General features: G+C 52.6%; 55 protein-coding genes, 1 other RNA gene and 2 pseudogenes (2 of these 58 cut by a window edge). 43 read left to right on the top strand and 15 right to left on the bottom strand.

Annotated features, from left to right (window positions below):
• Nucleotides 1-2,217: pseudogene (locus HV352_RS23645) on the top strand (autotransporter outer membrane beta-barrel domain-containing protein); its annotated part reaches 1,022 nt to the left of the window's first position; the annotation flags it as partial.
• Between the two features lie 116 nt (nt 2,218-2,333).
• Nucleotides 2,334-3,767: an EAL domain-containing protein gene (locus tag HV352_RS05500; protein ID WP_080762981.1), complete on the top strand. Its 1,434-nt coding sequence runs from the start codon at nt 2,334-2,336 to the stop codon at nt 3,765-3,767.
• A gap of 58 nt (nt 3,768-3,825) precedes the next feature.
• Here the strand turns inward: HV352_RS05500 and HV352_RS05505 are convergent, their stop codons facing one another.
• A complete protein-coding gene (locus HV352_RS05505; protein WP_016157245.1) occupies nt 3,826-4,182 on the bottom strand; it encodes a hypothetical protein in 357 nt (118 codons plus the stop codon).
• A 563-nt stretch (nt 4,183-4,745) separates the two neighbouring features.
• Here HV352_RS05505 and HV352_RS05510 point away from each other — a divergent pair.
• Complete coding sequence (locus HV352_RS05510; RefSeq protein ID WP_181635261.1) at nt 4,746-5,810, top strand: hypothetical protein; 1,065 nt, start codon at nt 4,746-4,748, stop codon at nt 5,808-5,810.
• Between the two features lie 397 nt (nt 5,811-6,207).
• Here the strand turns inward: HV352_RS05510 and HV352_RS05515 are convergent, their stop codons facing one another.
• From HV352_RS05515 to HV352_RS05530, 4 genes are all read right to left on the bottom strand, one after another.
• Complete coding sequence (locus HV352_RS05515; RefSeq protein WP_181635262.1) at nt 6,208-6,396, bottom strand: hypothetical protein; 189 nt, start codon at nt 6,394-6,396, stop codon at nt 6,208-6,210.
• Nucleotides 6,397-6,746: 350 nt separating this feature from the next.
• Nucleotides 6,747-7,967: a hypothetical protein gene (locus HV352_RS05520; protein ID WP_181635263.1), complete on the bottom strand. Its 1,221-nt coding sequence runs from the start codon at nt 7,965-7,967 to the stop codon at nt 6,747-6,749.
• 10 nt (nt 7,968-7,977) lie between these two features.
• Complete coding sequence (locus HV352_RS05525; RefSeq protein WP_181635264.1) at nt 7,978-8,997, bottom strand: site-specific integrase; 1,020 nt, start codon at nt 8,995-8,997, stop codon at nt 7,978-7,980.
• 2 nt (nt 8,998-8,999) lie between these two features.
• The gene (locus HV352_RS05530) at nt 9,000-9,632 is read right to left on the bottom strand and encodes a phage repressor protein CI (protein WP_181635265.1); all 633 of its coding nucleotides are present in this window, start codon (nt 9,630-9,632) and stop codon (nt 9,000-9,002) included.
• Nucleotides 9,633-9,753: 121 nt separating this feature from the next.
• On the opposite strand from HV352_RS05530, the gene HV352_RS05535 reads away from it, so the two are divergent.
• From HV352_RS05535 to HV352_RS05590, 12 genes are all read left to right on the top strand, one after another.
• The gene (locus HV352_RS05535) at nt 9,754-9,996 is read left to right on the top strand and encodes a Rha family transcriptional regulator (protein WP_000102106.1); all 243 of its coding nucleotides are present in this window, start codon (nt 9,754-9,756) and stop codon (nt 9,994-9,996) included.
• Nucleotides 9,997-10,028: 32 nt separating this feature from the next.
• Nucleotides 10,029-10,538 carry a phage regulatory CII family protein gene (locus HV352_RS05540; RefSeq protein ID WP_181635266.1) on the top strand — a complete coding sequence of 170 codons (510 nt, stop codon included), beginning with the start codon at nt 10,029-10,031 and terminating at the stop codon, nt 10,536-10,538.
• A 7-nt stretch (nt 10,539-10,545) separates the two neighbouring features.
• Nucleotides 10,546-10,746, top strand: coding sequence for a phage filamentation protein Fil family protein (locus tag HV352_RS05545; protein WP_181635267.1), 201 nt, complete (start codon nt 10,546-10,548; stop codon nt 10,744-10,746).
• Nucleotides 10,710-11,051 carry a DUF5347 family protein gene (locus tag HV352_RS05550; protein ID WP_181635268.1) on the top strand — a complete coding sequence of 114 codons (342 nt, stop codon included), beginning with the start codon at nt 10,710-10,712 and terminating at the stop codon, nt 11,049-11,051. Before HV352_RS05545 ends, HV352_RS05550 begins: the two co-directional genes overlap by 37 nt.
• Nucleotides 11,052-11,118: 67 nt before the next feature.
• On the top strand, nt 11,119-11,352 hold the full coding sequence (locus HV352_RS05555; RefSeq protein WP_001244238.1) for a DUF2732 family protein: 234 nt from the start codon (nt 11,119-11,121) through the stop codon (nt 11,350-11,352).
• Entirely contained in the window at nt 11,352-11,579 is a 228-nt protein-coding gene (locus tag HV352_RS05560; protein ID WP_181635269.1) for a TraR/DksA family transcriptional regulator, read from the top strand. Before HV352_RS05555 ends, HV352_RS05560 begins: the two co-directional genes overlap by 1 nt.
• Complete coding sequence (locus HV352_RS05565) at nt 11,576-12,433, top strand: DNA adenine methylase (RefSeq protein WP_181635270.1); 858 nt, start codon at nt 11,576-11,578, stop codon at nt 12,431-12,433. The genes HV352_RS05560 and HV352_RS05565 overlap by 4 nt, the downstream gene beginning before the upstream one ends.
• Nucleotides 12,424-14,832, top strand: a complete 2,409-nt coding sequence (locus HV352_RS05570) for a replication endonuclease (protein ID WP_181635271.1) — start codon at nt 12,424-12,426, stop codon at nt 14,830-14,832. Before HV352_RS05565 ends, HV352_RS05570 begins: the two co-directional genes overlap by 10 nt.
• Nucleotides 14,833-14,993: 161 nt before the next feature.
• Nucleotides 14,994-15,182 carry a hypothetical protein gene (locus HV352_RS05575; RefSeq protein ID WP_181635272.1) on the top strand — a complete coding sequence of 63 codons (189 nt, stop codon included), beginning with the start codon at nt 14,994-14,996 and terminating at the stop codon, nt 15,180-15,182.
• Nucleotides 15,183-15,397: 215 nt separating this feature from the next.
• Complete coding sequence (locus HV352_RS05580; protein WP_181635273.1) at nt 15,398-16,156, top strand: DUF4145 domain-containing protein; 759 nt, start codon at nt 15,398-15,400, stop codon at nt 16,154-16,156.
• A 286-nt stretch (nt 16,157-16,442) separates the two neighbouring features.
• Nucleotides 16,443-17,417 carry a hypothetical protein gene (locus tag HV352_RS05585; RefSeq protein ID WP_181635274.1) on the top strand — a complete coding sequence of 325 codons (975 nt, stop codon included), beginning with the start codon at nt 16,443-16,445 and terminating at the stop codon, nt 17,415-17,417.
• Nucleotides 17,417-17,755, top strand: a complete 339-nt coding sequence (locus HV352_RS05590; RefSeq protein WP_181635275.1) for an STAS-like domain-containing protein — start codon at nt 17,417-17,419, stop codon at nt 17,753-17,755. Before HV352_RS05585 ends, HV352_RS05590 begins: the two co-directional genes overlap by 1 nt.
• A 47-nt stretch (nt 17,756-17,802) precedes the next feature.
• On the opposite strand, the gene HV352_RS05595 is transcribed toward HV352_RS05590, so the two are convergent.
• Together HV352_RS05595 and HV352_RS05600 are read right to left on the bottom strand one after the other, a co-directional pair.
• Nucleotides 17,803-18,846 (bottom strand): phage portal protein, encoded by a 1,044-nt coding sequence (locus HV352_RS05595; RefSeq protein ID WP_181635276.1) that lies wholly within the window; start codon nt 18,844-18,846, stop codon nt 17,803-17,805.
• Nucleotides 18,846-20,612 carry a terminase ATPase subunit family protein gene (locus tag HV352_RS05600; RefSeq protein ID WP_181635277.1) on the bottom strand — a complete coding sequence of 589 codons (1,767 nt, stop codon included), beginning with the start codon at nt 20,610-20,612 and terminating at the stop codon, nt 18,846-18,848. The genes HV352_RS05595 and HV352_RS05600 overlap by 1 nt, the downstream gene beginning before the upstream one ends.
• A 142-nt stretch (nt 20,613-20,754) precedes the next feature.
• On the opposite strand from HV352_RS05600, the gene HV352_RS05605 reads away from it, so the two are divergent.
• From HV352_RS05605 to HV352_RS05685, 18 genes and pseudogenes are all read left to right on the top strand, one after another.
• Complete coding sequence (locus tag HV352_RS05605) at nt 20,755-21,588, top strand: GPO family capsid scaffolding protein (RefSeq protein WP_019077489.1); 834 nt, start codon at nt 20,755-20,757, stop codon at nt 21,586-21,588.
• Nucleotides 21,589-21,604: 16 nt separating this feature from the next.
• Entirely contained in the window at nt 21,605-22,672 is a 1,068-nt protein-coding gene (locus HV352_RS05610; RefSeq protein WP_000730754.1) for a phage major capsid protein, P2 family, read from the top strand.
• 3 nt (nt 22,673-22,675) lie between these two features.
• Nucleotides 22,676-23,326, top strand: coding sequence for a terminase endonuclease subunit (locus HV352_RS05615; RefSeq protein WP_019077488.1), 651 nt, complete (start codon nt 22,676-22,678; stop codon nt 23,324-23,326).
• A 93-nt stretch (nt 23,327-23,419) separates the two neighbouring features.
• Entirely contained in the window at nt 23,420-23,884 is a 465-nt protein-coding gene (locus HV352_RS05620) for a head completion/stabilization protein (RefSeq protein ID WP_019077487.1), read from the top strand.
• Nucleotides 23,884-24,087 (top strand): tail protein X, encoded by a 204-nt coding sequence (locus tag HV352_RS05625; protein WP_000868184.1) that lies wholly within the window; start codon nt 23,884-23,886, stop codon nt 24,085-24,087. The genes HV352_RS05620 and HV352_RS05625 overlap by 1 nt, the downstream gene beginning before the upstream one ends.
• A gap of 3 nt (nt 24,088-24,090) precedes the next feature.
• Nucleotides 24,091-24,306 (top strand): HP1 family phage holin, encoded by a 216-nt coding sequence (locus HV352_RS05630; RefSeq protein WP_000171565.1) that lies wholly within the window; start codon nt 24,091-24,093, stop codon nt 24,304-24,306.
• The gene (locus HV352_RS05635) at nt 24,287-24,796 is read left to right on the top strand and encodes a lysozyme (protein WP_019077486.1); all 510 of its coding nucleotides are present in this window, start codon (nt 24,287-24,289) and stop codon (nt 24,794-24,796) included. The genes HV352_RS05630 and HV352_RS05635 overlap by 20 nt, the downstream gene beginning before the upstream one ends.
• A gap of 4 nt (nt 24,797-24,800) precedes the next feature.
• Nucleotides 24,801-25,178, top strand: a complete 378-nt coding sequence (locus HV352_RS05640) for a DNZ54_00345 family protein (RefSeq protein ID WP_126287303.1) — start codon at nt 24,801-24,803, stop codon at nt 25,176-25,178.
• Nucleotides 25,175-25,603, top strand: a complete 429-nt coding sequence (gene lysB / locus HV352_RS23650; protein ID WP_029139631.1) for an Rz-like lysis system protein LysB — start codon at nt 25,175-25,177, stop codon at nt 25,601-25,603. Before HV352_RS05640 ends, lysB begins: the two co-directional genes overlap by 4 nt.
• Entirely contained in the window at nt 25,491-25,736 is a 246-nt protein-coding gene (gene lysC, locus HV352_RS23575; RefSeq protein ID WP_072600794.1) for an Rz1-like lysis system protein LysC, read from the top strand. Before lysB ends, lysC begins: the two co-directional genes overlap by 113 nt.
• Nucleotides 25,699-26,130, top strand: coding sequence for a phage tail protein (locus tag HV352_RS05650; protein WP_001528539.1), 432 nt, complete (start codon nt 25,699-25,701; stop codon nt 26,128-26,130). The genes lysC and HV352_RS05650 overlap by 38 nt, the downstream gene beginning before the upstream one ends.
• Complete coding sequence (locus tag HV352_RS05655) at nt 26,123-26,569, top strand: phage virion morphogenesis protein (RefSeq protein ID WP_019077482.1); 447 nt, start codon at nt 26,123-26,125, stop codon at nt 26,567-26,569. Before HV352_RS05650 ends, HV352_RS05655 begins: the two co-directional genes overlap by 8 nt.
• Nucleotides 26,570-26,637: 68 nt before the next feature.
• Entirely contained in the window at nt 26,638-27,216 is a 579-nt protein-coding gene (locus tag HV352_RS05660) for a phage baseplate assembly protein V (RefSeq protein ID WP_019077481.1), read from the top strand.
• Nucleotides 27,213-27,572 carry a GPW/gp25 family protein gene (locus HV352_RS05665; RefSeq protein WP_016150803.1) on the top strand — a complete coding sequence of 120 codons (360 nt, stop codon included), beginning with the start codon at nt 27,213-27,215 and terminating at the stop codon, nt 27,570-27,572. Before HV352_RS05660 ends, HV352_RS05665 begins: the two co-directional genes overlap by 4 nt.
• A complete protein-coding gene (locus HV352_RS05670) occupies nt 27,559-28,467 on the top strand; it encodes a baseplate assembly protein (RefSeq protein ID WP_180836910.1) in 909 nt (302 codons plus the stop codon). The genes HV352_RS05665 and HV352_RS05670 overlap by 14 nt, the downstream gene beginning before the upstream one ends.
• Nucleotides 28,460-29,065: a phage tail protein I gene (locus HV352_RS05675; protein WP_019077479.1), complete on the top strand. Its 606-nt coding sequence runs from the start codon at nt 28,460-28,462 to the stop codon at nt 29,063-29,065. Before HV352_RS05670 ends, HV352_RS05675 begins: the two co-directional genes overlap by 8 nt.
• Nucleotides 29,062-29,592, top strand: a pseudogene (locus HV352_RS05680) (phage tail protein); the annotation flags it as partial. The gene HV352_RS05675 and the pseudogene HV352_RS05680, both read left to right, overlap by 4 nt.
• Before the next feature lie 429 nt (nt 29,593-30,021).
• Nucleotides 30,022-30,417, top strand: coding sequence for a tail assembly chaperone (locus HV352_RS05685; RefSeq protein WP_019077477.1), 396 nt, complete (start codon nt 30,022-30,024; stop codon nt 30,415-30,417).
• A gap of 65 nt (nt 30,418-30,482) precedes the next feature.
• Here the strand turns inward: HV352_RS05685 and HV352_RS05690 are convergent, their stop codons facing one another.
• Complete coding sequence (locus HV352_RS05690) at nt 30,483-31,502, bottom strand: acyltransferase family protein (protein WP_019077476.1); 1,020 nt, start codon at nt 31,500-31,502, stop codon at nt 30,483-30,485.
• Nucleotides 31,503-31,808: 306 nt separating this feature from the next.
• On the opposite strand from HV352_RS05690, the gene HV352_RS05695 reads away from it, so the two are divergent.
• The 8 genes from HV352_RS05695 to HV352_RS05730 all read left to right on the top strand — a co-directional run bounded on the left by HV352_RS05695 (nt 31,809) and on the right by HV352_RS05730 (nt 38,921).
• Entirely contained in the window at nt 31,809-32,981 is a 1,173-nt protein-coding gene (locus HV352_RS05695; protein ID WP_019077475.1) for a phage tail sheath protein, read from the top strand.
• A 9-nt stretch (nt 32,982-32,990) separates the two neighbouring features.
• A complete protein-coding gene (locus HV352_RS05700) occupies nt 32,991-33,506 on the top strand; it encodes a phage major tail tube protein (RefSeq protein WP_016150797.1) in 516 nt (171 codons plus the stop codon).
• Between the two features lie 54 nt (nt 33,507-33,560).
• Nucleotides 33,561-33,863 carry a phage tail assembly protein gene (locus HV352_RS05705; protein ID WP_019077474.1) on the top strand — a complete coding sequence of 101 codons (303 nt, stop codon included), beginning with the start codon at nt 33,561-33,563 and terminating at the stop codon, nt 33,861-33,863.
• A 14-nt stretch (nt 33,864-33,877) separates the two neighbouring features.
• Nucleotides 33,878-33,997, top strand: coding sequence for a GpE family phage tail protein (locus HV352_RS05710; RefSeq protein WP_001397628.1), 120 nt, complete (start codon nt 33,878-33,880; stop codon nt 33,995-33,997).
• Nucleotides 33,990-37,055 carry a phage tail tape measure protein gene (locus HV352_RS05715; protein ID WP_019077473.1) on the top strand — a complete coding sequence of 1,022 codons (3,066 nt, stop codon included), beginning with the start codon at nt 33,990-33,992 and terminating at the stop codon, nt 37,053-37,055. Before HV352_RS05710 ends, HV352_RS05715 begins: the two co-directional genes overlap by 8 nt.
• A complete protein-coding gene (locus HV352_RS05720; RefSeq protein ID WP_019077472.1) occupies nt 37,052-37,537 on the top strand; it encodes a phage tail protein in 486 nt (161 codons plus the stop codon). Before HV352_RS05715 ends, HV352_RS05720 begins: the two co-directional genes overlap by 4 nt.
• Nucleotides 37,534-38,634, top strand: a complete 1,101-nt coding sequence (locus tag HV352_RS05725) for a phage late control D family protein (protein WP_181635278.1) — start codon at nt 37,534-37,536, stop codon at nt 38,632-38,634. The genes HV352_RS05720 and HV352_RS05725 overlap by 4 nt, the downstream gene beginning before the upstream one ends.
• A 68-nt stretch (nt 38,635-38,702) precedes the next feature.
• Nucleotides 38,703-38,921: an ogr/Delta-like zinc finger family protein gene (locus HV352_RS05730; protein WP_000980498.1), complete on the top strand. Its 219-nt coding sequence runs from the start codon at nt 38,703-38,705 to the stop codon at nt 38,919-38,921.
• 117 nt (nt 38,922-39,038) lie between these two features.
• Here the strand turns inward: HV352_RS05730 and ssrA are convergent.
• The 6 genes from ssrA to smpB all read right to left on the bottom strand — a co-directional run bounded on the left by ssrA (nt 39,039) and on the right by smpB (nt 56,654).
• Nucleotides 39,039-39,402: a transfer-messenger RNA gene (gene ssrA / locus HV352_RS05735) on the bottom strand.
• Nucleotides 39,403-39,473: 71 nt separating this feature from the next.
• Nucleotides 39,474-40,637 carry an HlyD family efflux transporter periplasmic adaptor subunit gene (locus HV352_RS05740; RefSeq protein ID WP_085951071.1) on the bottom strand — a complete coding sequence of 388 codons (1,164 nt, stop codon included), beginning with the start codon at nt 40,635-40,637 and terminating at the stop codon, nt 39,474-39,476.
• Between the two features lie 7 nt (nt 40,638-40,644).
• Nucleotides 40,645-42,831 (bottom strand): type I secretion system permease/ATPase, encoded by a 2,187-nt coding sequence (locus HV352_RS05745; protein WP_181635279.1) that lies wholly within the window; start codon nt 42,829-42,831, stop codon nt 40,645-40,647.
• Nucleotides 42,828-44,237 (bottom strand): TolC family outer membrane protein, encoded by a 1,410-nt coding sequence (locus HV352_RS05750; protein ID WP_181635280.1) that lies wholly within the window; start codon nt 44,235-44,237, stop codon nt 42,828-42,830. The genes HV352_RS05745 and HV352_RS05750 overlap by 4 nt, the downstream gene beginning before the upstream one ends.
• A 100-nt stretch (nt 44,238-44,337) precedes the next feature.
• Complete coding sequence (locus tag HV352_RS05755; RefSeq protein ID WP_181635281.1) at nt 44,338-55,590, bottom strand: BapA/Bap/LapF family large adhesin; 11,253 nt, start codon at nt 55,588-55,590, stop codon at nt 44,338-44,340.
• A gap of 581 nt (nt 55,591-56,171) precedes the next feature.
• On the bottom strand, nt 56,172-56,654 hold the full coding sequence (gene smpB, locus HV352_RS05760) for an SsrA-binding protein SmpB (RefSeq protein WP_003031211.1): 483 nt from the start codon (nt 56,652-56,654) through the stop codon (nt 56,172-56,174).
• Nucleotides 56,655-56,808: 154 nt separating this feature from the next.
• Here smpB and ratA point away from each other — a divergent pair, with 154 nt between their 5' ends.
• Both ratA and HV352_RS05770 read left to right on the top strand, forming a co-directional pair.
• Entirely contained in the window at nt 56,809-57,252 is a 444-nt protein-coding gene (gene ratA, locus HV352_RS05765) for a type II toxin-antitoxin system toxin RatA (RefSeq protein ID WP_003031213.1), read from the top strand.
• Complete coding sequence (locus HV352_RS05770) at nt 57,236-57,532, top strand: RnfH family protein (protein WP_003839823.1); 297 nt, start codon at nt 57,236-57,238, stop codon at nt 57,530-57,532. The genes ratA and HV352_RS05770 overlap by 17 nt, the downstream gene beginning before the upstream one ends.
• 50 nt (nt 57,533-57,582) lie before the next feature.
• Here the strand turns inward: HV352_RS05770 and bamE are convergent, their stop codons facing one another.
• Nucleotides 57,583-57,671: the 3' end of an outer membrane protein assembly factor BamE gene (bamE, locus tag HV352_RS05775; RefSeq protein ID WP_003826401.1), read on the bottom strand. The gene runs 256 nt beyond the window's last position; the window shows 89 of its 345 coding nt (coding positions 257-345); its start codon lies beyond the right edge, outside the window; it ends in the stop codon at nt 57,583-57,585.

Here is a 57,671-nt window from a genome sequence, read left to right on the forward strand (position 1 = left end):
GACCGGTGAACTACGTCTGGCCGCCGATACCGGTTTTGACATGAATGGTCATAGCCAGACTGTCGGTAAGCTGACGGCGGGGGCTGACTCACTGCTGAACATCAATGGCGGTAGCCTGACCCTGGAGCAGGGCGGAACAGCCGATGGAATATTGACCGGAAGCGGCGCGCTAAACATCAATGGCGATACGCTGACCATCACCGGTGAAAACAGCACGCTGACGGCAAAAACGACCATTGCAGAAGGCGCGCGCGTGCTGATGAACACGACGCTAGGTCTCGGCACGGGCGATATTGTGGCGGCGGGAACGCTGACGATGAATAAGGCGGCAGGTGTACTTTACAACAGCATCAGCGATGCCGGACGGATTGAACTTACCGAAAGCGATGTCGCGCTGGTGGGCAACAATAGTGCCTTTTCGGGACAATTTGCTATTGATGCGGATTCCCGGCTCACCGCGTTCACCGCAGAAAATCTGGGCAGCGCAGAGGTGCACAATAGCGGTTCACTGGTGCTGGACAGTCATACCGACTGGCAGCTTAATAACGACGTTTATGGTAGCGGCGACGTGACCAAGCTGGGAGCCGGATCCATTACTGTCGGTGATAACGCCGCCTGGACGGGGAAAACGGATATTGAGCAGGGCGGCCTGGTTCTGGGTGACGGCACATCTCCAGTCACGCTTGCCAGTACCGAGGTCAACATTGCTACGGCGGGGATGCTCTCGGGCGTAGGGGGTGTCGCAGGTAATGTGAATAACGCCGGTGTGCTGCAGGTGGGTACCGGGACCGGTGACAACCTCCTGTTCACTGTAGAGGGAAACCTGGTTAACAGCGGTATCCTCGCAACCGGTGTGAATGGTCAGCAGGCCGGTAATCAACTGGTGGTCAATGGCAATTACACGGGTAATGATGGTCATCTTTCCTTAAACACTGCGCTGGGGGATGACAATTCCGTTACGGATAAGCTGGTGGTGAAAGGTGATACCAGTGGCACTACTTCTGTCAGCGTCACTAACGCCGGTGGGAAAGGTGCTGCAACGATTGATGGTATCGAAGTTATCCATGTTGATGGCGTATCGGACGGTGAGTTTATTCAGGCTGGCCGTATTGTGGCGGGGGCATATGACTACAGCCTTGGACGTGGTCAGGATGAAAACAGCGGCAACTGGTATCTGACCAGCGGTAAAACCAACCCCGATCCGCAGCCAAACCCGGATCCAGATCCCGATAAAGATCTGCGTCCGGAAGGCGGCAGCTACACGGCTAACCTGGCGGCAGCCAACAACATGTTCGTCACCCGTTTGCACGATCGTCTGGGCGAAACGCAGTATATCGATGCCCTGACCGGCGAGCAGAAAGTCACCAGCATGTGGATGCGCCACGTCGGTGGGCACAACAACTGGCGTGACGGTAGCGGCCAGTTGAAAACCCAGAGCAACCGTTACGTATTGCAACTGGGGGGGACATTGCGCAATGGAGCCAGAATGGGCTTGATCGCTGGCACCTTGGCGTGATGGCGGGCTACGGTAACGATCACAGCAATACCCAGTCTTCACGCACGGGCTATCGTTCAAAAGGCTCAGTGAATGGCTACAGCACCGGCGTTTATGCCACGTGGTATGCCAATGATGCGTCGCATAACGGCGCCTGGCTGGACAGCTGGGCTCAGTACAGCTGGTTTGATAACAATGTTAAAGGCGATGACCTGCAAGGCGAATCGTACAAATCGAAAGGGGTTACCGCTTCGCTGGAAATGGGATATGCCCAAAAAATGGGCGAGTTTGCCGGCAGTCACGGAACGCTGAACGAATGGTACATACAACCTCAGGCGCAGGCAGTCTGGATGGGAGTGAAGGCGAACGACCATCGTGAAAGTAACGGTACCCGTATCACCAGCAACGGTAATGGTAATGTGCAGACCAGACTGGGCCTGAAAACCTGGATTAAGAGCCATCACCAGATGGATAACGCTAAAGAACGTGAATTCCAGCCGTTTGCCGAGCTGAACTGGCTGCACAATTCACGCGATTTCAGTACGACCATGGATGGCGTGAATGTTCGCCAGGATGGAGCGAAAAATATTGCCGAGGTAAAAGTGGGTGTGGAGGGACAGGTGAGTCCTCGTCTTAATCTGTGGGGCAATATCGGGGTTCAGGCTGGCGACAAAGGGTATAACGACAGCGCTGCGATGGTAGGTGTGAAATGGAACTTCTAAGCTGATTCTACCGGGCAAGTTCAGCCAGACTGGCGCATGTCAGTCTGGCCATTTCCTCCTGAAATAATCTCAAAAAGCGTCCTTCGGGGCGCTCTGTTCAACAACACGAGTTAATCATGTCTGTAACCAAGAAAATCACACCCATCATGCTGGTGTTGCTTTTTCTTCTGGCCGGTGTGCTGACGTCATGGCAGCAATGGGATAGAGAGGGACAACTTGTCAGAGAACACGCGATAAATAGCCTGGTCGAAGAAATCGATACGATATTTGACGACGTAAATACACTGGCTGTGTTAGCCAGCGCACATATACAAGAGAATTGCACTGACGATCTGCTACGAAAATTGCGTCTTCTTACGGCGTCTGGCGAGAAGATTCGTTCAGTCAGTATCATCAGGAACGGTGAGTGGAACTGCTCTTCTCTTGAAGGTCGAGAGTCGCCGGGGATTATTTCCAATGGAACGACTACACACTCACTGATGATTGAACAGATTTATCGGCTGAACACGGAGATGTATATAATCTATTTTCCGTTTCAGGGGCAGGTGGTGGCTGTTGCAGTATATAAAGCGGCGATCGATAAAATTCTTATGGATTTTGCCCGTAAAGAAAAAATTGATGTGCATTTTTTATTGTATCCAGAAAAACATCCTTTCGTGCAGATGGCCTCGCAAAACTATCCTTTCTGGATTGTGACGGATTCACAGGATGGCATTGCGGATTATGTGCGGGATAATCATTATCTTCTTATTTTATTTGTGGTTCTGTCTTTGCTGTTATATTTGCACTTACGCCGGGCGCAGCGGATATCACCGATAAAAATACTGCAGCGTGCGATTAATAATGATGAATTTATTCCGTTTTATCAGCCCGTCGTTGAACTCGCTTGCGGAAAAATCGTCGGGGCTGAAGTCCTTGTTCGCTGGAATCACCCTGAGCAGGGAATTATTCCCCCTAACGAATTTATCCACACGGCTGAACATAGCGGCTTGATCAATGTGCTGACGCTGAAATTGTTGACGCAGGTAGAGGTTGATATGCGGTGCCTTAGGGCTCAGTGTGATATACCATTTCATATCGGTATTAACGTACCTCCACTTTCACTGGAGGATCATGAATTTACCGATGCCACTATCGCCTTTATTCAGCGGATGAACTTGTTTCATATTGGCGTAATGCTGGAAATCACCGAACGGCAGCAGAATCTGATCCGTGAAAGTGTTCTGAGGCGCCTGAAAGAGGCAGGCGCTGCGCTAGCCCTGGATGACTTTGGGACCGGATATTCTAACTATGCTGCGCTGCAACGCATTTCGCCGCGGTTCTTGAAAGTTGATAAGATGTTTATCGACTCACTGGGTAAAGGCGGCGTGAGTGATACTATCATCAGCAATATTGTTCACCTGTCTGAACTGGCCAGGATCCCACTGGTGGCGGAAGGAATAGAAAGTGAAGAACAGATGGAGAGGCTGCGACGGATTAACGTTAGCTTTGGGCAGGGGTATCTGTTCAGTAAACCAATACCCTTTAATGCGTTTCTACGTTTATTATAAGGATTGCTAATAATAAAAAACCGCGAAAGCGGCTTTTTATTATTGAATGGCTGGAAGATTACTCGCTGACTTTTTTCTCAACGGAGGCAGCACCTTCTTTGGTCTTATTCCAGCCTTTCTCGGTACCTTCTTTTGTTGCATTCCAACCTTTTTCAGTACCTTCTTTGGTTGTATTCCAGGCTTTTTGTGAGCCTTCACTCACTTTACTGCTCAGGTCATCTTGTTTACCTTCAGCAGCATGTTTTGCTTTTAACTGTTGCTCTTCGCCCTGATTCTGCGCCTGATGCAGTTTTTCTTTTGCGGTATTAGCATTTTCGTGTGCGGCGGCTACATCATTATCAGTTGCGTGTGTCGTCGCGGCAATAACGGGAGAAGCCAGCAGAATTGCAGATAATGCGATAATTGTCTTTTTCATAATATCCTCGCTTAGCGTTATAAGTTATTAGCGTGATTAAGCATGGCACACGAACGAAGCGCTGGCTTTAGGAAAAAACTGTAAGTGCTGATAACGGTATTTATCCATTTTGTGCAGCTGGGAGCGATCAATACGGTAATTTTGTGGTGGGGCAAAAAGACGCATTTAATGTTAGGTTAAATAATAAGTGGTTGTCGTTATTAAGCATGGATATATTAAGTATGTGTAAGTATCCCTGCAAAATGAACCATCAACTTTTAAAGAGTCTCTGGCACTCCAACTTCCGCTTCTGGCACAGAGCGGACAGGCTGATTGAGCTGGAGGTCCGCTATGAGCGAACAGCGGAAGTTCGCAACTCCAAAAACCACATGACTGTCTTAATCAACGAGGAGCAGGTCACCTCGGCGGCGTCAGTCCGGAGGCCTTCGAACAGGCCTCGTCGTGAGGACAGAAAATGTCTACGGTTGTGGGGGCAGTCCATTACGGCTTTGCCTGTCTTGTGTTAGGATAATTTTTTAGTCTAAAGGTTTAAACCAGTTTAAAAAGGAATTAAAGGATTTTTTATGACAGAGCTAATTAATGATACGAAAAATCAGCATTTTATATCTCAAGCGGAACTCAGATGGAATAGCATTGACCGAAATAGACCCTATAACTTAATAAAAATAAATAGATTTAAATTACATGGTGAAAAAAATAAGTTGTCACCCCCTGAAAGGAAGTATGTGCAAGGGCTTTCATCCATAACTGACATTTTTACTCTTGATATTATGGATGATGGTAAAAGAATTAATTTGGAGAAATTTTTTGGTTATTTTGAGGAACAGTATGACAATACTGTTTCAAATTTCACTTCAGCCATTGAGACCAAAATACGTAACGCTGAAAATGGTACTGAGAAAATTGATGGTGCTGATTTTTTTACTGATATTAAATTTTTTCAGAAGATTAAGTTCATGAATTTCATACGTAACCCTAACAACATACGCAAAGCGTTAAAGCTATTTAGTTTTGCTAAAGATTATATCGTGCTGGGGCAGGGTAAGGAATTTCAGTTGATTATTGATGCTCTTATTAAAAATAAAAAGGGACATCGTGAGTATATTTGTCATAAATATCAAGTAAGCGAGAGTGAGTTTGATAGCTGGATAAAACTTTTACTTCTGTTTGTTTACGTGGATGAAAATATGAAAAACTCTAGTTTGGATGGGATGATGGAGGAGTTTTTTAAAGCAGATGAATTATTCACGACAGTTATAATTAGTTATTATACAGATAATTCACTTGGGAGTGTTTTAATTCCCGACATTGGTTCAATAGTAAATTCTGATATGACATATTTATTTAATATTTCAAGTAAGTGCTTCATAGCGCTTGAACATAAAAAACTTGATAGCGAGCACTGCATGGATATTGCAAGACAGGTTGCAGAAAAGATGAAACAACCATTTACTAATGAGTTTTTTGAGATATTTAAAAAAAGTCTGGCGGGGAGCAAGCGCATATCAATTTTCATCGATAATGAAAAACTACTCAGCGGGTACAACAAACTCTGTATTGATGAATCATCAGAGTTTGTATATTCCTGTTCGAGTACTGTACATGGTGCTGATATTGTCATTGACTGATTACATGCTACAGAGCAATCCTCGCTTATGGACTGGCTCTCCCAGACCTAAGAACGGTAGATTGCCGTTCAGAATTGCCAGTGGTTTCGTAATAGGGGTCTGAAGCCCTATGGAACGAGAACGTACGCTTAGCACGCTTTTTTGAACGATTGTGGCAGGTCAGTTTCTAAGACTTTTCTTCAGCGGTGCCAGGAAGGCCATATGACAGTCCTAATCGGACAGTATCCGTAGTATATCCTGACGTCAGCTTGATATACTTATAATACAGACGGTTATGTTCTTAGCTTAGGTTTTCACACGGTTGGACCTCAAATCCATTAATACATGGTGACGCACTCAACGTCCGCTCTTGGCACGTAGCGGCCGGTCCGTTACGTGAGGGTCACCTCGGGGATTGTCACGCTGATTCTGCCAGTTGTCGCTGCAGGACCTGCAGGCTAGTTCCCGCCTCTGCCCATGCTGCAGTCGAGCCGACCACATACAGGTTTTTCTTGGCGCGTGAGACGGCTACCTTGATTATGTTTGGCAGATTCGATTTCTTTAACGGATAGAGGTTTGGTTTGTCTTGCCATTGCCGGGTTTCCATAGTTTTAGGCACCTCAAAAACAATCAAGCTTTATGAGGTGCCTAACAAGGTGCCTAAAAGGTTCGGATTTAATGAGTTCTCTTCGGACTTCGCGGGACAAATTGCAGGCACAAAAAAGCCCGCAGGGCTTGCGCCGTGCGGGCTCTTAGGACTTCATCGGATGACTCTGGTAATCACCGATGGAGAATTTTGGTGGAGCTGGCGGGAGTTAACCCGCGTCCGAAATTCCTACATACCATTTTCAGTATATCAAAAACAGATATTTACGTTTTAAATCAGTCTGTTAGTCTTGTCTTGTGTTTGACCGTTTTACGTATTTTTAAAGCTCTGCCGCCAATTTGTCGCCAGTTTTATAGTGTGGGGTTATCTATCTTTTTATATTCAAATAGCATATCAATACTTCTTTCGAGTTTGTAAAAATCAGTTAAGGGGTATAGTTTTACAATATCCTCTTCGAAGTTTTTAATTCCAGACAGTTTTTCTTGACTTTGAAGATATCTCTTAGACATCATTAATTCTATTGAGTTTTCTGTTATTGATGAATGATCTAATGTTTTTAAGACCTGCCACGAAATAGGTGGCGTAAAGTCGAATAATGTGGAAAGTTTAGGGCAAAAGTTTTGTTTTACCGTTTGTTCATATGTGACTTTAGGTGGGAATACAACATTTATTGAGCGATTGCTTAATCGTGAATTAGGCATTTTGGTAGAGAAGTAAGCTACACCGACAATTTTCGAGTAAGTTTTTCTACTAATCCATTGCATCAACAAATTAGGTATAATGTACTCTTGTATGAATGTTGCAGAACGATGATTTTTTAAATAATTACATGCAATAATTAAAGGCCAGAAAATGAGATAAGAGGCCTTTACTCTATTTGTTTCGGTTAGTTTATTTTCGTCAACGTCATTTGATGAGGGATATAACAAAAATCGCGATGCGAAATTTAAGACTTTATATTCAGTTTCGCAGGTGGTAAATGATGAAATAAAAAGCTTGTCAAAATCTGGTTTTTCCATCTCCTGCCAACAAACATAAACAGAAGTACCAAGATATAAACATGGTAAACCAGCGACTGAATATCTTTGTGCACTAACAAAATGTCTATTGGAGAATGGAATATGGAAAATTTCATCTCTCGAGGTTAGAGGGTTTTCACTCTTTCTAACTCGAAATAATGGTTTTTTATGATTGCAAATGCTACTGAGTGGAGTAGTGATGCGATGTATATGTTGGATTGTTGAGTTGTCAGAGAATGTTTTATCAAAGTGGTCATAAGCTGACTTAATATCACCTGATAGAAAACTTTCAAGTGACAATTTTATTCCATTTTGAATGTTCTTAACCTTGCTAATTAAATCATCAAAATTTGGCATTCCATCTTTATTATTGCTTTTGTATTTGACTATTGTTTTTAGATACATATCGCAGCGTTCAGTGAAGTCACTTATTATATCTCTATGCACTATGAGTGGAGGATTTAATTTGGGTTCGGAAATGACTTGTTTTAATAATGAATTTAAATGGTTCTCAATTAACTTTTCTTTATTGACTTTGTTTTTAATATCCATTTTGACAAGCTCAAATAGTTAACATATGTAAAGGGTTTTTGGTAACGGCATCTTCAAGATGGTCTGGGGAAAAATGAGAATAAACCATTGTCATTTTTATATCTGTATGACCGAGAATCTCTTTAAGAACAAGTATGTTTCCTCCGTTCATCATAAAATGGCTGGCGAATGTATGACGTAATACATGGGTGCATTGACCCTCCGGAAGCTCAATACCGGCCCGCTTTACTGCACGCTCAAAGGCTTTTCTGCATGGCGAGAATAACTTCCCTCGGTTTTTAGGAAGTTCGTTGTACAGATCCTGAGATATAGGCACGGTACGGTTTTTCTTGCCTTTGGTCTTTGTATAGGTGATTCGGTATTTCGATAACTGGTGGCCCTGCAGGTTTTCGGCTTCACTCCAGCGAGCGCCGGTGGCTAGGCATATTTTTGCAATCATCAGCAGACTGGGACTTTGAGAATCTGCGCAGGCATCTAGCAGGCGTTTAATTTCTTCCGGTGCTAGGAACGCCAGTTCGCCCTCTGCAATTTTGAATGTTGGAAGACCGGCCAGCGGGTTGGGGGCTGACCAGTGGCCCAGCTTTTTCAGTGTGCCAAAAACCGATGATAGGTTGCGTTGTTCAAGGTTTACCGTGCGGGGCTTAACTGGTGACATAAACGCGCCATCTTCATTTCGCACTTCACCTTTTAGCCGCGCTTCGCGGTATTTCGTAAAGTCACCGGCGGTCAGTTCTGAGGCGATGGGATCACCCAGGCCATTACAGATAATTCTAAGTTTCGCCATCAGGCGTTTGGGGTCTGCAAGCGTCTGCCCGTAGAGTGAGTGCCATTGTTCTATCACTTCTGACAGATGCCGTCGATCCTCCTTTTCCCCCAGCCACGGTTTTTTGTTTACTTCATCCATGGTGAAGTTTTCGAATGCTACGGCTTCGCCTTTCGTCGCAAATTGCTTGCGCACCCGTTTACCATCGCGTCCGTTAGGGTAGCACTCACACAACCATTTTCCGTTCGGCTGCTTTCTGATAGTCATGCTTAGATACTCTTTATTACCTTAACAGCTCGTCCGATAACTTCCACATCATCAACAGAGCATTTGAAGGATGTTTCATCCTGGTGAACCACAATCTTATTACCGGGTATCCGCGCAATTTTTGCGATAATAATCATTCCATCAATATTGATAAGCCAGAAACCATTGCTGACTTGCTTAATTGATTTATCGATGAGGTAGCAATCAGCTGAGGTTTCTAAGAACATTGATTCTTCATATCGTGTAGGCAAGATGTTGCGATCGAGGAAAATCTCGTCTTCAACACTGAGTATCCCATTCTCCAGATTACCTTTCGGAATAGAGGGGGTAATGAGTTTGGATAATGGTCTTATTGCAGGTTTGTTCTCATTATGAGATTCTTTTTCTGACTCATTCCCTCCTTTCATGTTTCCTTGTCCTGTTGCTAACCAAAGCAAAGAAACGCCAGTTTCTAGAGCGCACTGAATTATCCAGTCAGCAGGGAAGCTGTCACGTAACACTCTGTTTGCCATAGTGCTTTTAGAAACATTCAGATGTTCGCTTAATGCTTGTTTGGTTGTGAATCCATAAGCCTCTAGCAGTCGTTCAATAGCTGCTTTGCCTCCCGTATCGGTTCCTACTTTTATGCTCAGCATTGATGATCTCCATTTGACAATCACGATTCGAGATCGTAATGTTTGATTGTCTCTTGATGTGAGAGTCCAAGAGACAGACTAAAACGAACTAAAACACACACAAACTAAGAGATATTGCACTATGAGCACTGATATTTCAATTCGTGTACCAAAAGAGATGGCTACGCCTGCAGAGTTCGCGGAATGGGAAGGTATCTCGCGTGGCTCTGTTTACCAGAAAATTCACCATGGTCAGCTTGCTAAGTACATGGTCAAGAAAGAAAAAAACAAAGGTCGCGTAAGCCTGCGTTACCTGATGTACAAAACCGACCAGGTTCGTGAATCCCTCGGTCATTCCAACTTTCGCGTCATTGTTGGTCAGTAAGTTCGATTATGAGAACTTTCTAAGGGGCTTGCATGTTTGATTATCGCGTTTCCAAACATCCACACTTTGACGAAGCCTGCCGGGCTTTCGCGCTGCGTCACAACATGGCGAAGCTGGCAGAACGCGCAGGAATAAATGTCCAGACGCTGCGCAATAAGCTGAACCCGGAGCAACCGCATCAACTTACACCGCCGGAGATCTGGCTGCTGACTGATATCACAGAAGACTCAACGTTGGTTGACGGTTTTCTGGCTCAAATCCATTGCTTGCCCTGTGTGCCACTGAATGAAGTGGCAAAAGAGAACCTGCCGCATTACGTCATGAGTGCAACTGCGGAGATTGGGCGAGTAGCTGCAGGCGCAGTATCCGGTGATGTGAAAACCAGTGCAGGCCGCCGAGATGTTATCAATAGCATCAACTCTGTCATGCGTTTGATGGCCCTCACTGCAGTTTCATTACATGCACGTTTGCAGGCGAATCCGGCGATGGCAAGCGCAGTAGATACCGTGACGGGCCTCGGCGCTTCCTTCGGTCTGATCTGAGGTGGTTATGCTGACTAAAGAACCATCTTTTGCATCGCTGTTGGTAAAGCAAAGCCCGGCAATGCACTACGGTCACGGCTGGATCATGGGTGAGGATGGCAAGCGCTGGCATCCATGCCGCTCTCAGGATGCGCTGCTGGCTGAACTGTCCACTAAAAAGCAGGGGAAACCATGGCTATTGAAGGCGATGCTGCGACTGTTCCGCTAAGCGCTGGCCTCCGCCTTAATGGGTTAAACCACATCGCGGAATTAAGGGCGAAAGTGTTTGGCTTAAATATTGATTCAGAACTGGAGCGCTTTATTAGCGATATGCGGGACCAACGGGATATTAACCATGAGCAGAATAAACGCGCACTAGCCGCAATATACTTTATGGCAAAGATTCCGGCGGAACGTCATAGCGTCAATGTTAGTGAGCTGACGACTGACGAAAAGCGGGAGCTGATTAAAGCAATGAACCATTTCCGTACAGTGGTGAGTTTATTTCCCAATCGGCTAGCCATGCCGAATTAACCAACAACCGAAATTAAAGGCGTAAACCCGCCGGGCTTCTTATTGCCCAAATTCAGGAGAAGCAACAATGCGTAATATTGAAACTCGTATCACTAAAACAGGGCCAGATGATGCTGGCCTTAACCAGATGCTAACTGATGCACGGATGGAAGAACGCCGGGCACGTGCTGCGGCAATGGCAGCCCGTCTTGATAGCCTCGCTTGCCATATCACGTCACGTCAGCTTAACCACGTTGAAGCGGCGGAACTGCTGCGTATTGCGGCTGAAAACATTCAGAACGAAGCACAGGAGATCCACTGATGGCTGATTCAATGGACCTTGTACAGCAACGCGTTGAAGAAGAGCGCCAGCGCCACATCCACACCGCCCGCAACAGAACGCCGGGCGTTTCTCGTGTTCTCTGCATTGAGTGCGATGCACCGATCCCGCCAGCACGTCGCCGCGCCATTCCGGGGGTGCAGTGCTGTGTCACTTGTCAGGAGATTGCGGAGCTGAAAGGTAAACATTACGTAGGCGGTGCAGTATGAGCACTATCCTGAAATGGGCAGGAAATAAAACCGCTATCATGCCGGAATTGATTAAGCACCTTCCTGCTGGCTCGCGACTGGTTGAACCTTTCGCGGGTTCCTGTGCTGTGATGATGGCGACAGACTATCCTCATTATCTTGTCGCGGATATTAATCCAGACCTGATTAATCTCTATCAGGTGATTAAGAATGATGTTGAATACTTCATCAAAGAGGGCAGATATCTTTTTGAAGTCCGTAATGATCCAGAGGCATATTATAAGACGAGACAGGAGTTTAACTTGCGCCATGGTGGCGCAATTGAACGCGCATTGTATTTCTTATATTTAAATCGCCATGGTTATCGCGGACTGTGTCGCTATAACTTGGACGGTTATTTTAATGTTCCTTACGGTAATTATAAAAAGCCGTACTTCCCTGAAAACGAAATACGCGCATTTGCAGAAAAAGCAAAACGCGCAACGTTTATCTGCGCTAGCTATGACGAGACACTGGCACTGCTGCAAACGGGTGATGTTGTCTATTGCGATCCACCATATGACGGCACGTTTAACGGATATCACACAGCTGGTTTTACAGAAGATGATCAGTACCATCTGGCGTCTATTCTTGAACGCCGGTCATCAGAAGGTCATCCGGTTATCGCGTCCAACAGCGATACGTCTCTGACCCGTTCGCTTTATCGTGATTTTACTCGCCATCGTATAACCGCTAAGCGCAGCATGGGGGTGGCTGCCGGTGATAGTAAAACTGCAGTAGAAATCATCGCCACAAAATCAGCATGCTGGTTTGGTGTTGATTTGGCGTCTGGTCCTGATATCTCGGTGGAAGCTGAGGTGCGGGCGTGGCAGTGAGTAAATTCACATTACATCATGCACAAACCACCGGCGGCTCGAATGAGGCCGCCGTGGCCTTTCCATGGAATGCCCCAAAAAAAGCGGTTAACCCGTATCTGGATCCGGCGGAAGTAGCGCCGGAGTCTGCGCTTTCAAACCTCATCACTCTATACGCTGCAGATAACGAGCAGGAACATCTGCACCGTGAGGAGCTGAGTGATAAGGTTTGGGAACGTTATTTTTTCAATGAATCCCGCGATCCTGTCCTGCGTGAAATGGAGAAGGATCGGCTGATTAGCCATGCCAAAATGGCCCGCGAACAGCAGCGTGTTAATCCCGATTTGGTGATTATTGCCGATGTAAGCGCCATGCCTGCCCATATCAGCAAGCCTCTGCTGGAGCGGATTAAATACTTCCATAGCCTGGGCAGGGCTAAAGCTTATTCCCGCTATCTGCTCGAAACAATCAGACCGTGTCTTGAGCGGCTGGAGCGCGTGCGTGACAGCCAGGTGTCTGCGTCTTTCCGGTTCATGGCGAGCCAGGACGGGCTGGAGGGGCTGCTGGTACTGCCTGAAATGAATCAGGATCAGGTCAAGCGTCTTTCCACGCTGGTTGCGGCACATATGAGCATGTGTCTTGATGCGGCCTGCGGTGATCTGTTTGTCAGTGACGATGTTAAACCAGAAGAAATCCGCCAGGCATGGGAAAGGGTTGCTGCAGAAGCCATGCGCCTTGAGGTCATCCCGCCAGCCTTTGAGCAGTTACGCCGCAAAAAGCGCCGCCGTAAGCCGGTGCCTTATGAACTGATCCCACCGTCGCTGGCGCGCATGCTGTGCGCGGACTGGTGGTATCGCAAATTGTGGCAGATGCGCTGTGAGTGGCGGGAGGAGCAGCTGCGTGCCGTCTGCCTGGTCAACAAGAAAGCGTCCCCGTATGTCAGCTATGAAGCCGTGATCCACAAACGCGAGCAGCGCCGCAAATCGCTGGAGTTCTTCCGCTCGCATGAGCTGGTCAACGAAGACGGCGACACGCTGGACATGGAAGACGTGGTGAACGCCAGCAACAGCAACCCGGCACACCGCCGTAATGAAATGATGGCCTGTGTTAAGGGACTGGAGCTGATCGCGGAAATGCGCGGAGACTGCGCGGTGTTTTATACCATCACCTGCCCGTCACGCTTCCACGCAACCCTCAACAACGGCAGACCTAATCCGAAGTGGACCAGTGCCACTGTCCGGCAGAGCAGTGACTACCTGGTTGATACGTTCGCCGCTTTCCGCAAGGCCATGCACAAGGCCGGGTTGCGCTGGTATGGCGTTCGCGTTGCAGAGCCGCACCATGACGGCACCGTGCACTGGCATCTTCTGTGCTTCATGCGCAAAAAAGACCGCCGTTCCATCACCGCACTGCTGCGTAAGTTTGCCATCCGTGAAGACCGCGAGGAGCTGGGCACCAATACCGGGCCGCGCTTCAAGTCCGAGCTAATCAATCCGCGCAAGGGAACGCCGACCAGCTATATCGCCAAATACATCAGTAAGAACATCGACGGGCGTGGGCTGGCTAAAGAAATCAGCAAAGAAACCGGCAGATCACTGCGTGACAGCGCCGAGCATGTCAGCGCCTGGGCGTCACTGCACCGTGTTCAGCAATTTCGTTTCTTTGGTATTCCTGGGCGTCAGGCATACCGCGAGCTGCGCTTGCTGGCAGGTCAGGCGGCGAGAGTACAGGGCGAACGCAAAGCGGGTGCGCCGGTACTGGATAATCTACGTCTGGATGCGGTACTGGCGGCGGCTGATGCGGGCTGCTTTGCCACCTACATTATGAAGCAGGGCGGTGTACTGGTTCCCCGCAAACATCACCTTGTCCGCACGGCTTATGAGCTTAACGACGAACCGAGCGCCTACGGCGATCACGGTATCCGTATCTATGGCATCTGGTCCCCGATTGTAGAGGGCAAGATTTGCACGCACGCGATGAAGTGGAAAAAGGTTCGTAAGGCCGTTGACGTTCAGGAGGCGGCAGCCGACCAGGGCGCTTGCGCCCCTTGGACTCGTGGCAATAACTGTCCCCCTGTTGAAAATCTGAACAAATCAGGGGGGGATTTACCCGATATTAAAATCATGGATGAGAAGGAATTGCATGATTACCTCCACAGCATGAGCCAGAAGGAACGGCGTGAGCTTACCGCCAGGTTGAGACTGGTAAAACCGAAGCGGAAAAAAACATATAAACAGAGCATTTCGGAGCGGCAGCGTCTGCAGCTTGAGGCAGAACTGAGTTCCAGAGGGTTCGATGGCAGCGAGGCACAGGTTGACCTGCTTCTGCGCGGCGGCAGCATTCCGTCAGGTGCCGGGCTGCGTATTTTTTACCGTAACCAACGGCTGCAGGAAGATGACAAATGGCGTCAATGGTACTGACCGCAAGGCTTTAACAATTTATGCTCTTAACGACCTGCGTCAGAGTGTTCTCATTGACGGATAAAAAATATTTTACATTTGAATATCAGGAGTATACTGTATATATAAACAGTGGATATAAGTACAGTTATTGTGTATCCGTGGTCGTGATAGGAGGGAAGATGCAGGACTATCTTTTGGAGTCGCTGAAGCTCCAGCGTATTGATTTTTTTATTAAGCTTGTAGCGGCTAGTGAGTGCAGTGACGAAGAAAAGCGGCTGGCTATCCAGTGGGTTTCTGAGTTGACTGATGAGCTGATGGCAAAGATTCGGGCTCATGAATACGGCCGCTCCATGGATCTTCCCGGTTAGTAGCAAGAACGTTGCTGGCGTGAGAACTTGATTCTGACGTCAGCAAGGTTGAACAACGAGTATAGCGAGGCGTTAGCCATCAGTAGATAAAGAAAGTAGCCACTAGATCATCTATCTAGGGTCAAGTTTTTAAACGGTTTATAAGTAGCAGGGGATGCATTTTTTCTTTAGCCAGCATTAGAATAGGTTAAATGCTATCTGAAACGAGATAATCTATGTCTGGCCCATTCAAGTTCGATTTTTTTACAAAGAATTCTATACCAGATTGGCCTTGTCCCGCTTGTGCTCGGGCTACCCTAGAACTCATACCTGAAAGTTTCAATGCACGAAGAACCGCTAGAGCCATCAATGAACATGCCAAAAGAGAAGATTTTGGTCCGGATGACGATGAAATGGTTTTCAGCTGTCAGTTGAGATGTAATCAAAAAAATTGTCTCCAGCCGGTAGCTGTATCCGGTGATGGATATTATGAACAAGACTGGAGCCAAACGACAAGTTCGTACGATCTAATATATGAACCCGTTTATCGCCCACGTTATTTTTACCCGCCACTAAATCTTTTTACCCGCTGCGAAGCATACCCGGAGCAGATCAACATCCAGTTGCGAGAGCTTTCCGCCCAATTACCTGGACATCCTCAAGCAGCCATCAATGCTCTTCGTACTACCCTGGAAATAGTTCTTGATAGCTTTAAAATCCCACGTACTGCAAATGGTCGCTACCTGTCCTTAGATCGCAGGATTTCGTGCATACCTGAGCCTTTTAAATATGTTGAGGCTGGATTTAGGGCGATGAAGTGGCTGGGTAACACGGGGAGTCATAATTTGCGACCTGTATCATCAGAAGATATTGAGGGGGCTTGTATTATGCTGGATGATTTCCTATTGCGCATCTATCGTCCACAGATTGACCATAGTGTGACTATAGCGAGATTAATTAAGAACCATGATCCTAGTGAAAGGGATAAGACCTGAATGTAGTGAGGATACTTGCAATGCATGTCTATGCTGCATGAGAACGCATGATCGTTTGAGGATCGCTTTCGCTAAGTCCCGCCAGGAATGGTGGGCTTTTGCTTATGTCATGCAGGCGCATGAAAACCACTACACAAAGCGGGCAGGCGTGGCGGGGATACGAGCGCGCGCAACGGGGTAAAGCGGTCAATATTGGGTATTGCTTCAAGGAATGTTCAGGGCATAGCTTTGCTCTACTAATTCCTAAGTTGTATGATGATTAAAAATAATCAAAAAGGCTCGGCGTATGGGATTAGGATTAAAAGACGCTATTGTGCATACGGCTGCGTTTCACGAAAAAGAAACAAATAAATTACTTTTGCCGAAAAACCACTGGCATCCAGGTTTTATTACGGTCTTAGCTGCTTATGTGAACCACCATCGGATCACAGAAGAAAACTGCCCTTTATCAAGCCCCGACTACATGAGAGCTATTAATCTGCAGGGGGCTTTATGGGGAGAAGACCAATACCAGCAAGAGCGTGTTAATGTTGGTAGAAACTATAGTTTAGTTACAGCATTAACAAATGTTGAAGCCGTTGATGTGGCGACTAGCAGCATTAATAGTTGCGTTAGACAGCTAACTTTTCCGGATCGAGATCCACGTGACTATCCGAAGGGGCTAACTGACCTTACTCATGTAATAGGGGAGCTTCATGATAACGTTTGGTCACATGGGAAATCGACAGGCTTCTCCTTTGCACAACGTTCAGCTGTGCCTTACACTCAAAGAAAAGAACATTATTTAGAGTTTTCTTTGGCTGACTGTGGGTTAGGTTTCCTGAGAGAGTTACGACGTGCTCATATACCCAATATTGAAACACATCAGAACGCGATTGCTTGGTGCATTCAGGAAGGTCATTCTTCAAAACATGCCGATCTGCAAGACCCTTGGGCGCAACAAATCCCCCAAGATTTCATTGGAGGAAGCATGTTTGGCAGTGGAGTGGCTGTAAAAGAAAAAGAGAATAATCATCAAGGGCTTGGTTTGTATCACTTGATGAAATTGGTTAAAACTTATAACGGGGAATTGCAACTGGCTACAGGAAATGTATGCTTAGAGGCAGTTGGTGGTGAAGTCAGCTACACTGAGCTACGTAAGGAGTGGCCGGGTGTTGCAATTTCGTGCCGTTTTAAGATACATGAACTGGCAGTTGAAAAAGATAACGAAGAAAATGACCCTCAGCTTATGGAAATCATGCGGGCGTTAGGAGGAGAGTAATGAATAAAATCGCATACAAGTTGCCCGAGGGTGACCTGGCTTCGCGCAATCAGGCTATCCCCCAACGGCACAAGATTGAAGTTTTGATTAACGAGGGGAACTCTGTCGATTTGGATCTGAGCGGCGTTTATTCGATTTCTGAATCTTACTCGGATGAAATCTTTGGTGTGCTAGTTGTGAAGTTCGGCGTAACTAAGGTTTTGAGTCAGGTTAGGGTTCGAAACGCATCCCCTTCGATTTTAAAGAGTATCGCAAAGGTTATTCAACGTCGTAGCAACGAAGTGGCATCAAAGAAGGTGCATTCTGTTGGATTTGATGGCGTATATGCTGCTTGTTGATACGAAATCAGTATGGAAAAGGCGCTCATTAGGAGCGCCTTTTTTGTTTACTCATAAATTTCTAATATGTAAGGGGCGAAACGGATCACTTCTTGGCCCAGCCAGCCATTAAGCTCCTGCAGACGCTTCTGCAGCGGCATCAGCTCGTTGCGGACAAAAACGCGGCTGGCCTTCTCCACATCACCAAAGCCGCCGGTATTGTTGGGAATGATGCCCATCATTTGCGGCGGTACGCGGTGCGCGGCCATCATGTCATCGCGGCTCACGTTCTTGATATTCAGAAACTCATCCTTTGCCGCCACCTCTGACAGTGGGATGATCTGAATGCCATCCTTTTTGCCGTTGGGTGAGTACATAAACAGGTTGCGGAAGTTACCCGGACCTTTGGCACTTTTCATGGCCTGGCGGATGTTGTTCACGTCCTCCTGGTTCTGTGCGGCATCGGTCATATACATGATGAAGCCCGCATGGCTGCCGTTGATGTAATACTTACGGCGGAACAGGGTGGCGGACTCATTCAGCAGGGTGGAAGGGATTGCTGACAGGTATTCCGGCAGACCGTAAATCTCCTGGTTCAAGTCCGGCTCCATCAGGTGGAAGATGCTACCTTTAGTAAACTCATACGGCTGCGTGGTCATGCCGTATTGCACAAACCAGTAGGTATCCAGATCTACACCACGGCGGGTGTATTTCGCCAGCGACGGTTCCAGCGACAGAATGCCGCCGAGCCGATTGGTGCGTTTCTCAAGATAGGCGTTACCAAACACCAGATAATCCTGCACGAACCGGCTGAACGCCTGCTGGCTGAGCAGCGGGTGGGGGATAAACGTGCTGGTCAGAATGTTGCGTTTTACCGCAATGGGTGAGCTGTGATGCACGGCCGCGCGATAGGTGCGCGCCAGCCCGTCAAAACTCACCGGAGGTTCATACCATCTGTCCATCTGTACGCATTCCACATAGTCCAGCAGCTCGCGACGGTCCAGTACTGGGATCGGATCGCCAAAGCTGAACGCTTCGGCGTGAGTTGTATTCTTCTGCTGTTCGGCCTCCTGCACTGGCGCGGTGCTGGTCAGGGCGTCGTATTCACTCATCAAAAAATCTCCACAATATTGCTGGTATTGGCGGATTCACCCTGCAGCGGTTCGTTAAACAGTGCGTGCATCGTTGCCCAGGCCAAATCTGCGTGGCTGGCTTCTTCGCTGCGGCTCGCTTCGTAGGTAGGGCGGTTGCCGCTGGCGGTAGTGGCACGGCGGATAGCCATAAAGGACTGCGCAATGTCGGTGTGCCCGGCATCAAACTCCAGACGACGGTGGCTGATAATGTCGTACGCCTTGAGCACCAGGGCGTTTTTGACGTTAGGGTTGTAGACAAACTCCCGCACGGCAGGAAAGAACACTTTGACGTTCTCATAAACGCCGTGGCCCACACCTGTCGAGTCGATGCCGATATAGGTCACGTTGTACTGCTGCGTCAGTTTTTTGATGGCGTCCGCCTGGGCGCGGAAGTCCATCCCGCGCCACTGATGACGCTCAAGAATGCGGAACTTGCCGCCAGGCACCGTGGGTGGAGCCATTACCACGCAGCCCGCGCTGTCACCGTTCTGTGTACCTTTTGCCGGGTCATAGCCGATCCACACTTCGCGCCAGCCAAACGGGCGCAGCGCCAGCGCCTGAAAATCGGTCCAGACTTCCCAGCTATCCACCATGCACGCCTGCAGCTCGCTGAGCGGGAATACTGACGCCAGATCGTCAATAAATTCGCACATCAGAAGGTTCTGGTATTCGTCCGGGCTGTACTCCATGCGCAGCTGGTCGAGGTCGAACAGGTTACAGCCGCCGCGCACCGCATCTTCCACGGTGACGATCTGGCGGTACTGTCCGTCAGGGCAGAGCAGGCCGCGCGCAAGGTTGCTGTGGGTCAGGTCAATATCCACCTTGTCCGCTTTGGCGCGGCCCCGGTTAAACAGCGCACCGGACCAGAACGGATACGCACTGTGGGTCAGGCTGGACGGCGTGGAAAAGTAGGTTTGTCGCCATTTCTTGTGAATGGCCATCCCGGAGGCAACCTTGCGCAGCTCCTGGAATTTCGGTATCCAGAAATATTCATCCAGGTACAGGTTGCCGTGGTAGCTCTGCGCCGTACGGGCGTTGGTGCCGAGGAAGTACAATGCAGCGCCATTGGGTAGCACCATGGGATCGCCTTTCAGCTCCACCTCAACTTCTTTGGCAAAGTCGATGATGTACTGCTTAAACACGTGCGCCTGTGCCTTACTGGCAGAAAGGAAAATCTGGTTGCGTCCGGTCAGCAGGGCGTCAATCAATGCTTCACGGGCAAAATAAAACGTGGCGCCAATCTGGCGCGACTTGAGCAGATTACGGATGCGGTTTGTTTTTCCTGCTTCAAACCAGTGACGCTGATAGTCGAACATAGAGGCGTGGAAGACTTCTTCCAGCTTTTCGATCTGTTCGTCGGTGAAAACGTTCTTTTCCGGCTGTCTGCGTGGGCCTTTGTTTCGGTTGGCTACTTTCGGGTTTAAATCAGCTTCGTTCCCGCCATCGTTAAATTTTCCGATCCGGGCATGGCGCTCTGACTGGCGCGCCAGCAGGTCAATTTCCTTGAAGTCTTTCCCTTCTTTCTGCTCCTTCATGATGAGCTGGCAGTAACGTGCGGCGGTGGTGAGCTGCATTTGATCCAGCGGCCCATAGTCGCCCCACTTGTCGCGTTTTTTCCAGCTGTGAACGGTTGCAACTTTTTCGCCCAGCATTTCAGCAATGCGGGCTACGCGGTATCCCTGAAAGTACAGCAGCATGGCCTGCCGACGGGGATCGAGGTCTGCGGGGGTCAGTGTCGTGTTCATGGCCCAAACATACGGCCTTGTATGGCGGCTTTCCCCGGCTGCGTTTTGTGTGGTTTACCGTACAAATACAGCGCGTTGTCTCACTCCCCCCATCACCGCAAACATAAGGCTCCAGTAAGTTATTTCTAACGGAGCATGGCTCATGACAGTGAAAGCAAAGCGTTTCCGTATCGGGGTGGAAGGTGCCACCACTGACGGGCGCGAGATCCAGCGTGAATGGCTGGTACAGATGGCTGCCAGCTACAACCCGACGGTCTATACCGCGCTGATTAACCTTGAGCACATCAAGTCTTATCTGCCGGAGAGCACGTTTAACCGCTATGGCAGGGTGACGGGGCTGGTTGCAGAAGAAATCCAGGACGGCCCGCTGGCGGGCAAGATGGCACTTTATGCCGATATCGAACCCACTGACGCCCTGGTGGAACTGGTGAAAAAAGGCCAGAAGCTTTTCACCTCCATGGAGGTCAGCACGAAGTTTGCCGACACCGGCAAAGCCTACCTTGTGGGGCTGGGTGCGACAGACGATCCTGCGAGCCTTGGCACCGAAATGCTGGCTTTCAGCGCCAGCGCCGCACATAACCCGCTGGCAAACCGTAAGCAGAACCCTGAAAACCTGTTTTCGGAAGCGGTTGAAACGCTGATCGAACTTGAAGAAGCCCAGGACGAAAAGCCGTCCCTCTTTGCCCGCGTCACCGCGCTGTTCACCAAAAAAGAGCAGACCGACGATGCGCGTTTCTCAGACGTGCATAAAGCCGTGGAACTTGTCGCCACCGAGCAGCAGAACCTGAGCGAGCGCACTGATAAATCCCTGGCTGAAAACGGTGAACGCCTTTCCGCGCTGGAGTCCTCCCTGCAGGAACAGCAGGCCGCCTTTGCCGAGTTACAGCAGCAGCTGAGCCGTGAAGACAGCCGCAAGGATTACCGCCAGCGCGCGCCGGGCGGTGACGCACCGGCAGGCACCCTGACCAATTGCTGATGGAGCATAAAACCCGATGAAAAAGAAAACCCGCTTTGCCTTTAACGCTTACCTGCAGCAACTGGCGCGCCTGAACGGTGTGGAGGTTGAAGAACTGTCCAGCAAGTTTACCGTGGAGCCGTCCGTGCAGCAGACGCTGGAAGACCAGATCCAGCAGTCCGCCGCTTTCCTGACGCTGATTAACATCACGCCGGTCACTGAGCAGTCCGGTCAGTTGCTGGGGCTGGGCGTTGGCAGCACCATTGCCGGAACCACCGATACCACCACCAAAGAGCGCGAGCCTACCGATCCGACGCTGATGGAAGACGTGGAATACAAATGCGAGCAGACCAACTTTGATACGGTGCTGACCTACGCAAAACTGGACCTGTGGGCGAAATTCCAGGACTTCCAGGTGCGTATTCGCAACGCCATCGTCAAGCGTCAGGCGCTGGACCGCATCATGATCGGCTTTAACGGCGTGAAGCGCGCCAAAACCTCCAACCGTGCTGAAAACCCGCTGCTGCAGGACGTCAATAAAGGCTGGCTGCAGAAAATCCGCGAAGATGCGCCGGATCACGTCATGGGCAGCAAAACCGCAGAAGACGGCACCACTACTGCAGAACCGGTAAAAGTCGGTCCGGGTGGTAAGTATGTAAATCTTGACGCGGTGGTGATGGATACCGTCAACGAGCTGATCGATGTGGAGTATCAGGATGATGACGAGCTGGTTGTTGTCTGCGGACGTGAACTGCTGTCTGACAAGTATTTCCCGCTGGTCAACAAAGAGCAGGACAACAGCGAGAAAATCGCCGCCGATCTGATCATCAGCCAGAAACGCATGGGCGGCCTGCAGGCTGTGCGCGCGCCTTTCTTCCCGGCAAATGCCCTGCTGATCACCCGTCTGGATAACCTGTCCATCTACTGGCAGGAAGACACCCGCCGCCGTTCAGTTATCGACAACCCGAAACGCGACCGGATTGAAAACTTTGAATCCGTCAACGAGGCGTATGTGGTCGAGGACTACCGCTGCGCGGCACTGGTGGAAAACATCGAAATCGGTGATTTCACCCCGCCTGCAGCAGAAACAGGAAACGGAGAGTAACGCATGAGCCTGAGTCCCGCACGGCAGCACCGCCTGCGCATTCAGGCCGAACAGGCCGCCCGTGAGGGCGGCAGTGTTCGCCATGCGTCGGGTTATGACCTGATGCTGCTGCAACTGGCAGAAGATCGCCGCAGGCTTAAAGGCATCCAGTCCACGGTGAAAAAGGCGGAAATCAAGGTGGAGCTGCTGCCGAAATATTCTGCCTGGGCAGAGGGCGTGCTGGCTGCCGGAGGCGCGCAGCAGGATGACGTGCTGATGTACGTGATGTTGTGGCGTATCGACGCCGGTGATTATGCCGGTGCGCTGGAAATCGGGCGTCATGCGCTGCGCCATGGCTGGGTGATGCCGCTGGGCAACCGTAACGTGCAGACCGTGCTGGCAGAAGAAATGGCAGACGCGGCGCAAAGCGCTCTGCTTGCTGCTGTCGGTTTTGATGCCGATCTGCTTCTGCAGACGCTGGACCTGACAACCGATCTGGATATGCCGGACCAGTCGCGGGCGCGCCTGCATAAAGCCATCGGCGCTGTACTGAGCGAAAGCAACCCGGCGTCTGCCCTGAATCACCTTACCCATGCGCTGCAGCTTGATCCCCGCTGCGGTGTGAAAAAAGAAAAGCAGCAGCTGGAGCGCAGACTGCGCAATGACAGCCGCTAAAGAACGTGCCCCGCGCACGGGCGGCACGGGATGGCGAAAGGCACTGCCACATCAAAATTCCGTCCACCGCCCACTTATTCAGGAGAAAGCCGCATGAAGTTTGTTGCGCCCGAACAGGCACCGGAACAGGCGGAGGTCATCAAAAATACGCCGTTCTGGCCTGATGTGGACCTGTCGGAATTTCGCAGTGTGATGCGAACTGACGGCACGGTGACGCAGCCGCGTTTAAAGCAGGTTGTGCTGACGGCTATTTCTGAGGTTAACGCTGAGCTGTACGACTTCCGCAACCGCCAGCAGTTGCTGGGCTACCGGGCACTGGCTGAGGTTCCGGCGGACATACTGGACGGCAAAAGCGAGCGTATCCAGCACTACCACAACGCCGTTTTTTGCTGGGCGCGTGCTGTGCTCAATGAGCGTTATCAGGACTATGACGCCACGGCGTCAGGCGTGAAGCGAGGGGAGGAGCTGGCGGAGGCCAGCGGCGATCTGTGGCGTGATGCCCGCTGGGCTATCAGCCGGGTGCAGGATGCGCCGCACTGTACGGTGGAGCTTATCTGATGAAAGTGCGTGCGCATCAGTATGACACGGTGGACGCGCTTTGCTGGCGTCATTACGGGCGCACGCAGGGGGTCACTGAGCAGGTTCTGCAGGCAAATCCGGGGCTGGCTGAGTACGGCCCATTTTTACCGCACGGGCTGCAGGTGGAGCTGCCGGACATTACGGCGTCAACCACGGCGCAGACCGTCCAGCTATGGGACTGAATTATGACGCTTGAACGAATCAGCGCCTTTATCACTTACTGCATCGCCGTGCTGCTGGCATGGCTGGGCGATCTGTCGCTCAAGGATGCGTCAACGGTTGGCGGCGTACTGATTGGTGTGCTGATGCTGGCTATCAACTGGTACTACAAACACCAGTCTTTCAAATTGTTACGTGGCGGCAAAATTTCGCGGGGGGAATATGAATCCTTCAATCGTTAAGCGCTGCCTTGTCGGGGCGGTGCTGGCTATCGCCGCCACGCTGCCCGGTTTCCAGTCGCTTCATACCTCCGTCGAGGGGCTGAAACTGATTGCCGATTACGAGGGATGCCGCCTGCAGCCTTATCAGTGCAGTGCGGGCGTGTGGACTGACGGGATCGGCAATACTTCCGGTGTGGTGCCGGGGAAAACCATCACGGAGCGGCAGGCGGCGCAGGGACTTATCACCAACGTGCTGCGCGTGGAGCGGGCGCTGGAAAAATGTGTGGTGCAGCCGGTGCCGCAAAAGGTCTATGACGCGGTGGTGTCGTTTGCTTTCAACGTGGGCACCGGCAACGCCTGCAGCTCCACGCTGGTTAAGTTGCTGAACCAGCGGCGCTGGGCGGATGCCTGCCATCAACTGCCGCGCTGGGTATATGTCAAAGGTGTGTTTAATCAGGGGCTGGACAACCGCCGCGCGCGGGAAATGGCCTGGTGCTTAAAAGGAGCATAACGGAATGAAAAAGAAAGTCATGAGCGTTTTTTTCCAGCTGGCATGGGCTGCGCTGTTGGTTATCAGCCTGCTGTATCCGCGCAGCGGTGCGCCGGTTCTGGTTGGTGCGTCTGTCTGGGTGTCATGCTTCCTCGCCTGGCTGCTTGCTGCGCTGTGCGCTGTCGGGTGGTTCGCCGGAGATCGGGTGCGCGATGAGGTCAGGGCGGCATTGCTGAAATTCAGGGCGCACCCCGTAAAACCCGTGCGTACATGGGTAATCAGGCTGCTTATTGTTCTGTGCCTGGCGTTTTCTGGATGGGTGATCACCCTAGTGTTTTACCTGCTGACGTTGGTTTTGTATCAGATTGCCCGCGCGCAGCTTCATGAGCCGATGGCGGCCTGATGCGTGCACTGGCGGTAGTGCTGGCGCTGGTACTTGCGGCGCTGGGCTGGCAGTCATGGCGGCTTAACAATGCCAGCCACACCATCGAAACGCTGGGCGCGGCGCTGAAAAGCAAAACGCAGGAGCTGACGAAGAAAAACAGCCAGCTGATCGGCCTGTCCATTCTGACCGAAACCAACAGCCGGGAGCAGGCGCGGCTTTATGCGGCAGCGGAACAGACCACCGCACTTCTGCGCAGCCGCCAGCACCGGATCGAGGAACTGAAACGTGAAAATGAGGATTTGCGCCGCTGGGCTGATACTCCTTTGCCTGCTGACATTATCCGGCTGCGGGAGCGTCCGGCCCTCGCCGGAGGTGCAGCTTACCGTGAGTGGCTGTCCCAGAGTGACGCAGTGCCGTCTGGAAAGGTCAGCGCCGCGCAGTAACGGCGATCTGAACGCGGTGCTGGATGAAACCGAGGCCGCCTGGGCGGTCTGTGCTGACAAAGTGGACACGATTATTGCGTGTCAGGAGCGAGACAGTGAACAAACCGCAGTCCTTACGCAGCGCCCTGAATAAAGCGGTTGCTTATGTCCGCGACAACCCGGACAAGCTGCACCTTTTCGTTGATAACGGCTCACTGGTGGCAACCGGTGCCAGTTCCATGTCATGGGAATACCGCTACACCCTGAACGTGGTGATCGAGGATTTCAGCGGCGACCAGAATCTGCTGATGGCTCCTGTGCTGCTGTGGCTAAGTGACAACCAGCCGGATGCTATCAATAACCCGGAGCTGCGCGAAAAACTGTTCACCTTTGAAGTGGATATTCTGCGCAACGATGTGTGCGATATCAGCCTGAACCTGCAACTGACGGAGCGCGTGCTGGTCAGCACTAACGGCAGCGTGTCAAGCGTTGAAGCGGTGCCGGAGCCGGACGAACCCGAAGAAATGTGGACGGTGAAACGTGGATGAACTGCAGAGGGTGGATGACTGGCTGACGGCGCTACTGGCGAATCTGGAGCCTGCCGCGCGCAGCCGTATGATGCGGCAACTGGCGCAACAGCTGCGCCGGACGCAGCAGCAGAACATCAGGCTGCAGCGTAATCCTGACGGCAGCGGCTATGAGCCGCGCCGGGTGACTGCCCGCAGCAAGAAGGGACGCATCAAACGCCAGATGTTTGCAAAGCTTCGCACCACAAAATACCTGAAAACCACCACCAGAGCGGACTCCGCCAGCGTGCAGTTTGATGGCAAGGTGCAGCGCATTGCCCGTGTTCACCATTACGGCCTGCGGGATCGCGTCAGCCGAAAAGGCCCGGAGGTCCGCTACGCAGAGCGCCGCCTGCTGGGCGTGAATGAAGAAGTGGAAACCGTCACCCGTGACACCCTGCTGCGCTGGCTGGCGGGGTGATCTTTGTGCCACCGCTGGTACAAGCGCCCGCGCTGCCTCCCTTTTCCCTCTGATGGCAACCTTTCGTTATGAATACACAACTGACCGAAATTATGCGCCTTATCACCAATCTGATCCGCACCGGCACCGTGACCGAAGTGGACCGGAAAAACTGGCTGTGCCGGGTAAAGGTGGGCGAGCTTGAAACCAACTGGATTAACTGGCTGACGCTGCGCGCCGGTGGTGCCCGTACATGGTGGTGTCCGTCGCCGGATGAGCAGGTGGTGGTGCTGAGCATGGGCGGCAATCTGGAAACCGCTTTTGTGCTGCCCGCTATCTACTCCAATCAGTTTCCGCCACCGTCGGATTCCGTGGACGGCTGCGTGACGGAGTACCCGGACGGGGGATGGTTTGAGTATGAACCCGCCACCGGACGGTGGCATGTCAGGGGCATCAAATCCATGGTGATCGAGGCATCAGACAGTGTCACCTACAAAACCGGTGAGTTTGTGGTGGAGGCTGACACCACGCGCATTAACAGCGAGGTGGTGATCAATGGCGGCGTCACCCAGGGCGGCGGCGCAATGAGTTCTAACGGGATCGTAGTTGATGACCATGAGCATACTGGCGTTCTGAAAGGCGGCGACAACACAGGGGGACCGGTATGACGTTGTATATCGGTATGAGCAGGAATGACGGGCAGGCCATTGCAGATACAGACCATCTGCGCCAGTCGGTGCGGGATATTCTGCTGACTCCGCAGGGCAGCCGTCTTGCCCGTCGGGAATATGGCTCCCTGCTGTCTGCCCTGATTGACCAGCCGCAGAACCCGGCGCTGCGCCTGCAGATTATGTCTGCGGTCTATGTGGCGCTGAACCGCTGGGAACCGCGCCTTACGCTGGATTCCATCACTATCAACGGTAATTTTGACGGCTCTATGGTGGTTGAACTTACCGGACACGGCAATAACGGCGCGCCAGTTTCCCTTTCCGTATCAACAGGAGCAGACAATGGCAGTCATTGATCTTTCCCAACTACCGCCGCCGCAGATTGTGGATGTGCCGGACTTTGAGGCATTGCTGGCAGAACGCAAGGCCGCCTTTGTGGCCCTTCATCCGGCTGATGAACAGGAGGCCGTTATGCGCACGTTAGCGCTGGAGTCAGAACCTGTCACCAAACTGCTGCAGGAAAATACTTACCGCGAAATCCTGCTGCGCCAGCGTATTAATGAGGCTGCGCAGGCGGTCATGGTGGCCTATTCCATGGGAAATGACCTTGAGCAACTGGCAGGTAACTGCAACGTTAAGCGCCTGACAGTAGTCCCTGCCGATAATGACGCGGTGCCGCCGGTCGCCGCGGTGATGGAAAGTGATGAAGCATTACGCCAGCGTATTCCTGCAGCATTTGAGGGGCTGTCCGTTGCAGGGCCGACGGGAGCCTATGAGTTCCACGCCAGAAGCGCCGACGGGCGCGTGGCTGATGCCAGCGCAACCAGTCCTGCACCGGCAGAGGTGGTGCTTACCGTACTGAGTCGCGAGGGTGACGGTACAGCAGGGGCTGACCTGCTGGCAGTGGTTGAGCAGGCGCTTAACAGTGAAAAGGTTCGCCCGGTGGCAGACCGCCTGACGGTGCGCAGCGCAGAAATTATTCCGTACAGCGTGGACGCAACGATCTTCCTGTATCCGGGGCCGGAGGCTGAGCCGGTGATGGCAGAAGCAAAAGCCAGTCTGCAGAAATACATCGCCAGTCAGACGCGACTGGGACGTGATATCCGCCGCAGTGCCATTTATGCCGCGTTGCACGTGGAGGGCGTCCAGCGTGTGGAGCTGGCGTCCCCGCTGGATGATGTGGTGCTGGATAAGACGCAGGCAGCATCCTGTACCGAATGGAGCGTTACCAACGGGGGCACGGATGAATAGTCTGCTGCCGCCGGGTTCGTCGCCGCTTGAGCGTCGACTGGCGCAGACCTGCAGTGGGATTTCCGATCTGCAGGTATCGCTGCGTGATTTGTGGAACCCGGCAACCTGCCCGATCAGATTCCTGCCTTATCTGGCCTGGGCGTTTTCTGTTGACCGCTGGGATGAGGGCTGGACAGAAAGCGTCAAGCGCCGCGTTGTGCAGGACGCGTTTTATATCCATCAGCACAAGGGGACAACCAGCGCCGTGCGGCGCGTGGTGGAGCCGTTCGGCTTCCTGATCCGCATCATTGAGTGGTGGCAGACCGGTGAAACGCCGGGGACGTTCCGTCTGGATATTGGCGTGCAGGACCAGGGGATAACAGAAGAAACCTATCTGGAGCTGGAGCGCCTGATCGGTGACGCCAAACCATGCAGCCGTCATCTGGTTGGCATGTCCATCAACCTGCAGACAGGCGGTCCGTATTTTGTGGGTGCAGCCACCTACACCGGCGAAGAAATCACGATCTACCCGTACATCAACGAAACCATTATTTCCGGCGGTACCGCCTATGAGGGCGGAGCGGTCCATGTTATTGACACGATGAGAGTGAACCCATGAGCGCAAAATTTTACACCCTGCTGACGGATATCGGCGCGGCGAAACTGGCTAGCGCCGCCGCGCTCGGTATCCCGCTTAAAATTACCCATATGGCGGTGGGTGACGGTGGTGGAGCACTGCCCACTCCCAGCGCACAACAGACCGCGTTAGTGGCTGAAAAGCGCCGCGCAGCACTGAATATGCTGTATATCGATCCGCAGAACAGCAGCCAGATTATTGCTGAGCAGGTGATCCCTGAAACTGAGGGCGGGTGGTGGATTCGTGAGGTTGGATTGTTCGATGAAACCGGCGCGCTGATTGCTGTGGGAAATTGCCCTGAAAGCTATAAGCCGCAGCTTGTTGAGGGCAGCGGACGCACACAGACCGTGCGCATGGTGCTGATTACCAGTAGCACCGATAACATCACGCTGAAAATCGATCCATCTGTCGTGCTGGCAACGCGTGGCTATGTCGATAACCTCATTGAAACCCGGCAGCAGAAAAGCGATACCCTGACCGCGCTGGCGGAGCTGAAACCGGCTAAAGGAAAGTTTCCATATTTCACTGCTGAAAAAACAGCAGCTTTGGCAGACCTGAGTGATTTTGTTCGCCCTATGTTGAGTAAAGTAGATGTAGTCGGCGTTCTTCAATATCTTGGTTTGAGAAATGCAATCAATGGTACGAGTAAACTGATCCGTATTCCTGGATTTATTGATGGTGTTGCTGGGGAATATGTTATTCAAATGCAACAGATACAAAGTAACTCGTCCAGTGGTGTGATAGTTTTTCCAGAGGCGTTTAATCACGAGTGCCTCATTGTCTTAGCTATAGATTATGCCTCGTCAGTTGCAGATAATTCACGAGTGCGTTTGGGCATTCCAACAAAATTTCAGTGTGAATGGATTGGCCAGACTATGGCAATCAATCCATCACCAGTTTCTCCATCTTCATGGGCTTGGTTAGCAATAGGATATTAAATGAAATATTTCACTGCCGTTCCATTAGGTTTATATAATAGTGAGAGTAATGATGTTCCAGAAAACGCAATTCCTATTGCTGATGAATTATACCAAGAACTAATTGAAGGTCAGGGCAAGGGGCGTTTTATTCAGGCGGATAATAATGGAAAGCCAATTCTTGTTGATGGGGTTTCAGTAACTGATGAACAACAACTTAATCAGATTGCAAATCAGAAGCAATTTCTTCTGAATAAGGCCAATGCGGAGATTGCATGGAGACAAGATGCTTTTGATATGGATATTGCAACGGAGGAAGAAGTTTCAGCATTAAAATTATGGAAAGAATATAGGATTACATTGATGAGGATGGAAATCTCTACCGTTACAGACATCAGTTGGCCAAATCAACCGTAAATAATTGTATGTAATTATCGCACCAGTTTGCATCAACTGGTGCGATGTGGCATGTTTTGCTTAGCTCATAATACTTTATCCAGTATTGGGATTTTCTTTAAAATAAAAGTTACTACAAGGCTGGTAAGAAAAATCAACACTGCAATAAATATGGTGCTAAAGAATGATAAATTCATATCTTGATTTTTAAATGAAAATTTTATAAATGCTTCAAGGATGAATATGTGAATGCAATATATCCCTAATGTATACTTAGGAATAAAAGATATAATTATATTTGAATCTTTAATCGTTTTGGATATGTTCAGTAAAAAAAAGAATAATGAAGCGGATGCAATTATCACCAAGGGTGAAAGGTTGGAGTAAAATAACGCATTTGGTTTTTGATTGTACTCACTCCAGTATGATGTTATCCATGCGGTTATTAAACTAGATGAAATGAATATTAATAGGGAAATAGTTGTGATTAATTTGTTGCCATAAGGAATGGATGCTCGCGCAATTACTTTGCCAAGAAGAAGGTAACCTGTCAGGTTTATGAAGGTCGATAATTGATAGTTATTTATGAATAAATCGACATTTAAATTAAGAACTTTATCTAAAATAGAGAATATTGACAAGAAAAACCATATTGCTATATATGCCAAGGAATATTTTAGATGAGAGTTACAATAAAATGCACTCAGTACCGGGAGTGTTAAGTAGAAACCAATGCAGGCATATAAATACCATAGGTGATATTTTATTGGTGCTTTAGCGATTGTTAGACACCAGTCAATAATATTATTAAATTGTAGGTCGTCTGCGAATGTATAAAAAATAGACCAAAATAATAAACAATATACTATTTTGATAATGCGACGAATAGGTTTAACTGATTTCTGTTGTATAAGAAGGGTACCCGTAATCATTATGAAAAGAGGTACGCATACTCTAGTAAAAGAGTCAATAATATTAGCGGTTTGCCAGTTTTCACCATTTTCGTAAAAACCATAACCGGCAATGTGTAGAATAACAACCAAAATGCAAGCTGTTGAACGAGTAAAATTAATGCCTTTTGACAAGTCTTTTTCTATGCATTCCATCAGATCACCGAGCTTGCTTTATTAAGTTACTTAGGACTCAAATATTGATTTTGCAATATTATCCGAATTTTCTCTAACATTCCATCTTTGAATTTGTTGATGATATATCACAGTTCTATTTTTGTTGGGGGTTTCTTAAGTTGGTTTAAGTCAGATGCTTGAGTAAGCAATAAACTTAAATCAAATCCAGCAAGTTCTTTTTTTTCTCGTTTACATTGTGTCATAACCAGTACAATGCATCGTACGTGCTAAGCATACATCTAAGACTGAACATAAGGCATCCCTGTCAACCGGAGATAATGCCTTATGGCTCAGGATTACCACCACGGGGTGCGCGTTGTTGAAGTCAACGACGGCACCCGCTCCCTCACCACGGTAAGCACTGCTATCGTGGGTATGGTCTGTACCGGCGATGATGCTGATGCGTCCGTGTTCCCTCTCAATAAGCCAGTTCTGCTGACGGATGTGCTGGAGGCCAGCGGTAAAGCAGGCGAGTCCGGCACGCTGGCCCGTTCGCTGGATGCGATTGCCGACCAGTCAAAACCCGTGACGGTTGTTGTGCGTGTGGCGCAGGGCGAAACCGAAGCGGAAACCACCTCCAATATTATCGGTGGTGTCACGTCCGACGGTAAAAAAACGGGTATGAAAGCGCTGCTTTCTGCGCAGTCGCAGCTGAAAGTTAAGCCGCGCATTCTCGGTGTGCCGGGGCATGACACACAGGCGGTAGCCACTGAGATGATGAGTGTGGCGCAGAGTCTGCGCGGTTTTGCTTATCTGTCCGCCTATGGCTGCAAGACGGTGGAAGAAGCCATTGCTTACCGGGACAATTTCAGCCAGCGCGAGGGGATGCTGATCTGGCCTGATTTCATCAACTTTGACACCGTTCTGAAAGCCGATGCAACGGCTTTTGCTACCGCCCGTGCGCTCGGTCTGCGCGCCAAAATAGACGAACAGACCGGATGGCACAAAACCCTGTCCAACGTGGGTGTGAATGGCGTCACCGGTCTTTCCGCTGATGTATTCTGGGATCTGCAGGACCCGGCAACGGACGCGGGGCTGCTGAACCAGAACGACGTCACCACGTTGATCTGCAAAGACGGCTTCCGCTTCTGGGGTTCCCGCTGCCTCAGTGACGATCCCTTGTTTGCGTTTGAGAACTACACCCGCACGGCGCAGGTACTGGCTGACACGATTGCAGAGGGGCATATGTGGGCGGTGGATAAGCCACTGAATCCGTCACTGGCCCGCGACATTATCGAAGGTATCCGCGCCAAATTACGCAGCCTGGTGAATCAGGGATACCTCATCGGGGCGGACTGCTGGCTGGATGAGTCAGTGAACGATAAAGACTCCCTGAAAGACGGGAAACTCACCATCGACTACGACTACACGCCTGTGCCGCCGCTTGAAAATCTGATGCTGCGCCAGCGCATCACCGATCGCTACCTGGTCGATTTTGCCAGCCGTGTCAGTGCATAAGGGGGATACATGGCATTACCACGCAAGTTAAAACACCTGAACCTGTTCAACGACGGGAACAACTGGCAGGGGATCGTTGAGTCCCTGACTCTGCCGAAATTCACCCGCAAGTTTGAGAAGTATCGCGGCGGCGGTATGCCGGGCGCGGTGGATGTGGATATGGGGCTGGATGACGGCGCACTGGACACGGAATTTTCAATCGGCGGCACCGAACTGTTGTTATTCAAGCAGATGGGCAAGGCAACCGTTGACGGCATCCAGCTGCGTTTCACCGGCTCTATTCAGCGTGACGATACCGGCGAAGTGCAGGCCATTGAGCTGGTTGTGCGCGGGCGTCATAAAGAAGTGGATTCCGGCGAGTGGAAAACCGGCGAGAGCAGCACCACCAAAGTCAGCAGCACCAACAGCTACGCGAAGCTGACCATTAACGGCGAAGTGCTCTATGAGGTTGATCTGGTCAACATGATTGAAATCGTTGACGGCGTGGACCTGATGGAAGCACACCGTAACGCCCTTGGCCTCTGATTTAACTTAACGGCGCGGTGATCCGCGGCAGTATCTGATTAACAGGAAACGAACATGAGCGACAAGCTGACTGAAAAAACCGTACAACTGGATACGCCAGTCATGCGCGGTAAAACCCAAATCACCGAAATTGTGCTGCGTAAGCCGCAGTCCGGTGCGCTGCGCGGCACCCGCCTGCAGGCCATTATGGATATGGACGTGGGGGCCATGATGACAGTGATCCCGCGTATTTCCACCCCAACGCTGACCGCACAGGAAATGGCTGAACTGGACCCCGCCGATCTCACCGCGCTGTCGGTCGAGGTGGTGACTTTTTTGTTGAAGAAGTCGGTGCTTGCCGGTTTACCGACAGCCTGACGATTGATGACCTGGTGGCGGATATCGCCACCATCTTTCACTGGTCGCCGTCCATCACTGACGTTATGCCGCTGACTGAGGTGCTGGAGTGGCGGCACAAAGCGATTCAGAGAAGCGGGGCCAGCGATGAGTGACAATAACCTGCGTCTGCAGGTGATTCTGAATGCGGTTGACAAGCTCACCCGCCCATTTCGATCCGCGCAGGCCAGCTCAAAAGAGCTGGCTGCCGCTATTCAGCAAAGCCGCGCCCGGCTGAAAGAGTTAGATTCTCAGGCGGGCAGAATTGATGGCTTCCGTAAGGCCAGCGCGCAGCTGGCAGTCACAGGTAACAGCCTTAAAGCCGCCCGCGAAGAAGCGGCAAAACTCGCCACGCAGTTTACTGCGACCAACCGCCCGACGGCAGCACAGGCCAGACTGCTTGAGCAGGCTAAAAATCGCGTCACCGATTTACAGGGAAAATATAACGGGCTGCGTCAGTCAGTGCAGCGTCAGCGCCTTGCGCTGAATGAGGCAGGGCTTGATACAAAGAAACTGAGCAGCGCACAGCGTGAGCTACGGCAGAACGCCGATGAAACCCGACTGGCACTGGAGCGACAGCAAAAATCCCTGAAACGCCTGGGTGAACAGCAAGCGAGAATGAATGCGGTTCGTGATCAGTATTCGCGCCGTCTTGAGGTTCGGGATCGCATAGCCGGAGCCGGAGCCACCACTACGGCTGCCGGGCTGGCAATGGGTGCGCCGGTTATGGCTGCAGTGAAAAGCTACGCCAGCATGGAAGATGCCATGAAAGGCGTGGCAAAGCAGGTAAACGGGCTGCGGGACGATAACGGCAACCGTACAAAACAGTTTTATGACATGCAGGATGCCATCAAGGCCGCCAGTGAACAACTGCCGATGGAGAATGGCGCTATAGATTATGCCGCGCTGGTTGAAGGGGGCGCGCGTATGGGCGTGACCAACCAGGACGATCCCTTTGAGGACCAGAAACGTGACCTGCTGGCCTTTGCATCCACGGCGGCAAAAGCTGCAACGGCCTTTGAGCTGCCCGCCGATGAGCTGGCGGAAGGATTGGGGAAAATCGCGCAGCTCTATAAAGTGCCGACGCGCAATATTGAACAACTGGGCGATGCGCTGAACTACCTGGACGATAACGCCATGTCAAAGGGTGGGGACATTATCAACGTCCTGCAGCGTATGGGGGGCGTGGCTGACCGCCTTGACTTCCGAAAGGCTGCTGCGTTGGGTTCAACATTCCTTTCTCTTGGGGCTGCCCCGGAAATTGCCGCCAGCGCCTCTAATGCCATGGTGCGTGAGCTGTCCATTGCCACCATGCAAAGCAAGCGCTTCTTTGAAGGTATGAACCTGCTGAAACTCAATCCTGCGGAGATTGAAAAGCAGATGACCACCGATGCCATGGGCACCATTCAGCGGGTTCTGGAGAAGGTCAACAATCTGCCGCAGGACAAGCGCCTGTCAGCCATGACAATGATTTTTGGTAAAGAGTTTGGCGATGATGCGGCAAAGCTGGCTAACAACCTGCCGGAGCTGCAGCGTCAGCTGAAACTCACATCAGGCAGTGGTGCTAATGGCTCCATGCAGAAAGAATCCGACATTAACAAGGATTCATTGTCTGCGCAGTGGTTGCTGGTTAAGACGGGCGCGCAGAACGCTTTCAGCAGCCTGGGGGAAACGTTGCGTCAGCCGCTGATGGATATTATGGGCATGGTTAAGGATGTGACTGGGGCGCTGCGTCGCTGGGTGGAGCAGAATCCCGTGCTGGCTGGCACGCTGATGAAATTGGCGGCGGCTACGGCGGTGATCACTGTCGGGCTGGGTACACTTGCAGTGGCGGTGGCTGCTGTGCTGGGGCCGGTTGCGGTGATCCGGTTTGGCCTGTCTGTGCTGGGTGTAAAAACATTACCTTCCGTTGCTGCAGCAGTAACACGTACTGGCAGTGCCCTGTCATGGCTGGCAGGTGCGCCACTTTCTCTGTTGCGTAGGGGGATGGCGTCATCCGGTGGCAGTGTCGGGTTGCTGAGTGCCCCGTTTAATTCTCTGCGTCGCTCAGCCGGAATAGCGGGTAATGCACTGAAAACGGTGGCAGGTGCGCCGCTTGCCATGTTCCGTGCCGGTATGTCAGGCATCCGTGGTGTTATCGGTATGGTGATGAACCCGCTGGCGGTGTTGCGGGGTGGGCTGACAGCTGCCGGTGGCGTATTGCGTTTTCTTGTTTCTGGTCCGCTGGCATTACTTCGCGGCGCGCTGTTTGGCATTTCTGGCCTGCTGGGCGCGCTGCTCAGTCCGATAGGGCTGGTTGTGGCTGCGCTGGCTGGTGTGGCGCTGGTTGTGTGGAAATACTGGCAGCCCATCGGTGCATTTCTGGGGGGCGTGGTGGAAGGGTTCAAAGCCGCTGCAGCACCCATCAGCGCCGCCTTTGAGCCGCTCAGACCCGTGTTTCAGTGGATTGGTGACAGGGTGCAGGCATTGTGGGGCTGGTTCAGTGATTTACTCACGCCGGTTAAATCCACTTCCGAAGAACTGAACAGCGCAGCTGCAATGGGGCGCCGGTTTGGTGAGGCGCTGGCTGAAGGTCTGAATATGGTGATGCACCCGCTGGAATCACTTAAATCCGGTGTGTCGTGGCTGCTGGAAAAGCTCGGTATTGTCAGTAAGGAGGCGGCAAAGGCGAAACTGCCCGCGCAGGTTACGCAGCAGCAGCCCGCCACGGTGAACAGTGACGGCAAAGTGTTGCTGCCGCCCGGCGGGTTCCCGGCTTACGCGGGGATGTATGACACGGGCGGGATCATTCCAAGCGGGCAGTTTGGCATTGTTGGAGAAAATGGCCCTGAAATTGTGAACGGACCAGCAAATGTCACCAGCAGGCGGCGTACTGCTGCGCTTGCCTCTGTCGTTGCTGGCGTGATGGGGGTAGCTGCGACACCTGCAGAAGCGGCTCCGCTTCATCCCTTCAGTCTGCCTGCGAGTGCATACCAGACACAGCCTGTTAAGGCAGACAGCCCGCCGTCGGTTATTCGTTATGAGATAAATGCGCCCATTCATATCGTCGCGCAGCCGGGGCAGAGTGCGCAGGATATTGCCCGTGAAGTGGCACGCCAGCTTGACGAGCGGGAACGCAGGGCGAGGGCAAAAGCGCGCAGCAATTTCAGCGATCAGGGGGGATATGAATCATGATGATGGTGCTGGGTTTATATGTATTTATGTTGCGCACTGTCCCTTATCAGGAACTGCAGTATCAGCGCAGCTGGCGACATGCAGCCAACAGCCGGGTGAACCGCCGCCCGTCAACGCAGTTTCTTGGCCCGGATAATGATTCACTGACACTGTCCGGGGTCCTGCTGCCGGAAGTGACCGGAGGCAGGCTGTCATTGCTGGCGCTGGAGTTGATGGCAGAGCAGGGCAAAGCCTGGCCTTTGATTGAAGGTAGCGGAACCATTTACGGCATGTTTGTTATTGAAAGTCTGAGCCAGACAAAGACGGAGTTTTTTACCAGCGGCATGCCCAGGCGCATTGAGTTTACGATCACCCTCAAACGGGTTGATGAGTCGCTGTCTGACATGTTCGGGAGTCTGAGTGACCAGCTCAGTAACCTGCAGGACTCTGCAGCGTCTGCGATTGGGGGGATTAAAAACACGGCTGGAGGATTGCTTCAGTGAACGTTAATTCTGATCTCCTGAATCTGAACAGCAAAAGCCCCGCATTCAGTATCGTCATTGAAGGTAAGGACGTGACGACCGTGCTGGATACCCGCCTTATGAGTCTGACGCTGACGGATAACCGGGGGTTTGAAGCGGACCAGCTTGATCTGGAGCTGGACGACGCCGACGGGCTGATCGCCCTGCCGCGACGTGGGGCAGTGATTCAGCTGGCGCTGGGCTGGAAAGGCCAGCCGCTTTTTCCTAAAGGGGCTTTTACCGTGGATGAAATCGAACACTGCGGTGCCCCTGACCGGCTGACCATCCGGGCGCGAAGCGCAGATTTCCGTGAAACCCTCAATACACGGCGCGAAAAATCATGGCATCAGACAACGGTAGGGGAGGTGGTAAAGGAAATAGCCGCCCGGCATAACCTCAAAATGGCGCTGGGTAAAGACCTGACGGATAAGGCGCTGGATCATCTGGACCAGACCAATGAAAGCGATGCAAGTTTTCTGATGAAACTGGCGAGACAGTATGGGGCGATTGCTTCCGTTAAGGACGGGAATCTGCTGTTTATCCGGCAGGGACAGGGAAGAACGGCGAGCGGCAAGCCGCTGCCGGTTATCACCATCACGCGCAAAGCCGGTAACGGTCATCGGTTCACCCTTGCTGATCGTGGTGCCTATACCGGTGTTATTGCCAGCTGGTTGCATACGCGTGAACCCAGGAAAAAAGAGACAACCAGTGTTAAGCGTCGTCGAAAGAAAACCACCACACCCAAAGAGCCGGAAGCAAAACAGGGCGATTATCTGGTGGGAACGGATGAAAACGTGCTGGTTCTTAATCGTACCTACGCCAACCGGAGCAATGCAGAGCGCGCAGCAAAAATGCAGTGGGAACGTCTGCAGCGTGGGGTTGCTTCATTTTCCCTGCAGCTCGCTGAGGGGCGGGCTGATCTCTATACGGAAATGCCGGTGAAGGTTACAGGGTTTAAGCAGCAGATCGATGATGCAGAATGGACCATTACCACCCTGACGCATTCTGTCAGCCCGGATAATGGATTTACGACCAGCATGGAGCTTGAAGTAAAGATTGATGATCTTGAAATTGAATAATTGGTTCTCAGTATTGAATAATGATGTATCATTATTGCGACTACGGCAAGAGTGGTGGGATAACAGCGATGATGAACTGTCCAGAGTGCGGTCATGCAGCACATACCAGAAGCAGCTTTCAGGTATCAGCTACGACAAAAGAACGTTACAACCAGTGCCAAAATATAAATTGTGGCTGTACGTTCGTTACTCATGAAACGTTTGTACGGCACATTATAAAACCGAATCTAATTTCTTCTGCGCCGCCACATCCTGGAAAAGGTGGTCAAGGCCACATGAGTTTCTGAACAGAACCCGCTTTAATGGCGGGTTTTTTGTTGCCGCCAGTCCGACACTCTGTCGCCATTTTGCCGCCATCACCAAAGAAAAAGGGGCTACGTTTTCACGTAACCCCTTGTTTTATTTGGTGGAGCTGGCGGGAGTTGAACCCGCGTCCGAAATTCCTACATCCTCGGTACTACATGCTTAGTCAGTCTTTACATTCGCCTGGCACCTGCGGACAGACACGCCACTACCAGACTAGCCTGATTAGATTTAACGCTTCAACCCCAGGCAGGGCCTCCACGCGATCTCTTTTGGGTTTGACCTCTCTTTGATCCCCGTCTTAAGAGCGGAAGCTAGGGAGAGAGGGCTCAGAGCAGGTTATTAAGCTGCTAAAGCGTAGTTTTCGTCGTTTGCGACTATTTTTTTGCGGCTTTTTACGAGGCCAACCGCCCCTCGGCATGCACCTTGGGTTTCGCGAATCCCGTCGAATCCAGAATCAGCCCCAATGTGTTAGAGCAAGTATAACAGACTTGTGACACGCGTGACCAGCCCCCGCAACCCCAATCCTCAAGGATTTACCGCTCGCGCAGCGCTTCTTTTGCGCGATTAAACGGTTTGATTAAATAGTCGACGATGGTTTTTTCACCTGTTTTTATATCCACTGTGGCAATCATTCCCGGTACGATGGAGAAATGGCGTCCCAGTTTGTTCTGTAAGAAGTCCTGATGGGTGCGGATAAACACGCGGTAGTAGAATATTTCCGGTTTCACTTTGTCTTGAATAGTGTCCGGGGAAATAGTTTCGACTACGCCTTCCAGACCGCCGTAAATCGCGTAGTCATAAGCGGTTATCTTCACCAGCGCCCGCTGGCCGGGGTGGATGAACGCGATATCGCGCGGAGACAGGCGGGTTTCTATCAGCAGATGATCGTCCAGCGGTACAATCTCCATCATCTCGCCATTGGGCGGGATAACACCGCCAATGGTAGTGACCTGGATGTTTTTCACAATACCGCGCATCGGCGCACGCACGGTCAGGCGGGTGACGGAATCCTCGCGTCCTTTCAAAATAGCCGCCAGCATATCCACTTCGGCATTGGCTTTTGACAGCGCTTCCCGAGCCTGCACGAAGTATTGTGAGCGCAGATCGGTGATTTTTAATCCTAAATCGCTTTTTTGTCGTTGCAGACGCAGCACTTCAACGTGGCTGGCGGCACCACTTTTTTCCAGCCGTTGGGTTATGGCCAGCTCTTTATTTACCGAGACCAGCGCATCCTGCAGTTCTGCCATAGAATCAGCGAGCTGCGCGCGGCGGCTTTTATACAAGCGCGTTTCGGAGGCGATGAGATCCGGCCAGGCGCGTAGTGAAGCGGGAAACACGAGCGGCAGATCGTTAACTTCGGCATTGAGCCTTGCGCTGGAAGCCAGTGAGGCGCGATAGCGGGCGGCGCTCTCCCCAACGTTGGACTCAGAGCGAGTGGGGTCGAGGCGCGCGACAATCTGATTAGCCTGTACTTTATCTCCTTCGCGTACCGTGAGCTCGGCGAGAATACCGCCATCCAGCGACTGCAAGACCTGCTCGCGCGAGCTGGGGATTACTTTCCCGCTGCCGGTCGAGACTTCATCCAGCTTGCCGAAATACGCCCAGATACCCAGGACGGCAAACAGCAGTGTGCTGAGCAGAATAATGCGGCTGGCCCCGGAGAAACGGTGCTCGCGGCGGATATCGAGGTCGTCCATGGCAGCGTCATGCGGATTGGTTTTCATTTTTCCACTCCCGACCGTGAGTAGGGGCTGGTGCCCGGCTCGCATTCAGCGCCTGCGCTTTCGGGGCATCCATGACCAGTTGACCTTCTTTTAACACCACTACGCGCTCGACCAGCTCCAGAACCGGCACGCGATGGGTGGCGACAATCAATGTTCGGTTGCCCAGCCACTGGTTCAGGCGCTGAATAAACTCTCGTTCGGTATGTTCATCCAGCGAGGCGCTGGGTTCGTCGAGCAGCACGATATTGGGCGATCGCAGCAGCATTCTTGCCAGCAGGATCGACTGCCGTTGTCCACCGGACAGACCGTTGCCGCCCTCCATAATGGGGTGTGCCAGCCCTTTGGCGAGTTGTTTAACGAAAGCCGCCGCGCCGCTGACCTCCAGCGCTTCGAAGATCTGCGCGTCGCTGGCATGCGGTGCGCCGAGGGTCAGGTTCTCGCGCAGGGTACCGAAAAACAGCCGCGCATTCTGACTGAGAAAACCGATATTGCGGCGTAAATCGGCCATATCGATCTGCGCCAGGCTCAGGTTATCGAGTCGGACATCGCCCTGGATAATCTCCACGCCGCCCGCCATGGCCTGTAGCAGCGTTGATTTCCCGGCGCCGTTACGCCCGAGGATCGCCACCCGTTCGCCGGGCATGACCTCCAGACTTGAGATGCGCAGCGGAACGCGTTGATCGTCGCTGTGGTAGCGAAAGTGCGCGTTTTCAAACAGATAATGGCCGTGAAAAATCTCCTGATGCACACGGTCTTCATCGTACTGCGTTTCGGTGGGAAGCTGCATGATGCTGTCTAACCCCATCTTCGCCGCCTTGACCTGCTGCCAGCGGGCCAGCACGCCGCACAGGTTCGCCATCGGGGCAATCATTCTGGAACCGAGCATCGACGCGGCTACCACGGCCCCGGTGGTCATTGTGCCTTCAATGACCATCGGCGCGCCGAACATAATGATGGCGGCGTAGACCAGGCTTTGTACCGACATGCCCCAGCCAATCAGCCCCTGAGTCAGCTTGCGCGTGCGTAGCCCGGACTCTCCGGTAATACGGATGTAGCTGTTCCACTGCTGTAAAAAGCGGTTTTCCGCCTGCATCAGCTTGATATCTTCCAGCCCCTGAACGCTCTCAACCAGCACCGCGTTGCGCAGGGTGGATTCATGCGCTGCCTGGTTGGCGAGTACCGCCAGTTTCTTCTGTAACAGCAAACCGGGCAGGATCATCAGCAGGGCCGCGACGGGGGCTATCCACGCCAAGGGCGGGGCGATAAAGGCCAGCACCACGATAAACAAAAAGAAAAACGGTAGATCGACAATCGTCGACAGGGTCGAGGAGGTGATCATCTCGCGAACCTGTTCCAGCTCGCGCAGTTGAGAAATAAAGCTCCCCGTCGAGCGGGGGACGGCACTGTTGCGCAGTCGCAATGCGTGGCTGAACACGCGATCGGAAATGCGCATATCAGCGCGTTTGCCGAGCAGGTCCATTATGTGGGTACGCGCTTCGCGCAGCAAAAAGCCAAACAGCACCGCCACCAGAACGCCGGTGGAGAGAACATACAGCGTTGGATAAGACTGGGCTGGGATCACCCGATCATAGACCTGCATCGAAAAGATAATCCCGGCGAGCGACAGGACGTTAATCAGAAAGGCGGCAACCATGACCGGCAGGTAAGGGCGGATGTCCTGTAACACCAGTTCGCGCATCCAGTCGGGCCTGAAGCGCGAAATATAGCGGTCTACCCGACTGTCCTTCAGCGCTGACAGCGGGCGCAGCGCGGTAATGCTCACGATCTCCGGCAGAAGTTCTGCAACTGTGAGTCGGTTACGCTGGCCCTCTTCGGCGATGATAAAAACATCCAACGCATCTTCACCGTTGAAATGTTCTATCACCATCAGTTGGCCGTCGCGCAGTTCTGCCACCACCGGCAGACGCCACTGGCCGAACGCCTGCGTGGCGGTATCCAGCGCATGAAATGACAGCCCCGCCTGACGCGCCAGCTGCGACAGGGCTATAGCTCGGCTTTTTCCCGCAAACCACGGGGCGTTGGCCTGGATTGCGCCGGGCGAACAGGCAACGCGATAGTGGCTGGCAATATGCGTCATCGCCAGCGCCCACAGGCTCAGGGCGTGTTCGCCAATCGCATCTTCCGCATGTGTATCGACGTCGCTCATAGCTTTATCTCCACCGATTGAATACTGCGGTTATTTAAGGCGAACGCCTGGCGAAGCGAGCCGGTGTTATAGAGGCAGTTCAACTGGAGCTGGCGCAGCTGGTTTTGAGTCTGGAGTTCAGCAAAACGGGCCTGATATACCTCCTGCTCGGCGTTAAGCACATCGAGCAGTGGGCGTGACCCGAGGTCCAGATACTGCTGTTGATAAAGCTCGCGCGTTTGTTCACTCAGCCGTTGCTGGCGACGCAGGATCTGCAGGGCAGTGGCGAGGCTCATCGCCTGGCTGCGGGATTCCAGTAATTTCTGCCGCACTTCAAGTCGGGTACGCTGGATGGAGAACTGTGCAGACTCTACCGCGTGACTGGCGGCGTTGCGTCTGGCGGTGAGTCCGCCCCCCTGATACAGCGGCATCTCGACTTTTACCCACGTGGAGTACTGGGTTTTGTCGAGCACCTCATGGCTGGGGTATTTGTCGTTGAGATAGTGCTGAACCGACGGCTCGAGGGAGATAGTGGGCGTCATCTGCGCGTTGGCGTAATCGAGATTTGCCTGGGCCACATTCGCCTGCGCCCATGCCGCCAGCACCGCAGGAACCAGCTTATCGTCCGGTTTGACCACATCACAACTGCTGTCCAGTTTGACCGGAAATTCGTTGCTGATGCCGTTAAGCGAGTTCCAGCCGAGGAAGCTCATCAGCGTTGCCTTGCTGCTGTCGAGATTGGCCTGATACTGCGCCAACTGAGAACGTGCAGACTCGATACGCGCATCGGTTTGCACCACGTCGGATAGCGAGGTTGCCCCTTCATCATTGCGTTGACGGGTCAGCCGACCAATACCGTTCAAGGCGCTGAGCTGCTCTTCGGCGGCGTCCACCATTTGCTGCCACGTCTGCACCTGGACTATCGCGTTGGCGGTTGCATGGGCGATGGTATCAATACTGAGTAATACATTCGCCTGCTGTTGTGCGGATCCGGCGGTTTCAGCGCGGACCTGGCTTGCCACTTTGCCGAAGTCGTACAGCATTTGCGACACTGAAATAACCAGAGCCGGGCTAAAGCCGTGATCGGTGTAAGTATTGCTGTAACCGTTATTCATCCCGGCAGAAACCTGCGGGTAATATTTTGATTTTGCCACATCGATCTGCTCATTTTGTGAGAGCAGTTTGCCGATGGATTCACGAATAGAAGGATGCCAGCTCACGGCGCGACTCACTGCGTCGTTGAGCGTCAGGCTGCCGGGGGCGGCGGCGCTCAGCGGCAGATCGGCAACCGCGCCGTCCAGCGAGGGCAGCATCTGGATGGTGGCCAGGCCTTCCGGCGTAATAATTTGCGGTTCATCTTCGGCATTCACCCGCAGGGTACAGAGCGCTAATGCCAGCAGTAAGGCAACAGGCGCGACATTTCTCATAGTTTATCCCTTACAAAATACGGCAGCGACGACTGTTATTGCCCCGGACGTCATGGCATCCGGGGCTGTAGTTATGGCGCTTTAACGTTATGCGTTAGCTTCAGGGCACAATGTGATTTTGTTGCACCAGCTCATCGAGCGTGGTGTGTACGTTCTCCAGCGTTATGAGATTGGTTGAGTGCCAGGTGTTGCCGGTACCGTCGCGGTCGATGGCAATCACCGTGTTGTTACCGTTGGTGGTCACGGTGAGGTAGTTGCCGAGCGTAGCGTTCTGCCCGTTCCAGCCCACCAGCAGGTCGCCGATATCGATTTTGTCGCCCTGGGCCAGCGAGAAGTTGGTCCAGGTATCGGTAGGTCCAACGCCAACATTGCCAACGTTACCACCGGTAGCGTCGTTGGCGTTGAGCAGGTGATAAATCAGCGTATCGCCGTAGACACTGCCGGTAAAACGATCGGCATCCACGGTGCTTACAACCTGCGGATTCATGTTGATGGTCAACGTAGCGGTATCGGTATGCCCATTCTGATCGTTTAGGGTGTAAGTAAATGTCTCTTTGGTGAGGATGGTGGAAAGTGAGACATCGCTGTTGAGGGCGTAGGTGTAATGACCATCAATGCCAATGGTCAGTTTGCCGTACAGCCCGTTAATGATGGCGCTGGTCGTGCTGCTCAGTGGATCCAGCGTGGCGGTGCTACCGCCCGTGCCGTTCACCGTCAGTAAGGTATGCACGCTGGCAATATGGTCCCCGTCATAAATGTTGCCGGCGACGCTGTTTGCCGCGGACGTTTCGACGTTCTGCAGGTCGATTATCGTGCCTTTCACGCCAGGGGTGATGGTGATATTCCCCAGCCCTAAAGCCCCGACGCTGCCGGTGTAGTCGAGTCGATAGTTACCGGGGTGCAACATGATCCCCAGGGCAATATCGATATTGCCGCCAATGAGCAATCCACCGTTGAATGAGTTACTGGCAACCTTGACGTTGTTGCTGTCATACAGCGCCCAGGTGACGGTCAGTCCGCCCAGCGTCAGACCTGAAGCAACGTTAAAATGCAGTATGGCGTTTTGCACCGCCGTTCCCGTCGCGACCTCAATGACGCCAGTGCCATTTTGTGAGGTGGGAGAAAGGAGTTGGGCGTTCCAACTGGCGTTCCCGACGCTGTTGTCAGCAAACAATCTGGAGGTGTCCGCCTGCGTGGTGACCGCCATCGTGCTGCTGATGTCATTTACGGCGTCCAGCGGCTGCGGCGTTGGTTTGATATTCAGCGAGGCGCTGCCGGTATCGCCGTTTGGTGCTCTGACCTTATATACGAAGCTGTCCGGGGTGTTGATACCGTCTGCACCCAGTCCGCTTCTTAGCGTGTAGGTGTAGTTCCCCTTCGCATCGATAGTCAGCGTGCCGTACTGCCCATTAATAGTGGTAGTGCCCGTCCCGTTAACGACGATACCGTTTACTTCGGTGATAACGGTATTGGCCGGAGCTGAGTCGTTGACCAGCAGATTGCCATTGGTTGTCGCACTCAGGCTGTCGACGGCGTAGGTGTGATCGGCCTGAATATTCAGGGTATAGCTGGTCAGCAGCGTCAGGCCGCCGGAAGCGTTAAGCAAGAACAGATAATCGCCACCTGGTAGCGTAATGGTATACGCTGACGAACTTCCGCCCAGTAGGGCGGTGACCCAGTTTGGCTGTACCCGGTACTGCTCATACTGCTGAATTGACTCGTTGAAGCGATAAACATAGAGATCGAAGCCGCCAAGCGTCACGCCGAGAACATTCGCCTGTACGGTCAGCGTGCGGGTTGCGCCATCGTCAACGTTGAACTTAATCGGGTTAGTCAGACCGTTGACCAGGCTGACATCCAGCACATTACCCAGTCCGACGTTGGCGAGCGTGAAGCCAGTTTGTTGTGAAGGCAAGTGGTCAACCGCGATGACTTGCGTTCCGTAAGTCAGCGCAGCTACATCGTCTGCCGCGGTTACCGTACTGGTGGTTGGAGCCTGACCGAGCGTTACCACCAGTTTTGCCGAGGAGTGATCGCTGCCATGCGTCAGCGTGTAGGTGAAACTTTCAGAACGACCATACACTGAGATTGACGTATTGGTCAGGGTATAGGTGTAGCTACCGTTCTGATTGATATGCAGAATACCGTATTTCCCTTGCACACCAATGCCGCCCGCCGGGATATTCACAACGTTGCCGTTACCGTCGGTGATGGCGGTGACCAGCGTGCCGGAAGGCGCATTATCCTGCCCGTTGGCGGGATCGGTATCCGTAATGATGTTCCCGGATTCCGTGGTACCGCCGATGATGGTCCCTGCGCTGGCTTTTACCACTGAGACATCAAGGCTGGTGTATGCCCCGGTCGCCAGCAGGTTGGTGTTGTAGCTGACCACGCGGTAATCACCGCCAGTCAGCCCGCTGTAATTGAGCGTTACGCCCGAGGCGCCCAGGGTGAGCAGGCTGGCGAAGTCTGGTTTCCCGGTATCCACCACCGTTACCCAGGCATTCAGCCCGGTGTCAAAGCGCTGGATAACGACTTCAAGCGTGTTTAACAGCGACAGCACCACGCCGGTCGCGGCGGCATTGATCGTAATGGACCCGCTGCCGCCAGAAGCGATGCTGAAATTAACGCTTGCCGTATCGTTCCCCAGCACGTTGGCGACATTCCCCAACGCATTAACCAGCAGGAAACCATAATCGCTTTGATGATCGGTGCTGACGATAACATCGGTTTGCAGCGGCAGGCTGGTGACGTTGTCTTCAGCCAGCAGTGGCAATACCGGTGCGATAGCGCTTGTCGGCGATGAGGTATTGCCCGCCGCATCGGTCGCCGTGGCGGACAGCGACTGGCCTTCAATTTGGCGAACCGGCAGGTTGACGCTGTAGACACCGCTGCTGTTGGCGATTGCCGTCACGCTGGTGCCGCCGGGCAGGGAGATAGTGACCGTGCTTCCCGCTTCGGCGACGCCGCTGACGGTGCCGCCATCGGCGCTGATCAGTATCGTTGGCGCGGTCGGTGGCGTGGTGTCCACAATCACGCTGAACGAGCTGGACAATCCGCTTGCGCCGTTGGCGTTTGTTGCAGTGGCGGTAAACGCGTGGTTACCTTCGCTGAGCGCCCCGGATGGGGTAAAGCTCCAGATCCCGTTACCGTCTGCGGTCGTGGTACCCATGAGCACGCCGTTGTTGTACAGGCTGACGATGGCGTTAGCCTGCGCCGTTCCGCTGAGCGTTGGCAGCGTATCATTGGTGGTTTTGCCCGCCGCGACGGGCCCCGTGATCGTACCGACGTCATCAAGTACGCTGGCAATAACCGGCGCAGGCGGTACGCCAGTAAACGGTGCCAGAACGTTACCCGCCGTGCCGATGTTGCCTGCGGCATCTTGGGCGCTGACCTGCAGCGTTTGCCCACTGATTTGCGGTGGGTTCAGCGTGAAGGTGAAATTACCGGAGGCGTTGGCGGTTGCCGTGCCGAGCACCGTTCCACCGCTGGAGGTAATAATGACCGTGCTGTTTGGCTCGGCAACGCCGGTGAGCGTGGTACCGTTGGCGTTTACCGCCAGCCCTGTAGGAATGCCCGGGGCGACGGTATCGACCACGATCGCTGCCGCAGACGATATGCCACTGGTATTACCCGCACTGTCCGTTGCGGTGATGGTAAAGGAGTGGGTACCTTGTGCCAGCGCGGTGGTTGGGGTGTAACTCCAGTTGCCGCTGCCGTCCGCTGTCACGCTGATGACAAAGCTGCCGTTATCGTAAATATCGACCCGCGCGTTGGCTTCTGTGGTGCCGTTTAACGTTGGGCGTGCGTCGTTGGTTGGCTGATTAGCGCCAATCGCCCCGGTGTTTGGCCCGACGTCGTCAATAATGCTGCTGATTGAAGGCTGCGTCGGCGCCGTGGTGTCGACCACCACGCTAAAGCCTGCCGTCGCACTGCTGGTGTTGCCCGCCGCATCAGTCGCGGTGACGGTGAAGGTGTGCGATCCATTCGTCAGCGGCGTAGTTGGGGTAAACGACCAACTGTTATTACTTTGCACCAGCGCCGTACCCAGCAGGGTGCTTCCATCATAGATGCTGACGGTGCTGCCTGCCTCGGCGGTACCGTTCAGCGTCGGGCGCGCATCGTTGGTCAGTTGTCCGTTGTTGAGCGCCGCATTGAACACGCCGCCTGCGATATCATCCACCACTGAGACCAGCAGCGGGGCGGATGGCGCAATGGTGTCGACATTAATAATAAACCCGCCGGAGGTGGGACTTACGTTTCCGGCGGCATCGGTGGCGATAGCGGTAAACACATGCTGACCGTTACCCAGCGCGGCAGGCAGATATTCCCAGGTGCCGTCTATCGCCGCAGTTACCGTTGCCAGCAGCGTGCCATTATCGTAAATGGCTACCCGGGCACCGGCTTCCGCCGAGCCGTTGAGTACGGGACGGGTGTCGTTGGTAAAGGCCCCGCTCGACAGCGTTCCGGTTCCCGGCTGCACGTCATCAAAAGCCTGGATAATCGTTGGTGCAAGCGGGGCGACGGTATCAACAACGATGTTAAATCCAGCGGACGTGAGGCTGACGTTTCCGGCAGCGTCGGTGGCTGTCACCGTCAGCGCGTGGTTACCGTTGCCAAGCTCGGTTCCTGGCGTGAAGCTCCAGGCGCCCGTGCCATCCGCTGAGGTAAAGCCGATAAACGATCCGTTATCGTAAACTCTTACCGTGGCATTGGCTTCAGCCGTGCCGCTTAGCGTCGGGAGTGGATCGTTCGTGGCCTGACCGTTGTTCAGATTACCGATCAGCGGGCCGACATCATCTGCAACTTGAGTAATCGCTGGCGTACCAGGCAACACGGTATCCACGATAAGCGTGAAGCTATTGGATGGCTGGCTGGTATTACCGGCGCTGTCGGTGGCGGTGACGGTCAGCGTATGCGGGCCGTTACTGAGTGCATCCGTTGGGGTTAAGCTCCAGGTGCCGTTAGCCCCAACGGTGGTGGTGCCGATGGGCTGACCATCGCTCAGGACGGTAATGGTCGCGCCAATTTCACCGGTGCCGCTCAGGGCCGGACGGGATTCATTCGTGGTCTGCCCGTTGGTTATCGGGCCTGTTGTCGGTGCGGTGCTGTCCTGAACTGTGCTGATGACCGGGATTGACGGGGCAACTGAGTCCAGCTCAATAGTAAACGATGATGATACCCCACCGGAGTTACCTGCCTGATCGGTGGCAACGGTGGTGAATATATGTTGTCCCTGTCCCAGCGGTGCATCCGGTGTGAAGCGCCAGTTGCCTGACTCGTCCACCTGCGCTGTACCGATGGCGACGCCGTTATCACGGATCGTGATGATGGCGCCGATCTCGCCTTTGCCGTTCAGCGTAGGCTGCGCATCGTTCGTCAGTTGTCCGTTGGTCAGCGCTGTATTGCCAGGCTGATCGTCAATTACGGAGGTAATGGTCGGTGCCGCTGGCGGCTGCGTGTCGACGACAACCACAAACGGCGGCGTTGCCGGGCTGATATTGCCCGCGCCATCTGTGACGGTGGCAGTCAGCGAGTGGCTGCCTTCACCGAGAGCAGGCGCAGGCGTAAAGCTCCAGTTGCCGTTTTCATCGCTGATGGTTGTGCCGATGACCGCCCCGTTATCGCGGATGGTAACAATCGAATCCGCCTCGGTAACGCCAGCAAGCGTTGGAGTATTATCGTTGGTCAACTGCCCGGAGGTCAGGATTTGGGTTGTACCAACGTTGTCCGTGACTGTCACAATAGAGGGGGCATTCGGCACCAGGGTATCGACAATGATCTGGAAATCACCGGATGGATCTCCCTGGTTGCCTGCGGCATCTGTTGCGCGAGCGGTAAAGATATGGTCGCCTTCTCCCAGCGGAGCGGTAGGGGTAAAACTCCAGAATCCGTTGCTGTTTACCGTGGTAGTGGCATAAGCGATGCCATTATCGTAAAGGGTGATGGTTGCCCCCGCTTCGCCGGTTCCGTTAAACGTTGGGCGTGAATCGTTGGTAATTTGCCCTTTATCCAACGATCCGGTGCCGGGGGCAATATCGTCAATAATGCTGGTGATAGTTGGCACCTGCGGGGGCGTGGTGTCGATGGTGATTGCGTAGTTGGGCGACAGACCACTTGGGGTACCGTCCACCGTTTGTGAAACCGTGAAGTTATAGGTAATGCCGTTAGTCAGCGCAGTGGGTAGCTGATAACTCCATGCGCCAGACACGGCATCGGCGGTTACCGTGGCGATGGATGCGCCATTTTGATAGATAGTCACCGATGCCCCTGCAGTGGCGGTCCCTTGCAGCAGCGGTAAGGTGTCGTTGGTGGTTTTACCGTTGCCAATCACCCCCATGATGGGCGCGATGTCATCAACGATCTCAAGAGTCGGTGGATGCGGAACGCTGGAGGTAGCGGCGTTAAACGTTGTCGGATCACTTTGATTTCCGGCGGTATCCTGAGCGATGGCGTTGAGCGCCTGACCGGTTGTTTGCGCTGGCGAAATGGTGACAGCAAAGTTACCAGAACCGTCTGCCACCCCCTGGCCGAGAATGGTGTTACCGCTGCGAATAATCACGGTGCTGCCGGCATCGGCCGTACCGCTTACCAGCGTCCCGTTAGGATCTACGCTGGTAACCGTAGGCGTTGCAGGCGGCAGGGTATCGACAATCACCGTCAGCGGGTTATCTGCAGCCAGTGAGTTACCTGCGGCATCCACTGCGCCGAACGTCAGTGTGTGAGTGACGTTCGGCGTGAGGGGAACATCCACACTCCAGGTGCCGTTAGCAGCAACCGTAGCCGTAGCAATTGCGACGGGATTATTGCCATCGAAAATTAACACTGTACTGCCCGGTGTGCCGGTCCCGCTGAGGGTCGGGGTGGTATCGTCCGTGACGCTGCCATTGGTTAGCGAACCGGTAAAGATTCCAACGTTATCCTGAATATCCGTTACCTGCGGCAACGTCAGCTTCGTGTTGTTAACCGTAAACGAAATGCTGTTTGAATTGTCGCTGATGTTACCTGCTGCATCGGTTGCGGTGGCGCTTAATGTGTAGCTTCCGTTCGCCAGCGCAGTCCCTGGCGTAATACTCCAGGTTCCACCAGCCACCGTTGTAGTACCGATTACCGTCCCCCCGTTATACAGGGTGATGGTATCCCCGTCTGAGCCAGTACCGCGAATGGTTGGCGTGGTGTCATCAGTCACGGCATCTGTCGCAAGGTCGCCCGTGACATCACCGACATTATCGTTGGCGGCGATAATCACCGGAGGTGCAGACGGCGTCGTGTCGATGTTCAGTGTTATGGCGTTAGATGGCTGGCTGACGTTGCCTGCTGGATCGGTTGCGGTGAGAGTTACCTGATAACTACCAGGAGCAACCGGTGCTGACGGAGTGAAGCTCCAGGTACCGTCTGCACCTACTGTTGCTGTTCCCTGCAATGGGGGAGTACCAGCAAGATAGAGGGTAATCAGATCCCCGACGTTCCCCGTGCCGCTAAAGGTTGGCGTGGTGTCATTGGTGTTGCCATTAGTGACCACTCCCGTTACCGGAGCCACATCGTCGGTAATGATTGGCGCGGCTGGTTGTGCGGGAGGCGTATTGTCTACTGTCAGAGTAAAGCTTGCCGACGGGATCCCCGTGTTGCCCGCGACGTCAGTCGCCGTGGCGGTAAATTTATGCGGCCCGTCGGCGAGTGAGGTTGGGGTAAATGTCCAGGTGCCGTCTGGCTGTACGGTGACGGTGCCAATAGAACCGCCATTATCATAAATCGTAATCTTCGCGCCGGGCTCGCCGGTTCCGGAGAGTTCGGGATTCGAGCTCTTGGTACTGCTGCCGTTACTCAGCGTTTGTAGATTTGTCCCAATCAGGCCTTCTGCAGAGCTGATAACCGGGGCAACTGGTGGGGTGGTATCAATCGTCAGCGTAAAGTTCCCGGCATTGCTGGCGTTGCCTGCAGCGTCCGTGGCGATAGCAGATAAATTGTGTGCGCCTTCACTGAGCGGTTGGCTGAGTTGAATACTCCAGGTGCCGGCGGGTAAAACCGTTGTGCTGCCAATTGGCGTGGAACCCTCATAGAGGGTGATTGTAGAACCGGCTATTCCGGTTCCTTTCAGCTCTGGTAAGGTATCGTTTGAACGGCTTCCGGAAGACAGATCGATCGGCGCATTCCCAACGTCGTCGGTGGCAGCCAAAATGACAGGATCGCCTGGCGGTTGAGTATCTACGGTAACGCTGACCACCGTGGGTGAGGTGATGACATTACCGGCGGCATCGGTTGCCGATACCGTAAACTGATGAGTGCGATCGCTGAGCACCTGATTTCCCGGAACGGTATAGCTCCAGGTGCCTGAACTGTCGACAAGAATAACCGTCATCAACAGACTGCCATCGTACAGGCTCACCAGTGAACCTGGTTCACCGGTACCCGAGAGGGTTGGCGTGTTATCGTTAGTGACCCAACCGTTATTTGCAACGTTGCCCGTAATGCTGCCAACATCATCGTTAACCAACGTTATTACTGGAACGGTTGGGGCGATGCTATCGACAATAATTTTCCAACTGGCGGCGCTGCTGGTGTTGTTGGCAGCGTCTGTTGCCGTCACCGTAAATACGTGCGCGCCCTGGCTTAGTGCTGCGGTGGGCGTATAGTTCCAGTTACCGTTGTTATCAGCGTTAACGGTCGCAAGCAGGGTGCCATTATCATAAATTTTGACCCGCGAACCTGCTTCGGCGATGCCTTCAATTTTCGGTTTATCGTCGTTGGTTAACCCATTGTTATTGATGGGGCCAGTGAAATCGTCAACATCATCAGTAACGGCAATAATAACTGGCTGGTTTGGTGCAGTGATATCCGGAGCCAACGCGGAGGTAGGCTGACTCTCGTTATTGCTGCTGTCCGTTGCTGTGACGTTTACCGTTTCGCCGTTCTTTTGCGACGGCGCTATAGACACGGTGAAATTGCCGCCGCTGTCAGCCTGGCCTATGCCAATCGGGTTACCGTTGCTGTCTTTAACGGTGACGGTGCTTCCCGCTTCAGCATGTCCGCTTACAGAACCGCCGTCTCCGGCGACGGTGACGGCGGTTGGCGCATCAGGTGCCGTGGTGTCCGGTGCGGTGACAGAGGCGTTGTCGCCCTTGTTACCTGCGGTGTCGGTCGCATTTGCCGTAAGGGTCTCGCCGTTGGTTTGCGGCGGAACCAGCGTTGCGGTGAAATCCCCATCCGTATCGGCAGTTGCCGTACCAATGATATTGCCATCTGGATCCAGAATATTGACCGTACTGTTGGGTTCGGCCTTGCCGGTGACCTGGTCGCCAGTGCCATTAACTAGCAGGTTTGTTGGGGGCTGTGGCGCGGTAATGTCTGGTGCAAGCGCCGTTTCTGGCAGGCTTGGGTTTCCTGCCGGATCGGTTGCGATGGCTTCAATGGTTTCGCCATTGGTCTGTGGTGGGTTAATGGTGATGGTAAATGAGCCGTCCGTTCCGGCGACGCCGCTGCCGATCTGAGTTCCGCCACTGCCGGTGATAACCACGGTATTGCCCGGCTCGGCCGTCCCGGTAACAACAGTGCCATCGGCAGATACGTTCAGATCGTCCGGCGCTGACGGTGGTTGTGTGTCGATGCTGATATTGAACGCTGGTGACATGCCTCCTGTACCTGACTGGTTTGTCGCGGTGGCGGTGAAGGCGTGTAGCTCATCTGATAACGGGGAGCTGGAAGTCCATGTCCAGTTACCGTTACCGTCAGCCAGTACGCTGTCGATAATTGTGCCGTTGTCGTAAATAGTCACCGTGCTGTTGGCGTCGGCAGTGCCAGAGAGCGTGGGGGTATTATCGTTGGTGGCCTGATTATTGCTCAATGGTCCGGTTGAGGGGGCGAAATCATCCATTATGCTGACGATAACAGGCACGCCCGGGTAGCCAGAGTTGGTGGCATTGAAAGAGGTATCTGGCCCGATGTTGCCTGCCTGGTCCTGAATTTTCGCGATCAGCGCTTCACCGTGCGTCTGTGAGGGCGAAATCGCGATGACGAAATTGCCGGTTTGACCGACCGTTGTTGAACCCAAAACCTGATTATTACTGCCGATGATAATGACCAGGCTTCCCGCCTCAGCGCGACCAGTTACCTCGTTACCTTCTGGATTAACGGAGGAAATGACTGCGGCTGCAGGCGGGGTGGTATCAACCGTGAATGTCGGTACGCGCGTTTCCGCGCTCACGTTACCTGCGGCGTCAGTTTGCGTCAGCGTCAGATTGTGAATACCATCGCTGAGCGGAATGTCCGGTGTAAATGTCCAGTTACCATTGTCATCCACTTGGGCCATGCCGATCAGAATGCCGTTATCAGAAATGCTGATGAAACTACCTACTTCGCCTGTACCAGTGAGCGTCGGCGTAGCATCGTCGGTTACGCCGTTATTGGCGATAAAGCCGGTAATGGAACCGACATTGTCGGTTTCCTGAGTGACCACGGGGGCGTCGGGGGCAAGCGAATCGACAATAATTTCCCAACTGTCCGACATGCCGCTGCTGCCAGCACCGTTTGAAGCGCTGACGGTAAACTGGTGTGTGCCGTCTGCCAGAGGAGAGGATGGCGTAAACGACCAGTTGCCGTTGGCATCGATTGTGACCTGGCCTATTTCGACGCCGTTATCAAAAATATGTAATGTGGCATTCGCGGGGCCGGTGCCCTGGAGTGTCGGCGTATTATCGTTGGTGGATTCCTGCTGATTGACAGGGCCAGTAATCAGCTCCTGGTTATCGATTATGCTGGTGATAACGGGTACGTCAGGCCTGTTAGGGGTTGTCGTTGGCGGTGTGCCGCCGTCACCGTCACCATCACCGTCGCCATTACCGTTACCTTCGCCGTTGCCACCGTTGCCATTGCCGCCGCTACCATTGCCGTTCCCGGCATTACCGTTTCCAGCGTTATTATCACTCCCACCACCGCCGCCACCACCACCACCCGCAGCGAGGCCAATCCCGCCAGCGACAGCGATCCCGCCAAGAACCCACGGCCAGACGGCGCCGCCTTCATGATTGCCTTCGGCCGTCATCAGCGGTGTGAGATCGTCCAGGTGCTGGAAATGGAATGCTCCGTCAGTATCCTGAACCCACCACAGTGCGCCATTACTGTCCTCCAGAACAAGTTGGTTTTGCGCTTCGCCTTTTCCGAGGTAGAAATTTTTAATGGTGATGGTTTCACCTGAGCGGAGTGTGACAACCAGATCCTGATTAACGCGCGTGAGTTGACTCACCTCCTCACGCGACACAGACAGTTTCACGATAGAAGGTGAACTGAGCGTAACTTCAGAGGCTTCAACATTTGTGGAAACGCCAGTTAATTTTGATACAACGGCGAGTAGACGCATATGTTCACTCCTGATGGCATGCCGGGAGTATTAATCCGCAACAGCGCGCTGGGAAAATGAGCAGACAGGGGCTCCGTTCATCATAAAGATGAATTTACACATGTAATTTCATTGATTAGGTCACATAGATGTTAGTTTATTGATTAAATACGTCTGGGCCCTTTCGGCTGAATAGTTCTTTCGTATTAGATGATATAGTCAGAAAGAAAGTATTCTGCAACTTATCCATATTAAAAAAGTAATTAGTCATTTGAAAAGGATACTTTCCAGTTTGCTTTTAACGGTTGTTTTCATGGCAACTAATTGTATTTAAATGATTTTGTTTTTATTGAAATGAATGTCAATATAATAAACAATAGTAATAATAGTGTTATTAAATAAATGGAAATATGAATGCTATGGTCTTGAACTTTTATATTATTGGACTATAGACCGCAACGGTAATGGCAGGGGGTTTATTTCATATCTGAACGATTCAGCATAAATAAACTATAAACTCGGTGAATGTATTGTGTGGGTTTCGATAACTAAAAAATAAGAACCAGTCTCAGGAGGAGAGACTGGTCACAGGGGAGTAGCATTTAGCGGCCAGCATTTTTCATGATACGCGCTTTATCTAACTGCCATTCGCGTTCTTTCACATCAGAGCGCTTGTCGTGCTGTTTCTTACCTTTCGCAACGCCAATTTTCACTTTGCACCAGGCATTCTTCCAGTACAACGAAAGCGCAACGACGGTATAACCATCACGATTCATACGACCATACAGGGAGTCGAGTTCACGCTGGTTTAACAACAGTTTACGGGTCCGAGTGGGGTCGCATACCACGTGTGTTGAGGCCACCGCCATTGGCGTGAAGTTGGCGCCAAACAGGAACGCTTCGCCGTCTTTGAGTATGACATAGCTGTCGCCGATGTTGGCTTTACCCGCGCGCAGGGATTTGACTTCCCAACCTTGCAGGGCGAGTCCTGCTTCGAACTCTTCTTCAATAAAGTATTCGTGTCGTGCGCGCTTGTTTAGCGCGATTGTGGCTGAGCCAGGTTTGTGTGCTTTTTTCTTCGTCATAATGCCGCTCAGTATAGGTAATCTGGAATCGAAAAACACCCCATTTCATCCAGCGGGGCGCAAGGCGCTATCTTAGCACGAGTTAGGCTATAGCGTTTTTTTTAGCGGGTGATAAATGGTATTATTTGTGTGATTGATATTGATGGGAATTGTTATGCCTCAGATTAGCCGGACCGCTTTAGTACCCTACAGTGCGGAACAGATGTATCAGCTAGTGAATGATGTTAAGTCCTATCCTCAGTTTTTGCCGGGTTGCACCGGTAGCCGCGTACTGGAGTCGACTCCGGGACAAATGACGGCCGCTGTGGATGTCTCGAAAGCAGGGATCAGCAAAACGTTCACCACGCGCAATCAACTGACCAGTAATCAGAGTATTCTGATGCATCTGGTCGATGGGCCGTTCAAGAAGCTGATTGGCGGCTGGAAGTTTACGCCACTGAGTCATGAAGCGTGTCGTATTGAATTTCACCTCGATTTTGAGTTCACCAATAAGTTAATCGAGCTGGCGTTTGGCCGTATCTTTAAAGAACTGGCTTCAAATATGGTGCAGGCCTTCACGGTTCGCGCGAAAGAGGTTTACAGTGTCAGCGTCGGCTAAAATTGTCGTTGAAGTGGCGTACGCGCTACCCGAGAAACAGTATTTACAGCGCGTAACGCTGCAGCAGGGCGCAACGGTGGAAGAGGCTATCCGCGCTTCCGGGCTGCTGGAATTACGTACCGATATCGATCTCAGTAAAAATAAAGTGGGTATATACAGCCGTCCGGTAAAGCTTGCTGATGTTCTGCATGACGGCGATCGGGTGGAAATTTACCGGCCACTGATTGCTGACCCAAAAGAGCTGCGCAGACAGCGAGCAGAGAAATCCGCTAAAAAGTAACAGACAATAAAAAAGGTGCTCATTGAGCACCTTTTTTTGATCTCTCAAACCTACTTGTTATCGGTCAAAGCGGGTTTGTTATCAATGTTGGTCAATACGCCGCTGCTGTTAAAGGTCAGCGTCAGCGTTTGCTGGGTTA

The organism is Citrobacter sp. RHBSTW-01044, from assembly GCF_013781945.1.
Taxonomy (GTDB): domain Bacteria; phylum Pseudomonadota; class Gammaproteobacteria; order Enterobacterales; family Enterobacteriaceae; genus Citrobacter; species Citrobacter braakii.

What these genes read in the sequence shown, in the direction of transcription:
- HV352_RS05550 (WP_181635268.1), top strand. Translation starts at nt 10,710, where the DNA reads ATGGCTATTGAAGGCGATGCTGCGACTGTTCCGCTAAGCGCTGGCCTC.
- HV352_RS05610 (WP_000730754.1), top strand. Translation starts at nt 21,605, where the DNA reads ATGAAAAAGAAAACCCGCTTTGCCTTTAACGCTTACCTGCAGCAACTG.
- HV352_RS05605 (WP_019077489.1), top strand. Translation starts at nt 20,755, where the DNA reads ATGACAGTGAAAGCAAAGCGTTTCCGTATCGGGGTGGAAGGTGCCACC.
- HV352_RS05530 (WP_181635265.1), bottom strand. Translation starts at nt 9,632, where the DNA reads ATGCTGAGCATAAAAGTAGGAACCGATACGGGAGGCAAAGCAGCTATT.
- HV352_RS05745 (WP_181635279.1), bottom strand. Translation starts at nt 42,831, where the DNA reads ATGAGCGACGTCGATACACATGCGGAAGATGCGATTGGCGAACACGCC.
- HV352_RS05665 (WP_016150803.1), top strand. Translation starts at nt 27,213, where the DNA reads ATGACGTTGTATATCGGTATGAGCAGGAATGACGGGCAGGCCATTGCA.
- HV352_RS05560 (WP_181635269.1), top strand. Translation starts at nt 11,352, where the DNA reads ATGGCTGATTCAATGGACCTTGTACAGCAACGCGTTGAAGAAGAGCGC.
- HV352_RS05520 (WP_181635263.1), bottom strand. Translation starts at nt 7,967, where the DNA reads ATGGATATTAAAAACAAAGTCAATAAAGAAAAGTTAATTGAGAACCAT.
- HV352_RS05720 (WP_019077472.1), top strand. Translation starts at nt 37,052, where the DNA reads ATGATGATGGTGCTGGGTTTATATGTATTTATGTTGCGCACTGTCCCT.
- ratA (WP_003031213.1), top strand. Translation starts at nt 56,809, where the DNA reads ATGCCTCAGATTAGCCGGACCGCTTTAGTACCCTACAGTGCGGAACAG.
- HV352_RS05715 (WP_019077473.1), top strand. Translation starts at nt 33,990, where the DNA reads ATGAGTGACAATAACCTGCGTCTGCAGGTGATTCTGAATGCGGTTGAC.
- HV352_RS05510 (WP_181635261.1), top strand. Translation starts at nt 4,746, where the DNA reads ATGACAGAGCTAATTAATGATACGAAAAATCAGCATTTTATATCTCAA.
- HV352_RS05750 (WP_181635280.1), bottom strand. Translation starts at nt 44,237, where the DNA reads ATGAGAAATGTCGCGCCTGTTGCCTTACTGCTGGCATTAGCGCTCTGT.
- HV352_RS05675 (WP_019077479.1), top strand. Translation starts at nt 28,460, where the DNA reads ATGAATAGTCTGCTGCCGCCGGGTTCGTCGCCGCTTGAGCGTCGACTG.
- HV352_RS05545 (WP_181635267.1), top strand. Translation starts at nt 10,546, where the DNA reads ATGCTGACTAAAGAACCATCTTTTGCATCGCTGTTGGTAAAGCAAAGC.
- HV352_RS05625 (WP_000868184.1), top strand. Translation starts at nt 23,884, where the DNA reads ATGAAAGTGCGTGCGCATCAGTATGACACGGTGGACGCGCTTTGCTGG.
- HV352_RS05740 (WP_085951071.1), bottom strand. Translation starts at nt 40,637, where the DNA reads ATGGACGACCTCGATATCCGCCGCGAGCACCGTTTCTCCGGGGCCAGC.
- smpB (WP_003031211.1), bottom strand. Translation starts at nt 56,654, where the DNA reads ATGACGAAGAAAAAAGCACACAAACCTGGCTCAGCCACAATCGCGCTA.
- HV352_RS05670 (WP_180836910.1), top strand. Translation starts at nt 27,559, where the DNA reads ATGGCAGTCATTGATCTTTCCCAACTACCGCCGCCGCAGATTGTGGAT.
- HV352_RS05615 (WP_019077488.1), top strand. Translation starts at nt 22,676, where the DNA reads ATGAGCCTGAGTCCCGCACGGCAGCACCGCCTGCGCATTCAGGCCGAA.
- HV352_RS05695 (WP_019077475.1), top strand. Translation starts at nt 31,809, where the DNA reads ATGGCTCAGGATTACCACCACGGGGTGCGCGTTGTTGAAGTCAACGAC.
- HV352_RS05705 (WP_019077474.1), top strand. Translation starts at nt 33,561, where the DNA reads ATGAGCGACAAGCTGACTGAAAAAACCGTACAACTGGATACGCCAGTC.
- HV352_RS05660 (WP_019077481.1), top strand. Translation starts at nt 26,638, where the DNA reads ATGAATACACAACTGACCGAAATTATGCGCCTTATCACCAATCTGATC.
- HV352_RS05730 (WP_000980498.1), top strand. Translation starts at nt 38,703, where the DNA reads ATGATGAACTGTCCAGAGTGCGGTCATGCAGCACATACCAGAAGCAGC.
- HV352_RS05685 (WP_019077477.1), top strand. Translation starts at nt 30,022, where the DNA reads ATGAAATATTTCACTGCCGTTCCATTAGGTTTATATAATAGTGAGAGT.
- HV352_RS05620 (WP_019077487.1), top strand. Translation starts at nt 23,420, where the DNA reads ATGAAGTTTGTTGCGCCCGAACAGGCACCGGAACAGGCGGAGGTCATC.
- HV352_RS05585 (WP_181635274.1), top strand. Translation starts at nt 16,443, where the DNA reads ATGGGATTAGGATTAAAAGACGCTATTGTGCATACGGCTGCGTTTCAC.
- HV352_RS05590 (WP_181635275.1), top strand. Translation starts at nt 17,417, where the DNA reads ATGAATAAAATCGCATACAAGTTGCCCGAGGGTGACCTGGCTTCGCGC.
- HV352_RS05515 (WP_181635262.1), bottom strand. Translation starts at nt 6,396, where the DNA reads ATGGAAACCCGGCAATGGCAAGACAAACCAAACCTCTATCCGTTAAAG.
- HV352_RS05500 (WP_080762981.1), top strand. Translation starts at nt 2,334, where the DNA reads ATGTCTGTAACCAAGAAAATCACACCCATCATGCTGGTGTTGCTTTTT.
- HV352_RS05595 (WP_181635276.1), bottom strand. Translation starts at nt 18,846, where the DNA reads ATGAGTGAATACGACGCCCTGACCAGCACCGCGCCAGTGCAGGAGGCC.
- HV352_RS05700 (WP_016150797.1), top strand. Translation starts at nt 32,991, where the DNA reads ATGGCATTACCACGCAAGTTAAAACACCTGAACCTGTTCAACGACGGG.
- HV352_RS05505 (WP_016157245.1), bottom strand. Translation starts at nt 4,182, where the DNA reads ATGAAAAAGACAATTATCGCATTATCTGCAATTCTGCTGGCTTCTCCC.
- HV352_RS05525 (WP_181635264.1), bottom strand. Translation starts at nt 8,997, where the DNA reads ATGACTATCAGAAAGCAGCCGAACGGAAAATGGTTGTGTGAGTGCTAC.
- HV352_RS05600 (WP_181635277.1), bottom strand. Translation starts at nt 20,612, where the DNA reads ATGAACACGACACTGACCCCCGCAGACCTCGATCCCCGTCGGCAGGCC.
- HV352_RS05555 (WP_001244238.1), top strand. Translation starts at nt 11,119, where the DNA reads ATGCGTAATATTGAAACTCGTATCACTAAAACAGGGCCAGATGATGCT.
- HV352_RS05535 (WP_000102106.1), top strand. Translation starts at nt 9,754, where the DNA reads ATGAGCACTGATATTTCAATTCGTGTACCAAAAGAGATGGCTACGCCT.
- HV352_RS05690 (WP_019077476.1), bottom strand. Translation starts at nt 31,502, where the DNA reads ATGGAATGCATAGAAAAAGACTTGTCAAAAGGCATTAATTTTACTCGT.
- HV352_RS05755 (WP_181635281.1), bottom strand. Translation starts at nt 55,590, where the DNA reads ATGCGTCTACTCGCCGTTGTATCAAAATTAACTGGCGTTTCCACAAAT.
- HV352_RS05565 (WP_181635270.1), top strand. Translation starts at nt 11,576, where the DNA reads ATGAGCACTATCCTGAAATGGGCAGGAAATAAAACCGCTATCATGCCG.
- HV352_RS05580 (WP_181635273.1), top strand. Translation starts at nt 15,398, where the DNA reads ATGTCTGGCCCATTCAAGTTCGATTTTTTTACAAAGAATTCTATACCA.
- HV352_RS05575 (WP_181635272.1), top strand. Translation starts at nt 14,994, where the DNA reads ATGCAGGACTATCTTTTGGAGTCGCTGAAGCTCCAGCGTATTGATTTT.
- HV352_RS05640 (WP_126287303.1), top strand. Translation starts at nt 24,801, where the DNA reads ATGAAAAAGAAAGTCATGAGCGTTTTTTTCCAGCTGGCATGGGCTGCG.
- HV352_RS05540 (WP_181635266.1), top strand. Translation starts at nt 10,029, where the DNA reads ATGTTTGATTATCGCGTTTCCAAACATCCACACTTTGACGAAGCCTGC.
- HV352_RS05630 (WP_000171565.1), top strand. Translation starts at nt 24,091, where the DNA reads ATGACGCTTGAACGAATCAGCGCCTTTATCACTTACTGCATCGCCGTG.
- HV352_RS05635 (WP_019077486.1), top strand. Translation starts at nt 24,287, where the DNA reads ATGAATCCTTCAATCGTTAAGCGCTGCCTTGTCGGGGCGGTGCTGGCT.